This window comes from Streptomyces atratus (assembly GCF_040655115.1).
GTDB lineage: Bacteria > Actinomycetota > Actinomycetes > Streptomycetales > Streptomycetaceae > Streptomyces > Streptomyces atratus_D.
In genome coordinates this window covers 1-57383 of record NZ_JBFAJH010000011.1, presented here as the reverse complement: position 1 = coordinate 57383, position 57383 = coordinate 1, and the positions used below count along the sequence as shown (strand labels likewise).

The following is a 57383-nucleotide window of genomic DNA, read 5'->3' as shown; positions in this document are numbered from 1 at the left end:
GCGACGAAGAACCAGGTGTCGTAGCGCCGGGGTTCGAACTCGGGCGTGATCCAGCGCGCCCACGCCCCGAGCAGATCGGAGCGGAGTACGAGTCCGCGCCGGTCCAGGAACTCGGCGAAGGACAGCTCGCGGGCGACGAGTGCCTCGCGGTCCGCCTCCCAGTCCGCGCCCGTGGTGTCGCTGACCACGGTGCCGGCGGTCGGCCCGGCAAGAAGCACGCCCGCCTCCTCGAACGTCTCACGGACCGCCGCACAGACGATGGCCTGCGCCTCGGCGACCGTGCCGACCCCCAGCCGCTCGGCCCAGAGCTCCAGGGCGGGTCCGGCCCAGCCGACGAGGTGGTCGTCGTCGCGCGGGTCGACGCCGCCACCCGGATAGGCGTACGCACCTCCGGCAAAAGCCATGGAGGTGCGGCGGCGCAGCATGTGGACGGTGGGACCGCCCTCGGTGTCAGCGGGGTCCCGGAGCAGCATCACGGTGGCGGCGCGCCGGGGCGTCGCCGCCGTGAGCTCGCCTGCGGCGAGTGCCCGGATCCGGTCGGGCCATTCCGGTGGGTACCACTGACCATTGGACATGGGCGGAGGCTATCCGGAACCGCGACGATGTTCGAGAGGCATCAAGGAGCGCACGGGACACGACACGTCCCACGCGTGATCCCGGGACGCGAAACGCGTGGTCCCGCCCGGTCGTACGGACCGGACGGGACCACGGATCGTAAAAGCGCTCGCGCCCCAGCAGCGGCTCAGGCTCCGTCGAGCTCGACCTGTACCTCGACCTCGACCGGCGCGTCCAGCGGCAGCACCGCGACGCCCACGGCGCTGCGCGCGTGCACGCCCTTGTCGCCGAGGACCGCGCCCAGCAGCTCGCTCGCACCGTTGATCACGGCGGGCTGCCCGGTGAAGTCGGAGGCCGAGGCGACGAAGCCCACGACCTTCACGACCCGCTTGATCCGGTCCAGGTCGCCCGCGACCGACTTCACGGCGGCCAGCGCGTTGAGCGCGCAGGTCCTGGCCAGTTCCTTGGCCTCGTCCGGCGTGACCTCCGCACCGACCTTGCCGGTGACCGGAAGCTTGCCCTCCACCATGGGCAGCTGGCCCGATGTGTACACGTACACCCCGGACCGGACGGCCGGCTGGTACGAGGCGAGCGGCGGTACGACGTCCGGCAGCGTCAGCCCGAGTTCGGCGAGCTTCGCCTCGACGGCGCCCGCCACTATGCCTTCTCCCGCTTCAGGTAGGCCACGAGCTGCTCGGGGTTGTTCGGGCCGGGAACGACCTGGACCAGCTCCCAGCCGTCCTCGCCCCAGGTGTCCAGAATCTGCTTCGTCGCGTGCACGAGAAGCGGCACGGTCGCGTATTCCCACTTGGTCATAGGCCGACTGTAATGCCTGGCACGTACGGGCTCGTGCGTAGCCCGGGGCCGTACTGGTTAGGCTCGAATACGTGAGCAGGTTCCAGGTCGTCAGCGGCAAGGGTGGTACCGGTAAGACCACGGTCGCCGCCGCCCTCGCGCTCGCCCTCGCGACCGAGGGCAGGCGCATCCTCCTCGTCGAGGTCGAGGGCAGGCAGGGCATCGCCCAGCTCTTCGAGGCGGATTCCCTTCCGTACGAGGAGCGCAAGATCGCCGTCGCGCCGGGCGGCGGCGAGGTGTACGCCCTCGCGATCGACGCGGAGCGCGCGCTCCTCGACTACCTCCAGATGTTCTACAAGCTCGGCAGCGCGGGCCGGGCGCTCAAGAAGCTCGGTGCGATCGACTTCGCCACGACGATCGCACCCGGTGTACGGGACGTGCTGCTGACGGGCAAGGCCTGCGAAGCCGTACGCCGCAAGGACAAGCAGGGCCGGTACAGCTACGACTACGTGATCATGGATGCGCCGCCCACAGGCCGCATCACGCGCTTCCTCAATGTGAACGACGAGGTGGCGGGGCTGGCCCGGATCGGCCCGATACACAATCAGGCGCAGGCCGTGATGCGGGTGCTGAAGTCCCCGGAGACGGCTGTCCATCTGGTGACGCTGTTGGAGGAGATGCCGGTCCAGGAGACGGCGGACGGCATCACGGAACTGCGGGCGGCCGAACTGCCGGTGGGCCGGGTCATCGTGAACATGGTGCGGCCGCATCTGCTGGACGAGGACGCGCTGCGTACCGCCTCGGGGGGACGCCGCAAGGAGATCGCCAAGGCGCTGACCCGGGCGGGCGTGACCGGGTCAGCGGCGCTGGTACGTCCGCTGATCGAGCAGGCCTCCGAGCACGCCCAGCGGGTCGAGCTGGAGCGCGAGCAGCGCGCGGTCCTCGCGGATCTGGAGCTGCCGACCAACGAACTTCCGCTGATCGGCGAAGGCATGGACCTGCCCGGTCTGTACGACCTGGCGGTCGAACTCCGCAAGCAGGGCGTGGGCGAAGAGCCGGGCCAAGGGGTGGATGCATGAGAGCGGGTACGGAACCGGGCGCCGATGCGCGTACGGACGCCGGGACGGGCACAACCACGGGCACCGCGCCCGCGCTGGACACCGACGCGCTGCTCGACGATCCGGACATCCGGATCATCGTGTGCTGCGGTTCGGGCGGTGTCGGCAAGACCACGACCGCGGCGGCGCTGGGCGTACGGGCCGCCGAGCGCGGCCGCAAGGTCGTCGTCCTCACCATCGACCCGGCCCGCAGGCTCGCCCAGTCCATGGGCATCCTCTCGCTCGACAACGTCCCCCGCCGGGTGCCGGGCATCGAGAGCGCCGGTGAGGGCGGCGGTGAACTGCACGCCATGATGCTCGACATGAAGCGGACCTTCGACGAGATCGTCGAGGCACACGCGGACGGCGAGCGGGCGCGCGCGATCCTGGAGAACCCCTTCTACCAGTCCCTGTCGGCCGGTTTCGCGGGCACGCAGGAGTACATGGCGATGGAGAAGCTGGGGCAGCTGCGGGCGCGCAACGAGTGGGACCTGATCGTCGTCGACACCCCGCCGTCGCGTTCCGCGCTGGACTTCCTGGACGCGCCCAAGCGGCTCGGCTCGTTCCTGGACGGGAAGTTCATCAAGCTGCTGATGGCTCCGGCGAAGATGGGCGGCCGGGCCGGGATGAAGTTCCTCAACGTCGGCATGTCGATGATGACCGGGACGCTCGGCAAGCTGCTGGGCGGCCAGTTCCTGCGTGACGTACAGACGTTCGTCGCGGCGATGGACACCATGTTCGGTGGTTTCCGCACCCGGGCGGATGCCACGTACAGACTGCTGCAGGCGCCCGGCACGGCATTCCTCGTCGTCGCGACACCGGAGCGGGACGCGCTGCGCGAGGCCGCGTACTTCGTGGAACGGCTGGCCGCGGAGGACATGCCACTGGCCGGTCTGGTCCTCAACCGGGTCCACGGCAGCGACGCCGCCCGGCTCTCCGCCGAGGGCGCCCTGGCAGCCGCAGAAAATCTTGACGACATCGGCATTGTGGATCAGACCACCGGGAAGGCTGGACTTCGTGACCCGGCCGACTCGGCAGTCATCTCCCCCGAAGACCCCGAGTCGCCGCCCTCCCCCACCCGTTCCGAGCACACCCAGGATGCTGACACCGAACCAGACGCTGATGCCGTCTCCGTCGAGCAGCTGACCGCAGGCCTGCTGCGACTGCACGCTGAACGCATGCAGGTCGTCGCGCGCGAACAGCGCACCCGCGACCGCTTCACCGCACTGCACCCCGAGGTCGCCGTGACGGAAGTCGCGGCGCTGCCCGGAGACGTGCACGACCTCGCAGGACTGAGGGCCGTCGGGGACCGACTCGCGACCGATTCCGCTCCGGCCGGAGCTGCGTAACCCACCCGAACGGCGGGGTGGACCCCCGGCGGTCTACCCCACGGCGGCGTACGTCTCGTGCAGTTCGTCGTCCAGACCGATTGCCACCGGCAGGATGCCCGTGGAGCGCTCGTACTCACTGCGAGCGGTCTCCAGCAGCCGACGCCAGGACGTGACGGTGGGTCGCCTGCGCAGCAGCGCGCGACGCTCCCGTTCCGTCATTCCGCCCCACACGCCGAATTCGACGCGATTGTCCAGCGCATCGGCCAGGCACTCGGTCCGCACCGGGCAACCGGTGCACACCGCCTTGGCCCTGTTCTGCGCTGCCCCTTGTACGAACAGTTCATCCGGATCGGTAGTGCGGCAGGCTGCCTGCGCACTCCAGTCGGTTACCCAGCCCATCCCGGCGCCGTCCTCTCCCGAATCGAGGCTCCCCCACGGCGGTAGCGGCATATTCACCGCTGCCAGTTGAGGACGTTACGGAAGGTGGCGACAGCACAACACCCCCTTCGGGCCCAATCTTGGATGGCCCGAACGGACTATGCGTAAGCGGCAGATCACCCAGGGGAGTGAGGTGAGGACATACAAAAACATCCCCGAAAAATAGGGACAATTCACCTGAGCCACAAAGGACATTCAATGACACATGGGGCGAATTCGGGGGCGTCCGAGGCGGTGGCCGAAAGGTGATCGGGTCACGGCCGAATGCTGCATGGGGGTTGATACGGAACCGGACTGCTGTGACAGTTGGGAGCAGCTTAGGCCAAGGCATATACGCGTGTCCGGCGAATGAGAACGTAGGCTGCCCCCATGCCAAAGAACCGCTCGGGCGGGGGTCTCACCGCGACCCAGCAGGCCGCCAAGTTCCTCGGTGTCGCCGCACTCTCCGGAGTCGTGCTCGCGGGCATCGCGCTGCCGGCCGCAGGAGCTCTGGGGCTCGCCGCGAAGGGAACGGTCGAGGGATTCGACGAGATCCCGGCCAACCTCAAGACTCCACCGCTGAGCCAGCGCACCAAGATCCTGGACAGCAAGGGCGGCATGCTCGCGACGGTCTACTCGCGTGACCGCACCGTCGTTCCGCTGAAGGACATCTCGCCGTACATGCAGAAGGCGATCGTCGCGATCGAGGACGCCCGCTTCTACCAGCACGGGGCGATCGACCTCAAGGGCGTCCTGCGCGCGATGAACCGCAACGTACAGGCGGGCGGGACCGCGCAGGGCGCGTCGACCCTCACCCAGCAGTACGTGAAGAACGTCTTCGTCGAGGAGGCGGGCGACGACCCGGACAAGGTCGCGCAGGCCACCCAGCAGACGATTGGCCGCAAGGTCCAGGAGCTGAAGTACGCGATCCAGGTCGAGGAAGAGCTCGGCAAGAAGAAGATCCTGGAGAACTACCTCAACATCACGTTCTTCGGGCAGCAGGCCTACGGCGTCGAGGCAGCCTCCCAGCGCTACTTCTCCAAGTCGGCGAAGGACCTGAAGCTGGAGGAGGCCGCCCTGCTGGCCGGCATCGTCCAGTCACCGAGCCGCTACGACCCCGTCAACGACGCGGAGGAGGCGACCAAGCGTCGCAACACCGTGCTCCAGCGGATGGCGGATGTCGGGGACATCACTCGCACGGCGGCGAAGAAGGCGCAGGCGACGCCGATCAAGCTGAGGGTCAGCAAGCCGAAGAACGGCTGCATCACGGCCGTCAACGGGGCCTCCTTCTTCTGTGACTACGTCCGCAAGGTCTTCCTCGCCGACCCGGTCTTCGGCAAGACGAAGGAGGAGCGGGCCAAGGTCTGGAACCAGGGCGGCCTCACGGTCCGCACGACGCTCGACCCGCAGGCGCAGGAGGGCGTGCAGACCTCGATCAAGAGTCACGTCTACAAGACGGACAAGGTCGCCACCGCCGTGACGCTGGTTCAGCCCGGCACCGGAAAGATCATGGGCATGGGTCAGTCCAAGCCGTACGGTTTCGGGGCGAACGAGACCCAGTACAACTACTCCGTCAACAAGGACATGGGCGGCTCGAACTACGGCTTCCCGACCGGGTCGACGTTCAAGCCGTTCGTGGCCGCCGCGGCCATAGCGCAGGGGAAGCCCGCCACCCAGGTCTACTCGTCGCCGTACGAGATGCCCTATCCGACAGTGAGCACCTGCGACAAGCCGTATGTGAACCTGAACGGTGAGCGGGTTCCGAACGAGGACGAGTCGGAGCGCGGTCCGTACGCGCTGAAGGAGGCGATGGCGAAGTCCGTCAACACCTACTTCATCCAGATGGTGCAGGACATCGGCCTCTGCCCCGTGATGCAGATGACGGACAAGCTCGGCGTGGTCCAGGGCAACGGTGAAAAGCTCCCCCAGTCCCCCGCCATCGCACTCGGCTCGAAGGGGCTCTCCCCGCTGACGATGGCCAGTGCGTACGCCGCTTTCGCCAACCGCGGCACGTACTGCACGCCGGTCGCCATCGAGTCGGTCAGGACCGCGGACGGCACCTCGCTCCCCGTACCGAAGACCAGCTGCTCACAGGCGATGTCGCAGACGACGGCCGACACCATCAACACCCTGCTGCGCGGTGTGATCGACTCCGGTACCGGTCAGCAGGCCGGACTGCAGAACCGCGACAACGCGGGCAAGACGGGTACGACCGACTTCCGTAAGAACGCGTGGTTCGTCGGCTACACGCCGAACATGTCCGGCGCGGTCTGGGTCGGCAGCCCGTCCCAGAGCGTCGAGATGGAACGCATCACCATCGGTGGCGTGTACCAGGACAAGGTGTACGGCGGTCAGGTCCCCGGACCGATCTGGCGCGACGCCATGACGAACGCCCTCAACGGACTGCCCACCCCGTCCTTCAACACCGTCGACATCCCGGATCCGCCGGACGACACGCACGAGGGCGGGGACAGGGGCCGGGACAGGGGGCGGGACAACGGTGACGGCAACGACCCGTTCCCCGGCATCAGCATCCCGCCGGACCTCCTCGGCGGCAACAACGGAGCCCAGCGCCCGGGTCACGGCGGCACGAAGGGTCCCTGACCGGCCGCTCGGCCCATGAACGAGGAGGTGGGGTGACCCGGAATGTTCCGGGTCACCCCACCTCCTCGTATGTACGGTCCGGTCCGCTCAGCCCGCGAGGAGCTTCTTCACCGCGGCGGCCACCCGGCCGCCGTCCGCGCGCCCCGCGACCTTCGGGTTCACGATCTTCATGACGGCGCCCATCGCCCGCGGCCCCTCGGCGCCTGCGGCCTTCGCCTCATCGACCGCCGACGAGACGATCTCACCCAGCTCGTCGTCACTGAGCTGCTTCGGCAGGTACGCGTCGAGCAGCTCGCCCTCCGCCTTCTCCCGCTCGGCCTGCTCCGTCCGGCCGCCCTGGGCGAAGGCCTCGGCCGCCTCACGGCGCTTCTTCGCCTCCTTGGCAATGACCTTCTGCACCTCGTCGTCGGAGAGCTCACGCGACGTCTTGCCGCTGACCTCCTCCTTGGTGATCGCGGTGAGGGTCAGCCGGAGCGTCGACGAGGTCAGCTCGTCGCGCGCCTTCATGGCCGTGGTGAGGTCTTCCTTGAGCTTGGACTTGAGCGTGGTCATGTGCTGATTGTGGCAGGTGCGGGGTGGCCACCGCCCGCCGGTTTTCCTGTCGCCGCATTGTGTCTGCGACGATGGGCGCATGCGCGCACGCTACGGAGTACCCCTGAAAGTCACGGCAGTCGGCGCAGCGGTCGGTGCCGCCGGGCTCGTTTACGCGGCTGGTTTCGAAGCCCGCTCGTTCCGGCTCCGACGGGTCACCGTCCCCGTACTCCCGCACGGGGCACGCCCGTTGCGCGTGCTGCAGGTCTCCGACATCCACATGGTGAGCGGCCAGCGCAAGAAGCGCGGCTGGCTGCAGTCGCTGGCCGGCCTGCGCCCTGACTTCGTCGTCAACACCGGCGACAATCTCTCCGACCCGGCGGCCGTACCGGAGCTGCTGGACGCACTCGGTCCGCTGATGGAGTTCCCGGGCGTGTACGTCTTCGGCTCCAACGACTACTACGGCCCCAAGCTCCGTAACCCGGCCCGCTACCTCTTCGAAAAGACCCAGGGCAAGCACGGCCTCAACGGCAACGCCCCCGCGGTCGGCGTCGTCCACAACCCGTGGGAGCCGATGCGCGACGCTTTCGACGAGGCGGGCTGGCTGGACCTGAGCAACACCCGGGGCCGCCTCAAGCTCGACGGCCTGGAGCTCGCCTTCACCGGCCTCGACGACCCTCACATCAAGCGCGACAGGTACGCCGAGGTCTCGGGCGGCCCCGAAACGGGCGCCGACCTCTCCATCGGCGTGGTCCACGCCCCGTACCTGCGCACCCTCGACGCCTTCACCGCGGACGGCTACCCGCTGATCCTGGCAGGTCACACCCATGGCGGCCAGCTCTGCATCCCCTTCTACGGGGCCCTGGTCACCAACTGCGACCTGGACACGGACCGGGTCAAGGGGCTCTCCAGCCACACGGTCGGCGACCGGCGCGCCTACCTCCACGTCTCCGCAGGCTGCGGTACCAACCGCTACACCCCGGTCCGCTTCGCCTGCCCGCCCGAGGCGACCCTGCTGACGCTGACGCCCCGCGACTGACACCCCGGGCCGCCTCGCCCACCGGGGCAGAAACCGGATTTCGTCTCCGGGCGCCGGTGGGCTAAAGTAATCGATGTCGCGGGGAGACCGGCGGCGATCGGGGTGTAGCGCAGCTTGGCAGCGCGCTTCGTTCGGGACGAAGAGGTCGTGGGTTCAAATCCCGCCACCCCGACAGCTGAAACACCAGGTGAGGCACCTACTAACACTAGTAGGTGCCTCACCTGTTTTCGTGTGCGTGACTATCTGCGTGACTACGGTTACGGATCGGCCTTGAAGATGCCGTCCATGGCCACTGCTCCCGTCTGGATCAGCGGGCGGATCTGCTTCCCGTAGACCTCCTCGGTGACGGCCGTCCCGGAGTGCCCAACCAAACGCGAGATCTCTTCAAGCGGCACGCCACTGACCGACAGCAGGGAAACGAAACTGTGCCGGAGTTCCCGTGGGGTCCCACCCGGCAGGGCCGAGCCCGTCCACCCCGGTGATCGCCTGCCGAAAGGCTCGCCGGACCTTCGAGGAATCGAGCGCCTTGCCAACAGCCGAGGAGAACACAAGTCCGCGCTCCTCCCAGTCATCGCCAGCCGCACGATGGTCCCGGCCCTGGTCTTCACAGTGCTGCCACAGCACGTCCACGCAGCGAGCCGGAAGGGCGATCGTGCGCCTTGACTTCCGGTCTTGGTGTCGCCCCCAGTTCGTACCGAACGCCAGACCGCAATAGGCGGCGGGACAGGCGGAGCCGCGTTCGGATCTCCCCTGAGGAAGACGTGGTCCCAGGTCAAAGCCCTCAGCGCTTCCGTGCGCGCCGGCAGCCCGGCCGCCGCCTTGGCCATGGTCTTCAAGCTGGTGGCCGTGTCGGAGCCTGTGTCGAACGCGGCCTGCTGGTCGAGCGCCGGGACCGGGTGGCGTAAGGCAGGCATTCGGCGTGCCGGGCGGACTCCGAACGCCCGCCGCGCTGCCTGAGCCGACGGGTAGGGTCCGTGCCGACAGTCAAGGGCCGGGGAAGGGCAGGAGCTGGGGTGGGCGCGTCATCGTGGCAGTACATCGAGCCTTATGCCGAAGATGTCGCGGCGGCCTTGGCCACCACGCGACAGCGCGAGTTCGAGAGGCTCTTCATCCACGGAACCCACTGGGTCGGGTTGCAGCCCGCAGGCCAGTCGTTCACTTCTGTTGACGACCTCGATGACCTCTGGGAAGACGAGACCTTCGGCGGCGAAGGAACGCACACGATCATCGACGTGTGGGAGGTGATCGACGCCGAGGCCTACGACGATTCCCACACCGTGCGCCCGCTGTCGGACGAGGAATCCATGGAGCTCTTCGGAAGCGCGGAGCCGACCCGAGGAGATTTCGAACGAGCCCAGGAGCACTACGCCGCACGGCACCCCGGCTCGGACGGACTGTGGGACATGCCGCGCTGGTCAGCGTGGTGCAGGCCATTGAAGGATGCCGATGGGGCGAACACGGTGATCGCCTTTTGGGGCAGGTCCGGCGACTAAAGGCCATGGCTTGAACCACAGATCTCGACTATTGCTCGGGCGTGATCGGCTCCCCCGGCTTACGTACTGGAGGCAACACACTCCACGGGAAGTTGATCCACTCGACGGACAGCAGAGAGTCCCGGCCGTGCCGCTCTCGTGCCAGAACAGGCGGGGACTCACGGCGAACCGCAGAGCCAAGGGGAGCAACCGCAGGAGGCCGGCCAGGGGAAGGAATTCGCAGGTCACGCCCATGGTCACCCAACCTCGCTCCTCAAGCGGTGCTCGCGACGAGTCTCACCAAAGCACGAGCGCCCTCCCGGGCCGTCCTGGGGCCGTGGAAGGGCGCTCAACGATGACCAACGTCGACAACTGCCGACAACTGCCGACAACTCAGCAGCAGGTCAGGGCGTTGATCGATAAGACGGCCGCAGGTCACGGCCGCCGATGGTCAGTCGTGGCTGATCAGACGGGGATCCAGTCAGGCCACTGTGGCGGGACGTTACTCACGGGGCAGAGGCCAGAGTCGCCGGGATAGCCGTCCAGCGTCCCTTGGGTCGCGAAGAACCACCATGCCGGCCACACCGTCGCAACGACCACCAGTAGCGTCGGCAGTGAAACGCGGACCGCCGTTGGCGCGCGAAGCACCAGGCGTCGGCCGATGGCCCGCGCCACGAGTCCAACGAGTGCTTCGGATCCCACGACCAGAGGGAGCAAGAAGTTGAGTGCGAAGCGTCCGCCGGCTTCGTAACCCGCGTCGCAGTACGCGCGCGCCCAGACGGTCAGCGACCAGGCGACGAAGCCCATAGCAGCTCCGAACAATGCGGAGACCGCCCAGGGGAGACAGGAGTTGGATCTTGGCTTGGCTGTGTCCACGCCATGACACGACATCGAACACACCGTTCACGGTTCCGAGATGGGCGGGGGGGTGTCTGACTGCGTGACAACGCCGACAGACTGCGTGACAACGCCGACAGACAGAGGCGGACAACCACGCACACCTCTGGACCGTCACCGTAGGTGACAAGGGGGCCAGCCGAGCGGTGGCAGGCACCGTTGTCGGTCAGCACCCGCTCCCCGGTGATCCCGGCCTGACCGAGGAAAAGGGACCGCTGCCAGAAGCCGGTGGCAGTTTCCCTCTTCTCGCCGGTGAGGATCTCGCCGTGGGCGATGATCCGGCGCTCGGCGCGGGCCGGGCCGTCATCGCGGGGCCTGGACGCGCTCCGCTGCAGGGGCGCGGCGGCCGGCCGTGGTCGACCGAGCAACGGGCAAGCCGCAGCCCCCGGTTCCGGTCGGGTGCTCGTCACGGTCAGGCAGGAGGGCCTTCCGGCCACCCGTGCGGATGTCGCCATCCACACCGGGCGTGCCAGAAGACCCTCATCCCTTTCGGTCGGGGCCCTCTCTGTCAGCCTTGGGTGAGACGTCACCGCGAGGCGAGCGTGTGCGGCGCGGTCTCCTCGTGATCGCTCTCCGTCTCCTCGCGGCTCATGGCACTCGGCCACCACATCCGGCGACCGATGTCGTACGTCAGGGCGGTGACGAGGACAGAGCGCACCACGAAGGTGTCGAGGAGTACGCCGAACGCGACCGCGAAGCCGATTTCCACGCCGAAGACCAGTGGCAGCGTCGTGAGCGCGGCGAAGGTTCCGGCGAGCACGATGCCCGCGGATGTGATCACGCCGCCGGTGGCGTTCAGTCCGCGCAGCGCTCCGCGCCGGGTGCCGTGGACCTTGGATTCCTCGCGCACCCGCGTCATCAGGAAGATGTTGTAGTCGACTCCCAGGGCGATGAGGAAGACGAAGATCCACAGGGGAATCGCCGGGTCGGATCCGGCGAACCCGAAAACGTGCTGGAAGAACAGGAAGCTCACACCGAGCGCCGCCGCGAACGACAGCACGACCGTGCCGAGCAGGATCAGCGGTGCGACGAAGGCACGCAGCAGCAGGCCGATGATGAGCGCCACGACGGCCAGGACGAGCGGGACCAGCAGGTTCCGGTCGTGGTTGGCGGCCCTCCCGTAGTCGAGGTTGATCGCACTGCCTCCACCGACCTTGGCCTCCGCGCCGGGGACGGCGTGCACCCGGTCACGCACCCGGTCGATGCTCGCGAACGCCGCCTTGGTGTTCGCGGCAGCTGTCAGCGTGCCTTCCAGGTAGACGTGGCCACCCTTCACCACCGGCTCGGTGACGTCCGTGATCCCGGGCGTGGCGGCCAGGGCGGACCGTAGCGGTTCAGCCGCACCGGCGGTGCCGATGACCTGGACGGGATCGCCGCCGCCCGCCGGGAAGTGCAGGGCCATCACCCGCTCACCGACGACGGCTTCAGGCGTGCCGGTGAAGGCGTCCTTCTGCTGCATGTCGTTCGTCTTGAACCCGATCACGCCGAACGCCAGCACACCGAGCACGAGCGAGGTACCGATCCAGATGGCGCGCGGCCGGCGTCCCACCACGCGCCCGATCCGCGTCCACGTGCCGCGTTCCGCCGGCTCCGCAGAGCCGAACGCCGGCCGGGCCGGCCAGAACACCCAGCGCCCGAGGATGACGAGGAGAGCCGGAAGCAGTGTCATCATCGCGGCCAGAGAGCTCGCGACGCCGATGGCCATCGAGGGCCCCAGGCTCTGGGTCGAGTTGAGCTCGGCCACGAGGAAACACAGCAGGCTCAGGACCAGCGTCGCGCCACTGGCGATGATGGCCGACCCGGCGTGCCGCAGCGCGGCCGCCATCGCCTCATGCCGATCCTCATGGCGGCGCAGTTCTTCGCGGTAGCGGGCGATGAGCAGGAGGGCATAGTCGGTGCCCGCGCCGAAGACGAGCACGGTGAGGACGAACTCGGTGTCCGAGGCCACCGTCAGGCCCGCGTGCCGGGCGAAGAGGTAGATCGTCGCCTGCGCGACGATCAACGCCACGCCCACGCAGATCAGCGGGACGACCCACAGCACCGGGCTGCGATAGGTGAACAGCAGGATGATGATGACGATCGCGATCGTGAGGAAGAGCAGCGCCTTGTCGGTGCCCGAGAAGGCGTCGGCCTGGTCCGCGGAGTAGCCCGCGGGTCCGGTGACCTGCGCGGTGAGGCCGGGATGGGAGTGGGCGATCGACCGGATCTTCCTGACGGCGTCCGCTGTCTCGTTCGAGCCCGTCTGCCCGCCGGTCCCGGTCTGGATGGGGACGGCGATCTGGATCGCCCGGCCGTCCTTCGCGAGCGTCGGGCCGACGATGGGCGTGGTCACGTGCGCTACTTGTGCGAAGCGCCGGGAGTCCGCCGTGGCCGCCGCCTCGTCCTCCGCGGTGACGGCGCCATCGGCGCGCTCATAGATGACGACCGCCATGCTGATGTCCGGCGTGAACTTCTTCGCCAGCAGAACGGCCTGGGTCGACTCGGCGTTCTTCGGCAGGAACGTGTACACATCGTTCTGCTGGACGCTGGTGAACTTGCCGCTGAACATGCTGCCGACGATCACCAGGCCGATCCAGAACACGAGGACGGCCCATTTGGCCTTCCGGCCGGACGAAAGTGCTAATACTCGCATGGGAACTCCGTTGAATTGATTCAACCAAGGCGGATGCCGACTGCCTGAAGAAGGTCGATGTTCATGTGCCGCGCAGTGTGCCGATTCGTCCTGTCAGGCCCGGCACAGATCCCTGTTGGATCGCCCCTCAGCCCTGCTTGCTGTAGAGGCGGAGCGTGATCGGGGCGCACACGAGAGTGATGACGGCGGTCACGGTGAGGGACCAGGCGACCGCGCCGCCGGCGCCGCCGGTGTCGTTCATCAGGTCCCGGGCCGCGGTCGCGACGTGGCTGAGCGGGTTGACGTCGACGAAGGCCTGGAGCCAGCCGGGCATGGTGCTGGGCTGGACGAAGATGTTGCTGGCGAACGAGAGCGGCATCAGCACGGCGTTGGCGATGCTGAGGACGACGGCCGGGTCGTGGATGACCAGGGCGACCGTGGCCCACACCAGGGACAGCGAGAGCCCGAAGGCCATGACCAGGGCGACCGCGGCGAGCACGCCCAGCACGCCGCCGTCGGGGCGGTAGCCCATGATCAGGCCGAGGCCCACCACGATGGCGGAGGCGAACAGGTAGCGGGCGGCATCGCTGAGCAGGCCGCCGAGCACGAAGGCGCCGCGCCAGACCGGCAGGCCGCGGAAGCGGTCGAGGGCTCCGCTCTGCACGTCCTGGGCGAGGCGGGCACCGCCGTACATGGTGACGATGGCGATGCTCATGGCGAGCACGCCGGGCAGGAGGATCTTGAGGTAGTCGCCGGTCGAACCGCTGACGGCGCCGCCGAACAGGTAGGTGAACAGCACCGTGAACAGGATCGGGATGGCGGCCGAGTCCACGAGCTGCTTGGGGTCGTGCTTGATCTTGAGCATGGCGCGCCTGCCGAAGGCGGCCGAGGCGGCGATTGCCCCGGCACGGCGGCGTAAGCGTCCCGCGGCGAGCAGGACGTCGATCGGGTCGGCCTCCGCCGCGGCGGGGCGCGTGGAGGCGGCCTGGGTACTCATGCGCTCAGGTCCTCGTGGTCGATGGTGGCCGGACCGGCCCGATGGCCGGTCAGGGCGAGGAAGGCCTCGTCCAGGCTGGGCCGGCCGAGCGAGAGCTCGGCGATGCCCACCCCGGCGTCGGCGAGCCGGGTCGTGGCGCGCCCGAGCAGCCGGCCCACGTCCGTCGCGGCGAGCGGGGTGGCGAGCAGCAGGGACAGGGAGAGCGGGTCGTCGGCGAGCTGGACCGTCCCCTCCAGGGCGCCGGCCAGGATCTGCAGCGCTTGCGGACGCTGCTCGCCGTCGAGGAGCCGGAGGTGCAGTGTGCCTGAGCCGACGCGGGACTTGAGCTGGGCGCTGGTGCCTTCGGCCACGATCCGGCCGTTGTCGATGACCGCGATCTGCTCGGCGAGCTGGTCGGCCTCCTCGAGGTACTGGGTGGTGAGCAGCACCGTGGTACCGGCCGCGGCGATCCGGCGGACCAGCTCCCACACCTGGTTGCGACTGCGCGGGTCCAGCCCGGTGGTCGGCTCGTCGAGGAACAGCAGGTCGGGGGTGACGATCAGGCTGGCGCCGATGTCGAGCCGGCGGCGCATGCCGCCCGAGTAGCCGCCCACCGGGCGGCCGGCCGAGCGGGTCAGGTCGAACGCGTCGAGCAGGGCGTCGGCGCGCTGGCTGCCGGCAGCCCGGGACAAGCCGTGGAGCCGGCCGAGGATCAGCAGGTTCTCGTATCCGGTCAAGTCTTCGTCGAGGGAGGCGAACTGGCCGGTCACCGCCACCCGGGCCCGGATCGCGTTCGTCTCGGTCAGTACGTCGTGACCGAGGACGCGGGCGGTGCCGCCGGAAGGCCGGGTCAACGTGGCCAGGATGCGGATCGTGGTGGTCTTGCCCGCCCCGTTGGGGCCGAGGAACCCGAACACCTGACCGCGCCGGACCGTGAGGTCGATCCCGTCCAGCGCCCGGTGCTCTCCGTAGACCTTGACCAGACCGCGCGCCTCGATCGCCGGATGATCTCCACCCAGGCTTTTCTTTGACATGTCGTAAGAGTTAGCTATCTCTTACAGCATGTCAAGATTATGGCCGAACGCATATTATTCTTGGCATGGTTGACCCGCACGACACCGCTACGCCGCCACGCCGCCGCCGGTCCGACGCCCGGCGCAGCATCGACGCCATCCTCAACGCGGCCCGGGTCGTGCTCGGCGAGCGGCCCGACGCGAGCATGGAGGACATCGCCGCCACGGCCGGCGTCACGCGCCAGACCGTCTACGCGCACTTCCCTTCACGCGACGCCCTGGTCGCCGCCCTCGTCGAGGCCGCGGCCGCCGAATTCGCCGCCATGCTCGACGACGCAGGCCTCGACACCGCCCCGCCCGCCGACGCGCTGGCCGAATTCCTCGGCGCCGGCTGGCGGTTCCTCGACCGCTATCCCATGCTGCTGAACGCCACCGCGGCCCGGATCCCGCGGCCCGACAACGACCCCCATGACTTCGCGCCCCCGCGGCTCGAACGGCTCATCCAGCGAGGCCAGCACACGGGCGACTTCGACCCGTCACTCCCCGCGGCCTGGCTCGCCGCCGTCATTTTCGGACTCCAGCACACGGCCGTGGCACAAGTCGCGATCGGGCACCTCACCACCCACGAGGCAGAGGCGCTGTGCTTGGAAAGCACACTGCGCCTCTGCGGCGCGAAGGCACATCGCTAGGCACGTGGCGTCGGAGGGGTCTCCGTCGATGAGCGTGAAGAGCTCGTCGTCAGTGGCGGAATCGAGGGCGCCCGCCGCCACATCGCGGGACGGCGCCCCGCTCTCCGGGTGAGCGTCGTCCCATCGGCTCAGCAGCGTCTGGAGGCGCCTGGAGATCCTGCCCCGCAGTTCCTCCTCCGGCTCACCCCGCAGAAGGGCCTTCTCGCGGCTGTCGATCTCGTCGAGCACCGGCGCGGACCGTGGCGCCGCCCCGGGGGTGAGCCCGCTTCGCAGGTAGTCGGCGAGTTCGGCCGGAGTGGGATGGCCGAAGACCAGCGTCGCCGGGAACCGGCAGCCGGTCGCGCCGGCCAGCCTGTTGCGGAGGTCGACGGCGGTGAGGGAGTCGAACCCGATGTCCCGGAACGGACCGTCCGGGTCCATGCTCTCCGCGTCACTGCCGCCCGACGCGATGACGGCGTGCGACCGGACGAGGTGAAGCAGGAACTGCTGCTGTTCGGCTTCACTCAGCGATGCCAGTTGCCTAGCCACACCGGTGGCGGGGTCGGGGCAGTCACTATCCGGGGCTGGACCGGCGCGTTGATCAGACCACGCCACAGCGGCGGAAGGAGACCGTCGCGGGCAAGGGTCCGTAGCCGGCCGGTGCGGACGCCGGTCGCCGGACGCCGGTCGCCGGTCGCCGGTCGCCGGTCGCCGGTCGCCGGTCGCCGTCGAACTCTCCTTCGCGTTCAGGACACACGGGGAACTTCAGCACCCGCGTGTAACGGCGAAGGCCGGTGGCTACCGCAGCGCGCCCCCACCTCTCCGACCGGAGTCGCCTGGGAGCCAAATGGGAGCCGGTTCGCTCCCCAAGCCCCCGCGAGACCGCGCAGGACCAACCCACCTCAACGCCCCAGCGAGTAGACGGGAGGGATCTCACCTCCCGGCTCTCTCAGAACCGTGCGTGAACCTCTCGATTCACACGGCTCCCATCATCCGGTCGTTCGAGGCCGGAGGAGTTTCCAGTGGGCGAAGAGCCCCGGGTAGAGCTTGGCGGTCTTCGCCAGGCCCTGCCACGCCCGGCTCCGACGGCGTCGGAGCCGCTTGTACTTCTGCGTGGCCCATCGCATCAGATACTGATCGATGCCCATCAGGCTCGGGACCAACGCGGACGGATAGAACCGGCCGTAGTAGTTGATCCATCCCCGCACGACGGGATTGATCTCCCGTGCGAGGTCTGCCAGGGACGATCCACTGCGCAGGTGCAGCCGCCAACGGCGGATCTGCGCCCGAATGCGCTTGGCCGCCTCGTCGCTGATGGCCGGGTTGAAGCCGAAGAAGTAACTCCCCGTCCTCGACCGGACTTTCCGCGAGCGGAACGTGTATCCGAGGAAAGTGAACGAGACGTGCTCGTACGAACCACGCCTCTTGCCGTCCCTGCAGTACACGATGCGGGTCTTGTCGGGATGCAGCCGCAAGCCCCCGCACTCGGCCAGCCGCTCGGCCGGGAAGACCCGTTCCATCCAGGCGTCGAACGCGTAGTGCATGAACAGGTTCGCCAACAAGGGAGAAATCGCCGAGCCCTGGGGACTCCCGCAATCCCGCGCGACCAGCTCACCACTTCGATGCAGCAGCGGAGCCTTCAGCCAGCGCTCCACATACAGCAGAATCCACCGCTGGTCGGTGTAGTGGGCCACCGCCCTGAGGACCAGGTCGTGGTCGAGGTTGTCGAAGAACCCCTGGATGTCGATATCGACCGTCCAGTCGGTCCTCCAGCACCGCTCCCGACAGACCGCGACCGCGTCCAGCGCGCTTCTGCGAGGCCGGTATCCATAGGAATCGGGGTGGAACATCGGTTCCACCTCCGGTTCCAGGACCATGGCCGCCGCCGTCTGCGCGATTCCGTCCGCGACCGTCGGCACCCCGAGAACCCTGACCTCGCCCGATCCCCCGGGCTTGGGGATCTCCACCATCCGCACCGGCGGCGGGAAGTAGCTGCCCGACGACAGACGATTCCACAGTTTGTAGAGGTTGCCCCGCAGGTCAGCCTCGAACTGCTCGATCGACTCGCCGTCGACCCCGGCCGCTCCCCCGTTCGCCTTGACCCTGAGATACGCCTCCCAGACAACATGCTTCGAGATCTCGAACGGCTTTGGCCCACTCATCCGGCTCCTCCCAGGAACCCCGGTTGACCGCCAAGCAGACCTGGATGATCCGTCCCCTTCGCTCCACCCGCATTACCGGGCTTCGTCACTACTACGAGACGGTCTGCCCCCGTGCCCCGCATCGGTACTCCGCCCCTTGCGGTGTTGGCCGCTTGGGGATCTCCCTCCGCCGCCGGCCCCACAGGCCAGCAGCAGTATCGGGGCGACAGGTTCTCACGTTCCATGCAGGAGCCCAGGTCAGGCTCGCGCCGCCTACATGCCGGACGCCATCCGGGCAGTCAGCAGGCTCCCCCCGGACTTGTCCCAGAGCCCTGGTCTCGCCCTGGTTTCGACGCCACTGGAGTTTGTTACGACACGTCATCAACGGTTCGCTCTCGCTCGCCTTCCTGACCCACACCTGACGCGATCATCGCCGCGCCTTTTCCCGCAGCGCTCACCACGAACGGCACTTAACCGACGCAGCCTGCGGTGGTTTGGAGCCTCCCCCTGCAGGGCGACCCCGGAGGACCTACCTCCATCTCCTGCACAGCACCGCTTCCAGAAGCTCCTACATCAACGCCTCCTTCAGCGATTCGTGACACACGACCAGCACAAACACCAACCACCCCGGTAGCGATCTTGCCCCGACCTCATTCGGGACGAAGAGGTCGTGGGTTCAAATCCCGCCACCCCGACAGCTGAATCACCAAGTCAGGGCCGGTTTCCCTTCAAGGGAGACCGGCCCTGACTGGCGTTCCGGGGTCTCTCGGGGGTGGCCGGGGAGTGGATCATGGAAGTTCACTCCCCAACCGTCACCCCAGACGCGCTCTCAGCAAGGCGACCATCTTGTGAAGGTGCCTGAGCCCATCAGGAGTGAGGCCCCGCGCGATCGGCAGCCAACACGCGTCCGCACGGCCAGAGGCATTCCGGCCCCGCGCCGGCACACCCGGCCAGGGGTCCGCCATCACCGGCACAGGGCGCGCCTCCTGTGGAGCCTTCTTCGGGCACCACCCCGTCGTGGCCGGCTGGAACAGCCAGGTCGCGAATCCGGTCCGCCGCCAGTGCGCCGCCGTCTCCCCCGACCGGCCAGCGCGGACGTAACCGAGTTCCGCGATGGCCGTCTCCAACCTGATCCGCGCAGCGGCGAGATGCAGGCATCCTCGGCCGCGACCGACCCTGCTCCGGGGGCTGACGGCAGCACGGCCTGTCGGAGCCCACGGCGACGCCCGTCCCCCGTCGCCAGGGCTGCCCCGAGCACATCGACATTGCCGGCAGGCAGAGCCCCGGGCAGCTCAGGCAGCCGGGACACCATCTGGGGGGCGGCTCGGCGCGGCCCAGAGCGGCTCTAACATCGTGGCAGGCCAGGACGACAAGGGCCTGAAGGTCAAGGAGGGCACTCATGCCAAAGATTGGCACCGTCACCCTGAACGGCGCCACGGCGGTGATCGAGGCGACCACCACCGTCACCGCTGCCGGCCGCAGCTTTCTCACCGTGCAGGCGCCCGGCGCCACCCTGGTCGGCGTCGGCTGTGTCTCTGCCCGCACCCCCGGCACGTCCTACAGCGTCGAGGGCTTCGCCTGTGACACCTCGCCCGTGGCCCGGCTGATCGTGGAACCGGCGTAGCGCGATGCGGATGCGATCGCGGGTCGGGCTGCCCGGAGCCGCAGCAGGCGCGGCGCTGCTGGCAGCGCTGGGGATCCGGGCCTGGCCGGAAGAACGGGACGAGGAGCGTCGGCGCGGGCCCGGGCAGGTGCCGACGGATCTGCGGGAGCGAGATCCAGAGGCGACCCTCGCCGCACGCCAGGTGTACGCGATGCTCGCGGGCCTAGAGAACAGCGCGCGCCACGGACGACCGAGCCGTACGGTGATCGGCCAGCACGTGGAACTGCACAACGAGCGGCACAACCCGAAGTACGGCGACTACCGAGGCACCAAGCCGCCGGGCTACTACTACCGCAAGGCCCGCGACATCACCGGCCGCCTGCCCGGCTTCGTGGAGCTGGACCTCGGCCCCGGCTACGGCCAGCCCGGCTGGGCGGTGGGCCAGGCCCGCCCCTACTCCGACGCATGGCCGAGCTGCCGCCGGTACTGGGGGTACGTCGAGGACGCCGTGGACCTCGCCGTCGGCGTGTGGGCGGGCCTGCCCCGGGCGGCCGACGGCTCATACCGTCCCTCCGGCACGCACTGGGATTGCGCGTCCGGAGCCGAGGTGGCCCTTCCGCACAACGGGGGCGCTCCGGCGGGCCTGGTCGGCTTCTCCTTCCACCAGCCGTACCCGGGCAGCCCCGTCAAGGGCTTCGTCCAGACCCTGCACCGCAACTCGCCCGCCGCCAAGGACCCTCGCTGGTTCGCCCGTGTGGTCACCCCGGGCAGCCCCGAGCACCGTGCCCTGCTGCTCGATCTCCGCTACCTCGCGGACCACCTGGGCTACCTCGCCGACCGCGGGGTACCGGTGCTGCTGCGGCCGTATCACGAGATGAACACCGCGCCCGGCCGGGGCTTCTGGTGGGCGGGCCAGGACCCGGCCGCGTTCCGGAGGCTGTGGCGGCTGACGTACGACTATCTCGTGCACCGCCGCGGCCTGCACAACCTGATCTTCGTGTGGGCGCCGAACTCCTGGGACGGGTCCTACGGGCAGGAGCCCGGGGCGTACTACCCGGGCGGGCGCTATGTGGACGTCGTCGGCATCGATGACTACAGCGACACCCCGGCCGAGCCTTTCGGCGGCGGAGCCTGGACCGAGGTGTGGTACCGCGGCCTGGAGAAGTACCGCAGGCCCCGGATCGTCGCCGAGTCCTTCCACGTACCGCTCAACGCGGCCCAGCCCCGGACCCTGACCCGGACGCCCTGGGTGCTGTGGACGGTGTGGGGCCAGGCTCTGTCGTACGACAACGTCTCCACTCCCCGGAAGAAGAACACCACGAACGACGTGAAACAGACGTATTACTCTTCCCGCGCTATAACGGCGCAAGATTTCAGTTGATGAACTTTTAAACACATCTTCTTCACGCCGGTTCCATGCATCTGGCAAACATGCGAGGATTGTGCTCCTGTTCGGCCAGTAGTTCGAGAGCCCCGGGGGGGTCTGAAGGGCGAGTGGCCGAGAACGCCAGGGAAGGCGTTGGGGGCATCCAACCCAGAGTGAAAGTGCCGTGGCGCGCTCCGTCGCGCCGCGGTCGATCTCTGTCGCTGCCTCAACGCATCCCCGATTCACGGGAGTTTCGCAGTCGTCATGGCATCGACACTGGTAGACGGGGGCATGCCGCATTCGCGGCACAATCAGAAGCTGGCCAAGCGCACCGCGACCTGGAAGCCGGGCATCCTGCCGTTCCTGCTGCCCTTCTTCCTCCTGGTCGCCTTCGGCCTGTGGACCTACCGGCCCAGTTCGTCGACGCTGAGCTGGGCCCTGACCGTCGTGTGGTCCCTGCCGGTGGTCGGCGTGATGGTCGGTATCCAGGGTGCCCTGCTGATCCGCCGCCGGGTCCGCAAGAGCGACCGGATGACCCCGCCCGTGCCGGCCGAGCAGGACTTCCTGATCATCCTCTGCCCCACGATCGGACGGCACGACACCTACCCGGCCCTGGAGCGCTCGGTCCTCTCCTACGTCGAGCACCTGCCGGAGTGGTTCCCGTACATGCGGGTCGACATCCTCACCGAGGAGGGCTGCGAGGCGGCGGAGGACATCGACAGGCTCGCCGACTCCCACCCGCTGATCCGGGTGATCACCGTCCCCAAGGACTACGTCCCGGCCAACGGCACCCGTTTCAAGGCCCGCGCCAACCACTACGCTCACGAGCTGCGCATCGAGGAGGGCGAGGCCCTCGACTATGTGTGGGTGCTGCACATGGACGACGACACCGGCGTCGGCCCCGACACCGCTTCCTCGCTCGTCCAGTTCATCAACCGGCAGCGCCGCGCCCACCCCGACGAGGCCAAGCACATGGCCCAGGGCATCCTGACCTACCCCCGCGAGAACGCGGCCAACCTCTTCACCTGGCTCGCCGACGCGGTACGCCCCGCCGACGACATCGCCCGCTTCCGGGCCCTGACCGGCATGGGCACCCCGGCCGCCGGTGTGCACGGCGAGCTCCTGGTGCTGCGCGCGTCCATCGAGGCCACCATCGGCTGGGACTTCGGTCCCAAGGAGATAGTCGAGGACGCCCGCCTCGCCCTGACCTTCTGCCGCCGCTACCCGGGCCGCAGCGACTGGTTCAACGGCCGCTGCTACGGTGCCTCCCCCGCCAGCTCGCAGGACTTCGTCAAGCAGCGCGAGCGGTGGGCCTGGGGACTGGTGGCGCTCTGCTTCAACCGGGCCGTGCCCTTGCGCTACCGCTGGTTCCTCTCCATCTGCGTGGCCACCTGGATCCTCGGCCCGCTCCAGCACATCGCCGCCGTGCTGCTCCTGGGCTGGCTCATCAACGACATGAACACCTCGCCCGTGACCCAGTCCGTGGTCATCCTGTGGGCCCTCAACTTCGCCTACGTCGTCTGGACCTACTGGGAGGGGCTGCGGCTGAACGCGCTCGCGTCGGTCAGCGGCCGGCGCAAGTGGTGGGAGCCGATCGTGGTGGTCGCACTCATCCCCGTCTTCTCCGTCCTCGAAGGACTCGGCGGCTTCAAGGGCTTCCTGAGGTTCGTCCGGCGCGAGGAGAACAAGTTCGTCGTGATCGCCAAGCCCGTCTGACCGCCCGGAAGAAAACTGACATGCGCTCGAGACTGCCCCTGCTTGCCATTTTCCCGGTGACCGTCCTCACCATCGTGCTGGGCACCCCCTTCGCGCTCGGCAACCACCCGGTGCGCTGGGAGTCGGGCTCGGCCCTGCCCAGAATCGTCAGGGGCGACTCCGAGGACTCCCGCACCCCTGCCGACGACGCCACCGGAGCGACGTCCGCGCCATCCTCCGCTCCCCCCTCCTCCGCCGGCGCCCTCAAGGTCGCCAAGCCCTGGAAGCCCGGCATGGCGCAGTGGGGCGTACAGCTCTACTGGGAGGAGGAGACGAAGAAACGTTCCGACACATTCATCGAGAACCAGGCCCGCAAGCACGCCGAGTACCTCGTCGGCCTGGGCGCGAACTCGGTGTCCATCTCCTTCCCCTTCTTCACCGAGGGCACCACCTCCAACGAGGTCTCGGACGGTGCCAAGACGCCGTCCCCGAAACGCCTCCAGCGGGTGCTTAAGGTGTTCAGTGACGCCGGTTTCCGCACCACGCTGCGCCCGATCATGGACGAGGCGTCCCTGAACCCACCGGACGGCTGGCGCGGCAACATCGAACCAGCCTCGCGCTCGGCCTGGTTCGCGTCGTACAAGCAGTTCCTCACGCCGTACCTCGAAGTGGCCAAAAAAGAGAAGGCCACCACCTTCGTGATCGGCACCGAGCTCAACTCCATGGAGGGCGACGCAGGCTGGGACAGCCTGGTCGACTCCGCCGAGAAGACCTTCTCCGGCGAGGTCGCCTACGACGCAAACTGGGACAGCTACGTCTCCGGTCGCATCAACATGCCGGTCAACCACCTCGGTGTCGACGCCTACTTCCCTGTCAAGGTGCCGGACACCGCGCCCGTCGAGCGGCTGGTGCAGGGCTGGAACGAGTGGCTGGACAAGAAGTCACCCGGAAAGCTGCCCAACATCACCGTCGCCGAGGCCGGCATCGGCGCCATGGACCGCGCCTACCACGCACCGGGCGACTTCTACACCAAGCGCGCCGTCAACCCCCAGGTGCAGGCCAACTGGTACACCGCCGTCTGCCAGGTCGTCCGGGAACGCCAGATGCAGGGCGTCTACTGGTGGTCCATGTGGTTCGACGACGATCCGAACACGCCACCGGACGACAAGACCGCGTCCCGCCTGGACTTCGCCGGTCGCCCTCTCACCGAGAAGGCCATCAAATCCTGCTTCACCTCTGACTACGCAGGCCCTGGCACCGACACCGCTAGCTGACCGAGCGAGGCAATCATGCAAGAAGCCATCATCCTGGTGGGCGGCAAGGGAACTCGCTTGCGCCCGCTGACCAACCACACCCCGAAACCGCTGCTCAACGTCGCGGGATCCTCCTTCATCCGGCACCAGATTGCCAAGCTGATGGACGCGGGGGTCGAGCACGTGGTGTTCGCCACCTCGTATCTCGCCAACCTCTTCGAGGAGGAGTTCAAGGACTTCTCCCAGGACCTGGAGATCTCCTACGCGGTCGAGAGCGTCCCGCTCGGCACGGGCGGTGCGATCCGCAACGCCGGCCGCATGCTGCGCGGTTCGGCGGACGCACCTGTCCTGATCCTCAACGGCGACATCCTGTCCGGCCTCGACCTGCGTGACGTCCTGGAGCAGCACGCGGCGCGGGAAGCGGACGTGACACTGCATCTCACCCGCGTTGCCGACCCTCGTGCCTTCGGCCTCGTACCCACCGACGATGCCGGAAGGGTGCTGTCCTTCCTGGAGAAGCCGAAGACCCCGGAGGAGTGCGTCACCGACCAGATCAACGCCGGCTGCTACGTCTTCCGCCGGTCCGTCCTTGACGCCATCCCGGCCGACCGCGAAGTCTCCGTCGAGCAGGAGACCTTCCCGGAGCTCGTCGCCCAGGGGCGGCGCGTGTTCGGCCACACCACGCAGGACTACTGGCGTGACCTCGGCACACCGCTGGCATTCATCCATGGGTCCGCCGACCTGGTCACCGGCAAGGTGACCTCGCCCCTCGTGGAGCGGTCGACCGAGGCCCTGATCCATCCCACAGCCACCGTCGACCCGACCGCCCGCATCACGGGAGGCTCGACGATCGGTCCACACGCCGTCATCGGCCCGCACGTGGTCGTCGATCGCTCCATCCTCGGCGGGAGCGTCACCGTGGCCGAGGGCGCCCGGATCCACGAGTCCGTGGTGGACCACGACTCCTCGATCGGCGGCGAATCCTTCCTCCGTGAGGCCGTGGTGGGCTGCCATGCGCAGATCGGCGCGGAGAACGAACTGCCCGCCCAGCTAAGGCTGTCGTGCGGCATCCGCATTCCTGCCCAAGGGGTACGCGTCAGCGGTACGGCTGCCGCATGCCTGACGGCCCACTGAAGTCACCTACCTGCCGCACGGTTTGACGGACAGTCAGTTACTGGAGAAACATGCCCCGCCATCGCACATCGGCCGTGGAGACAGAGCGTCTTCGCAAGTACCGGCCCGACATTCAGGGCCTGCGTGCCGTAGCCATCATGATGGTGGTCAGCATGCACTGCGGCATACTCGACATCCACGGTGGCGTGGACGTGAGCTTCGTTCTGAGCGGCTTCCTCATCGGCGGCCAGCTCTTTGCCGAGATCGACAAGACCGGCAAGGTGTCCCTGACCAAGTTCTGGGCGCGCCGCTTCCGACGGCTCGCGCCGCCCATGGCTCTCGTCATCGTCGGCACCGCGGTCCTGGCATGGATGTACGGCAGCCCGCTCAGGTTCCGTGCCTATATCGAGGACGGTCTCAGCGCCTCTCTCAGCTTCCTGAACTGGCGCCTGGTCGAGAACGGCACCGACTACTTCGCCAACGACGGGTCGCAGTCCCCGTATCAGCACTTCTGGTCGCTGGGCATCGAGGAACAGTTCTACGTCGCCGCCCCGATCGTCCTCGTCGTGATCGTCTGGATCAGCCGAAAGATCTTCCGCAACCGTGCCCTGGTCGCGCTGTTCCTGATGGCCGTGATCGCCGGATCGTTCTATCTGGGCTGGTCGAAGACCCCCGTGAACCAGGCGCTCGCGTACTTCAGCACCCACACCCGGATCTGGGAGATCACCTGCGGTGTTCTGCTCGCCCTCGCCGCTCCACTCGTCTCCCGCATGAACACCGGCCTGGCCGCGGTCGTCTCGTGGCTGGGGCTCGGCACCGTGCTCGTCACCGCGATGCTCATCTCCGCCGAGACGCCGCTGCCCGGCTACGCGGTGGCCGGCCCGGTCGTCGGCGCCGTCATGGTCATCGCCGGTGGCTGCGCCAATCCCCGGTTCGGCGCGGAGCGGCTGCTCGACAATCCCGTCCTCGACTTCGTCGGCAACGTCAGCTACGGCTGGTATCTGACCCACTGGCCGCTCCTGGTGCTCTGGCCGTCCATCACCGACCGGGATTTCACGTTCGAGGAGCGGATGCGCGTCGTCGTCCTCTCGTTCGTGGTGGCCGTCGTCCTGCACTACGCCGTCGAGCGCAAGTTCAAGAAGAACGTGTCGCTGGTGGCCCGCCCCTGGAAGGGCGTCTTCACCGGCGGATTCACCACCGCGGGCACGGCAGGGGCGATGGTCCTGGCCAGTATCGTCCCGCTGCACCTGGCGACGTCGTCGTCGAGCACGGTCGCGGTCGGATTCACCAGCGAGGCGTCGGTCGAGGACGCCGTGCACCGCACGCAGCTCTCCGCGGCCGTGCAGGGCGCTCTGCAGAGCACGCCCAAGAACTCCGCCAAGCACGGCTGCATCGACAACTTCGACGTCACGAAGTTCGTGATGCGCGACGGCTGTGTCGCCGGCGACCCGAAGGGCTCGAAGACCCTTGTCCTCATGGGGGACTCCCACGCCTGGCAGTGGAACGACGTCTACCACGAGATCGGCAAGGAACTCGGCGTACGGGTGGTGACCCTGTCGAAGGGCGGATGCTCGCCGCAGATCTATCGCATCATCAACCCCCAGGTGAACCGCGAGTACACCGAGTGCGACAGCTGGCGCCAGTCGGCCTTCGCGGAGCTCAAGAAGATCCACCCGGACGTCCTTGTCATCGCCGACCGAGCGCGCCGTGAGGCGAACCGGGCCGGCGCCGAGGCCTCGTTCAAGGTGTTCAAGGAGACCGGCGCCAAGCTCGTCTACATGACGGACACCCCGCAGCCCGGTCAGAACATCCCCGACTGTCTCGCCACGCACATCGACAACATCACCCCCTGCAACCGCAAGCAGTGGCAGGCGCTGGAGTACACGGAGTTCCGCGCCATGGAGCGGGAAGTGGCCGAGAAGTACGGCGCGGACATCATCGACACGACGCCCGCGTTCTGCGCCGCGGACGTGTGCCCGGCGGTCATCGGCGACCAGGTCGTCTACTTCGACAACAGCCACATCACATCGTCGTACTCGAAGACCCTGAAGCCCTTCCTCAAGCCGGCCCTGGAGAAGGTCCTGGCTGACTGACCCGAGGAAGGGGGGCTCCGCGGTGATCACCGCGGAGCCCCCCTTTCGTCTTCAGCTCGCCGCACCCCGGACCCGCCGAGCCTGCGGCTGTTTCTCCGCGAACTGGTCGTCGGCCGGGTAGGCGAACTCCTCCAGCGTCAGCCCGTGCGGTCGCTGTTCGCGCACCGCGTGGGGCCGCCCTGCCGTCGCGACACTGACGTACGTCTATGCCGATTCGACCGCGGTCCTCGGCGCGCTCGCCACCTACGCCGAACCCCACTGCTACGGACCTGTGCGCCGAGCACAGCGAGCGCCTCACCGCCCCGAGCGCGGCTAGGAGGTCGTACGGCTCTCGGACAGCTCCGCCCCGACCCGGCCCAGCGGCGACGACCTCGAAGCGCTGGCCAACGCGGTCCGCGAGGCGGCACGCCCCCACGAACGCGCGGCCGAGGCTGGTGGCGGTGCGGGCCTGCGCAGGGCGTACCCGATGGCACCTTGCGTGGTCTCGGCGGGTAGTTTGAGGCGACCGCAGGGACTTCAGGAGGGTTGGGCCGTGGCTGCATCTGCTGATCTGTCGCAGATCATCAAGGCGTACGACATCCGCGGGGTGGTGCCCGATCAGTGGGACGAGCCACTGGCGGAGCTGCTCGGCGCCGCCTTCGTGAAGGTGACAGCAGCGGACTCGATCGTCGTCGGCCACGACATGCGCCCGTCGTCGCCCGGCCTCTCGGCCGCCTTCGCGCGCGGCGCCGCGGGCCAGGGCGCGGACGTGACCCTGATCGGGCTCTGCTCCACGGACCAGCTGTACTTCGCCTCGGGGGAGCTGGGGCTGCCGGGCGCGATGTTCACGGCCTCGCACAATCCCGCGCAGTACAACGGCATCAAGATGTGCCGGGCCGGGGCTGCGCCCGTGGGCCAGGACTCGGGACTCGGGGAGATCCGCGGGCTCGTCGAGGCATGGCTCGCGGAAGGGGCGCCGGCCCCGGTCGCGGCCCCCGGCCGGGTCACCGAGCGCGACACGCTCACGGACTACGCGGCCCACCTGCGCTCCCTCGTCGACGTCGCGTCGATCCGTCCGCTCAAGGTCGTCGTGGACGCGGGCAACGGCATGGGCGGCCACACGGTCCCGACGGTCTTCGCGTCGTTGCCGATCGAGCTCGTACCGATGTACTTCGAGCTCGACGGCACCTTCCCGAACCACGAGGCCAACCCTCTGGACCCGAAGAACATCGTCGACCTCCGGGCCCGCGTGCGCGCCGAGGGCGCGGACATCGGCCTCGCCTTCGACGGCGACGCCGACCGCTGCTTCGTCGTCGACGAGCGCGGCGAGGGGATCTCGCCGTCGGCGATCACGGCACTGGTCGCCGCGCGGGAACTGGAGAAGCACCCCGGCGGCACGGTCATCCACAACCTGATCACGTCGTGGTCGGTCCCGGAGGTCGTACGCGAGCACGGCGGCACCCCGGTCCGTACCCGCGTCGGCCACTCCTTCATCAAGGAGGAGATGGCCCGCACGGGCGCGATCTTCGGCGGGGAGCACTCCGCCCACTACTACTTCCGCGACTTCTGGAACGCCGACACGGGCATGCTCGCCGCACTCCACGTCCTCGCCGCCCTCGGCACCCAGGACGGCACCCTGTCGGCCCTCGTCGCCCGCTACGACCGCTACCGGGGGTCCGGCGAGATCAACTCCACGGTCGCCGACCAGACGGCCCGCACGGCGGCGGTCCGCCGGGTCTTCGCCGACCGCGAGGACGCCACCATCGACGAACTCGACGGCCTGACGATCGCCACCCCCGACTGGTGGTTCAACCTCCGCCCCTCCAACACCGAACCCCTCCTCCGCCTCAACGTCGAGGCCCGCGGCGAAGTCACCATGATCGCGATCCGCGACGAGATCCTGGACCTGGTCCGCGGCAGCTGACGCGCAGTCCCCGGTGGCACGGCGCCGCACCGGGCCGCCAGGGACGCCCGACGCCCACCGCACCGCCCCGGTCCAGGCGCCCCGGGCCAAGGCGCCCACCGGGCCGCCGGGTTCGTGGCGACGGTCCAGCGGCAGTCCGGGCCACGCCCATGCTGGTCCGGTCACAACGGCGCTCCCAGCTACGGGCGGCACGGGCGGTCCCCGCGGCGGCTCGGTCCGGGCTCGCGGCCGGTGACCGTTCCGCTCGGTCCGGCTCACGGCCAGCTGGGGAGTAGATCATGGAAATTCAATCCCCGATCGTCACCCCAGACGCACTCTCAACAAGGCATCGAGCGCACGCACTGGCGACCGAGGATTCATGGCCAACCGCGCCTCCAGCGACTCCTCCCACTGCTCGGTTAGTTCATCCATGAGCCGATTCCTCATCCGCGCGGTGATGTGCGAGTAGCGCGCCTGCACCGAACTGTCCTCGTGCCCGAGACGCTCATCCATGAGCTTGGGCGGAATTCCGAGCTCTTCCATGACCGTCTTGTGAGAGTGCCTGAGCCCATGCGGAGTGAGGCCTCGCGCGATCGGAAGCCAGCACGCTTCCGCCCTGCCAGAGGCGTTCCGGCCCCGCGCCGGCACTCCAGGCCAGGGGTTCGCCATCACCGGCACAGGTCGCGCCTCCTGCGGGGCCTTCTTCGGGTATCAGCCCGTCGTCGCCGGCTGGAACAGCCAGGTCGCAAATCCGGTCCGTCGCCAGTGCGCCGCCGTCTCCGCTGACTGGCCAGCGCGGACGTAGCCGAGTTCCGCGATGGCTGTCTCCACCCTGGTTCGCGTCCGCTCTGCAATCGTGTCCGGCCGGTTCAGCACGTTCGAGACCGTTGCCGCGGAGACGCCGGCGCGGCGGGCGACGTCGACCAGCTTTGCGCCGACGTGCCGGGCAGCGCCGTTGGCGGGACCGTGGCCACGGAACACATGGGCATGCTCGTGACACGGACAGGGTGCCGATTCGGTCCGGGCGATATGGCTTGCGACCAAGCCAGACAGCCACTTCTGCGTGTCGACGGTCCGGTAGGAGTCGTCCTTGGGTGGGCAGCGTTCGAACTCGCCCGAGTCGAGTTCGTAGAGCTGCCACTCCACCCGCACGGAGGCAGGGCGGACGAACTTGCGCTCCAGGCCGACGATTTCGCCCCACCGCATGCCGGTGCAGCCCTTCAGGACCACAGCCACGAATTCGTCGTCGCGGCCGGACAGCAGAGAGGCCCGCTCGGCTGTCAGGAGGATGCCGAGGGCGTCGGTCACCACCTTCTCGGGGCCCCGGTTCCGGGAGCGGCCGGCGCGCTTGCCCCTGCCACGCCTCTTGGTGGCCGGATTGGAGTCGCGCAGCCCTTCGTCTACAGCATCGGCAAGGATGAGGTGCAGCGTGCCGTGCCAGGTCTTCACACTGGACGCAGCGAGCTTCCGCTCCTTCTTCTCCCAGGCGCCGACGTCGGTGGACTGGATGTCGGCGATGGCCTTGTCCTCGAAGGCAGGGAGGAGGTGCTCCTCGATGTGCCGCTTGTAGTTCTGCATAGTCGATGCGGCCAACTCCTGTGCTGCATACCAGCGGTTCACGTACTCGCCGAAGGTCTCCTTCCCGGCATTCGGGTCGCGATAGCCGACCTTTCGAACCTTGGCCTCCGCATCGTTCGCTGCCTTGGCGGCCTCGCGCTTGGTGACGAATCGGATCGTGGCACCGTTGGCGTCCACCACAGTGCGGAGCACACCAGGTGCAATCCAGTACCGGCCTCGGTAGTAATCGGCGCGCTTCTCGCCGTAGCCCATGCTTACCTCTCGCGACAAGCGAGGGGTGGAAGCCATGGCTGGCCTCCACCCCTCGTGATCGGCTCTTCTGATCAAGCGGCGTTCCGCGCGCGACGCGGACGGCGCGCACGGAGACTCACTACTGGCCCCACCGGCTGCGCCATAGTGCGGCGCCGGGGTATGGCTTCGCCCTCGATGGCATTTGCCGGGCTGGGTCGCTCCTCAAGAATGTGGAAGATCTCTCGAACGTGATCGCTGGTAAAGCGGTAACCACTACCGCTCCTCAGGAAGGGGATGCGCCGTCGGCGGACTTGTTCCTTCACCCACCACTCCGAGCACCCCAGTGACGTCGCTACCTCCGCCGCCGAATAGCTCGGGGGAAGTCCACTCTCCTTCGACACCTTCGTGACTCCTCTCTACCCTCTGGGGGATCCGCAACATCCGCCACGCCGCAACATTGCAGGTCAGCGGGGGTGAATCTGTGGCGGATGTTGCGGACCTGGGAGGGGGCGGGGGACAGTACCGGGTCCAGGCGTCCGCGAGGTCTTCCGCGTAGTAGCCCTTCGGGGTTCCGGAGGAGATGCGGATGCCGCGCGGCTTGATGGGCTTGTTGCCCGGGGTGACGTACTGACCGAGGAACTTGGCCAGGCCCCGGGAGTTCAGGGGCTTGTCGTCCAGATCGGCCCACGGGGCGTCATCCATCGCGAGGAGACGTTCGAGGATGACGGCGGTGGGCAGTCGCTCCGCTCCGCAGAACACGGAGTCGCGTAGATCCGTGAGCAGCCGGACGCCAAGGGATGCTTCGTCGTTGTCCTGGGCGGCGTTGACGAGTTCGACGCACGCCGCCCTGGCCCGCTCAGGCCAGTGGCCGCCGGCTGCATCCGCGACGGCCAGGAGGGGTTCCCACACGTCGGCCGGCCGGTCGTTGATCCCGTCCAGCATCTCGGGCCAGGCGTCCTTCACGCTGTCGCGCACGCTGTCGGCCCACTCGGCGAGACGATCCCGCAGCGCGAACCCTTCCTTCTCGTTGAGACGCTGCCGGTAGGACTCCACGCTCTCGTTGGGGGCCCGCTTGCGCATCCGGATGATGACGGAGCGGGTCAAGATCGTGTCCGGCAGGGAGCCGATCCCGCCATGGCGACCGCGCAGAACGACGAGAACGGCTGGACCGTCTGGTTGGCCCCGTCACCGACGCAGCGGTGCATCTTCCCGGACCGCCGGTACCCGGAGTTCAGGAAGCCTCGGACCGGCTCGTTGTCCCCAGCCTTGGGACCAAACACGGTGTCGATCTCGTCGAAAAGGATCGTAGGACGGCCCTCAGGCGCGTCCACGAGACGGAAGAGGGCGTTGGCAGAGGAGTTGACCGTGGTCAGGGCGCGGGGCACCACGGTTTCCACGATCTCCAAGGCCCGGCTCTTGCCACTGCCCGGCTCCGGGGAGAGGAACGCCAGACGCGCAGTGGAGTCGAAGCAATCCATGAGGTGGGCGTGCGCGTCCCACAGGACAACAGCCACGTAGGCGGCTTTCCTGGGGAAGATGTTGAACCGTCGGTGGAAAGCTTCCACCTCGTCGAGCAGGGCGGCGCCGTCGATCGGCGGGGTGGTCGGTGTCGCGTTCACGTGGCGATCCCTTCCTGGGTCGTGCGTAGCGGGCAGCGGGCGCGGTGGGCGGTGTGGTCTGCGATCAGAGCCAGGGCCTTGCGGCGGCCGTCGGCGAAGAGGTTGCGGCCGCACTCACACACACTGGTGGCGGTGGGTACCGCACCTCTCGGGGCGGTGATCAAGCCTGACGGTGCCCGTCTCGCGACGCGCCGCACGTGCTGCCCTCAGCCCCCGGACGCCCGGAATGCGCGCCTCGTACTCACATGCGAATCTGAAAGTGGCCCCTCGTCCGAGATCGGCTACAGGAGGCGTGATCGTGAGCAAGAAGCAGAGCCGACAGAATCGCGGTGCCCGCACAGGTGGCCACGAACGCAGCGCGTCCGCGGAGACGAAGGATCAGACGCAGACGCGTATTCAGGATGCTCCTGGGCCGGTGCGCGCGATATCGGAGCAGGTCTCCCACCGGAAGCAGCGTAGGTTCGGGCACAACTGATCTTCGGCGGCCGACCGTTACCAAAGCGCTGTGGTGGCACCCCGCGTCGGGGCCACCACAGCGTGCGTCTGTACGTCGGCCGAAATCCGCGCGACCCCGGGGCGCCCTCTGTGGCGGCGCGGCGCCGATGTGCCACTGGTGGTGCGGTCGGACCGCGGACCCGCACGGCTTCCCGGAGCGACCGGCCGCCGGTTCCATGACCCACCCGGCGACGGGGGCCGTGCCCCCTGCGCCCGGGTGCACGGTCAGCGCGACGGCTCCGCGACCCTCGGCACCGGCGCCGGGGTCAGGTCGCCGGGCGTGAGCGGGACCGGTCCGCCACCTTGCCCGACCACGGGGCCGGTGCTGCGCGCCCTTTCGATGGTGGCCATCCGCAGCACCTCCTGCGCGCCGAGTGCGGACTCCTGGCCCGGCGCGTCCGTCCGGTCGGTTGCGAGTGCGAAGCGCATCGCGGTGAACAGAGCTGCCCGCTGCGGCGAGTTCGATGTCGATACCGAGGCCGGTAGTGATCCCGGCCGTCAGGATCCGTCGTACTGCCGCCTGCGCGAGTACCGGCATCGGCATCTTCGATCTGCGGGCAGACCGCGAATGTGCGCGCTGTCGATACCGGGGACGTCGGTGCCCGTCGTGGCCATGGTCGGGGTGACCGGTCCGTCGTCGTCCGACGGGAGGCATTGCTCGCGCACGCGGCGCGGCTCCTGGGGTGCGGGCCGCCGAAGCCCAGCGTGCCGCCGCTCGGCCGACCGTGCGCCGCTCGCGGTCCGACGTCGGTGAGTGCGCCGAGGAGCGGCGTCGCCGTGATCGGGCGCGTTCTGACGTGCGCCCGCGTCGAGCAGGCGTGATGATGCCCACGTCCAGCGCCGGTACGGCGCCCAACTGCGTCGCGGCATGCGGGCTCTCGGGGCGCACCAGGCGGCCGGCGCCCCGCAGGATCTCCGCAATGCCCGTCGAGCGACAGCTCGGAGTGGGACTGCCTGAGTGTCGCCTGCCGGGTGTACCGGTGTATGTCGGCCCGTCGGCGCAGGACGAACAGCCCTTCTGTGTCGATGACGTCGGCCACCTCCGCGTCAGGCGCGGGCATGTACCCCTGACAGTTCCCCGACGTGGCCGGGAACGGCGTCCACCGGTCGATGACGCGCTAAAATCACGGGCCGACCGGACTCCTGGTCGCGCCGCGTCGAGGACGGCGACGCTGCCGGTCTACAACTCGTACCACCCCAAGGCTGCGGGGCAGTCGGGCGGCTGTCTGCCCGCCTTCCGCTCGGTCGCGTAACACACAACGGGTAACAGGTAACGGGTTACGCGTTCGTGCGGTACGGAAATGTGGCGGTCCGCCGGACGTCTCCGGTGGGCCGCCACGTCCGTCGTCCCGCTCAGGCGCGGCCCGCAGTGCCCGGCCGGGGCAGGGCGAGGGCCGTCGCTGCGGCGAGTACGGCGGTGGCGGCCGACGCCCACCAGCCGTGCCGGAACGCGTCGAGTGCCGCGACCGGGGTCTCCGGGGTGGCGAGCAGGGTGACCATCAGGGCGACGCCGAGGACCGAACCCGTCTGGCGCGCCATCGTGGTGACGGCCGATCCGGTCGCGAACCGGGTCGGTGGCAGGGCCGCCGCAGCCGCACCGACCAGAGTGGGCAGGGCGAAACCGACGCCGATGCCAGTGATCAGCATGCCGGGCACGAACCCCGTCGCGTAGTGCGGAGCCGTATCGAGCGCGACCGCCCACCAGCCGAGGCCGACCGCGAACAGCAGGCAGCCGAGCGCCGCCGTGCGGCCCGCGCCGAGGCGGCGGACCACCGGGCCGGAGCTGACGGCGAGCGCCGGGACGACCAACGGTCCGGGCGCGATGGCCAGTCCGGTACGGATCGCCGAGTACCCCCACACCTGCTGGCACCAGAGCACCGAGGTCAGCAGCATCGCCGCGAACGCAACGGTGAAGAGGAGCGCGGCGAGGGTGGCGACGGCGAAGGCCGGGGTGCGCAGCATCGGCAGTTCGACGATCGGTGCGCCGTGCCGGGCCGAGCGCAGCCAGAACACCCCGCCGAGCGCGATCGCGGCGACGAGCGATCCGATCACCTGCGGCGAACCCCAGCCCCATGCACCGGCCTTGACCAGTCCGAGCGCGAGGGCACCGATGGCGAGCGTGAGAACGGCGGCGCCGAGCAGGTCCGGGAAGCGGCCGCCGCGGTCCGGGCGGGCGTCGGGCAGCAACCGGGCCCCGGCCACCAGTCCGACCGCACCGACCGGCACGTTGACGAGGAACACCCAGCGCCAGTCGGCCTCCACGAGCAGCCCGCCGATGACGGGACCGAGACCGGCGGCGATCCCCCCGATCGCCGCCCAGCTGCGGATGGCCTGCGGTCGGCGCTCCCACGGGGTGTTGACGAGCAGGAGCCCAAGCGAGGTCGGCATCAGTGTGGCGGCTCCGGCGGCCTGCAGGGCGCGGGCGGCGACCAGCCAGCCGACGCCCGGGGCGACGGCGCAGAGTGCGGAGGCGGCGGTGAAGACCGCCAGCCCGAGGAGGAAGCCGCGCCGGTGCCCGTACCGGTCGGCCAGCCGGCCCGCGACGACGAGCAGCGCGGCGAAGACGATTGCGTACGCGTTGAGCACCCAGGACAGCGAGGCGAGGGAGCTGCCGTGGAAGGAGTCGCCGAGGGCGGGGACGGCGACGTTGACGATGAACAGGTCGAGGTTCACGACGAAGACACCGGTCGAGATGATCCAGACGGTGGCGTGCGAGCCGACGGCCGGGACCTTCGCCGCGGGTGGCGCGGACGGCGCGGGGTCAGCCGCATCGGCGAGTGGGTTTGATTCTCCAACTGTCATGGCGGCAAGGTAGCGACAGTGAGTTTGAGATGGCAACCTTGTAGGGGTGAGTGCAATGAACGGATCCGTGAGCCGGATCGACACAGGCGCACTGCCCGGGCGGCCCTGTTCCGCCGCCGCCACGCTGCATGTGGTGGGCGAGAAGTGGGCACTGCTCGCGGTGCGTGAGATCTTCTTCGACAACCACCGGTTCGAGGCGATCGCCCGCAATACCGGGGCGCCGCGGGACCGGCTCGCGGCCAGGCTGCGCTCGCTGGAGCAGGCCGGGGTGGTCGAGCGACGCCCGTACAACGAACGGCCGCCACGGTACGAGTACCACCTGACCGAGGCGGGCCGGGACCTCGCTCCGGTGATCCGGGCGCTGCTGGACTGGGGCGACCGCTGGGTGCTCGACGAGCCGCCGGTCGTCATGGTCCATGAACCGGGCGGCGCCCCTCAGCCGGGCAGCGCGGATACCCGGGCCGAGGACGGGCACGGGCACGACCTCGACGCCGCGTGGGTCTGCCGCACCTGCGGCGAGGAGGTCGTGATGAACACCCTCACCGTGGACGTCCGCTCCCCCGGCTGGGACCGGGCCGGCCCCACCCCCGTACCGGCGGCCCCTGAAGCCGCGCCTCAGTAACGTTCGGCGAGATGCTCCCGCCCTGCCGGAGGCTCGTACGGCTCCGGCCAGAAGTCCGTGATCTCCACAATCCGGCCCTGGTCGTCCCCCGAGAAGAAGTGGATGGCGTGCATCTCTTCCGGGCCCACGGTGAACAACGTCCGTACGGCCACCTGTTCGCCGGCCCGGTCGGCCACGATCCGCTCCACACGGACATGCCAGTCCCCCGGGTACTCCCGGTTGAACCGGAGATACCGCTCCTTGCCGCGGATGCGCTCGCGGGTCTGCGGCAGGTCGTAGAGCACCTCTTCGGCAAGCGTCGTCGCGAAGGTGTCCCAGTCACGTGCCTCGGCCGCGGTCCAGTACGTCTCCACCGTGGCGCGCAGATCGGCAGTCATGGTTCGAGTCTGTACCCCACCACTGACAACCGGCCTTCGCTCAACCCGCGACCGGCTTCGACGCCTTGATCGAGTACATCAGCGGAATGCGGGGCCGGTCGGACGGGAAGCGGTGGAACCCGTCGGCGTGCCGCTCAAGGGCCGCGAACCGCTGGAAGAGCGAGGCGTCGTGCTCGTGCAGGAACTCGATCCGCAGTCCGGCGGCGGCCAGCGCCGACACCACGTCACCGACGGGGTGCTGCCACTCGACGCTCCGGTTGTGGACGGTCGGTGCGTCGAGGTCCGCGTACGTACCCGGCGTCTCGTCGACCCATGCGTCGCGGCTGAAGTAGTCGTACATGATCGTCGAGCCGGTCGCGTCGTCGAGACAGTCGGTCAGCGGATGGAACTCCGCGAGATAGAGGAATCCGCCGGGCGCGACGAGCGTGGCGGCGATCTCGGCCCAGCGGTGGGTGTCCGGCAGCCAGTTCAGCGCACCGACACCGGTGTAGACGATGTCGTACGAGGAGTCGGGGACGGCCTCCGACGCGTCGTGCACATCGGCGGCGACGAACGCCGCCCGGTCCGGGGTGAACCCGAGCTCGCGGGCCAGACCGCGGGCGGTCTCGACGGCCGGCTCGGAGAAGTCGAGCCCGACGACGTGTGTGGCGCCGTGCCGGGCCCAGGAGAGCGTGTCGACCCCTATGTGGCACTGAAGATGCAGCAGCGACTTTCCCGCGACGTCCCCGACCTCCGCGAGCTCGAACGCACGCAGCGCGTCCTTGCCCGCACGGAAGGCGTCGAGGTCGTAGAAGTCGCTCGCCGTATGGATCGCCACGCGCTCGTCCCAGCGCGCACGGTTGGCCTCGCGCCAGTCGTCCGGAGTCGGGGAGTACATGCCGGAAAGGTTATCCACAGGCTGAGGGCGATGTGAACGGAATTTCCGGGCCCGACGCAGAATGGGGGGCATGACTGAGATCACTGGCTCGACGACCGACTCCGTTCCGGCACCGACGACCGATTCCGTTCCGGTGTGGGAGCAGCGCTTCCGGGCGCCCCGGGTGTCGTTGCCCGACTGGGCGGAGGACGCGCCGGACCGTGCGCTGTTCGTCTCCAACGCGACGGGGACGTACGAGCTGTACGCATGGGACCGGTCGAGCGGGGAACAGCGACAGGTCACCGACCGGCCGAACGGGACGACGGACGGGTTGCTGACCCCGGACGGCGAGGCGATCTGGTGGTTCGACGACACCGACGGGGACGAGTTCGGGGTGTGGATGCGTCAGCCGTTCCACGGTGGTGGCGGTGAAGGGACGGCGGACGTGCCCGCGGCTCCCGGTCTCGCCCCCTCCTACCCGGCGGGGCTCGCGATCGGGCGGGACGGGACGGCGGTGGTCGGCCGCTCAACCGACGAGGACGGGACGACGATCCATGTCGTACGGCCGGGGTCCGTGCCCGTCGAGATCTACCGGCACCGCGAGTCGGCGGGCGTCGGGGACCTGTCGCACGACGGGACGCTGATCGCTCTGGAGCACACCGAGCACGGCGACGCGATGCACTCGGCGCTCCGCGTGGTGCGGCCGGACGGAACGACGGTCGCGGAGCTCGACGACACCAAGGGCGGTACGGAGGAGCTGGGGCTGACCGTGCTGGGCTTCGCGCCGGTGGCCGGGGACACCCGGCTGCTGATCGGGCATCAGCGGCGGGGGCGCTGGGAGCCGATGATCTGGGACCCGGTGGCGGGGACGGAGACGGACCTCGCGATCGATCTGCCCGGCGATGTGGGCGCCGAGTGGTATCCGGACGGCTCCGCGCTGCTGATCGTGCACGGCTTCGAGGCCCGCAGCGACCTGTGGCGGTTCGAGCCGGGCACCGACGCCGCTCCGGTACGCGTGGAGACGCCGGCCGGATCGGTGTCAGGTGCCACGGCCCGGCCGGACGGCACGGTGGAGTACCTGTGGTCGTCGGCCGCGCAGCCGCCCGTCGTGCGGTCCACGACAGGAGCGGTGGTGCTCGATCCGCCGGGTGCGAAGGCTCCGGAGTCGGTTCCGGTGGAGGACGTGTGGGTGGACGGCCCGGGCGGCCGGATCCACGCGCTCGTGCAACGGCCCGCCACCCCCACGGAGGGACCGCTCCCGACCGTGTTCGAGATCCACGGCGGCCCCACCTGGCACGACAGCGACGAGTTCGCGTCCGGGCCCGCCGCCTGGGTGGACCACGGCTACGCGGTGGTCCGGGTCAACTACCGCGGCTCCACGGGCTACGGGCGGGCGTGGACGGACGCGCTCAAGCACCGGGTCGGCCTGATCGAGCTGGAGGACGTCGCGGCGGTACGGGAGTGGGCGGTGAAGTCCGGGCTCGCGGACCCGGAGAGGCTGGTGCTGGCCGGCGGCTCGTGGGGCGGTTATCTGACCCTGCTCGGCCTGGGTACGCAGCCGGACTACTGGACGCTGGGCCTGGCGGCGGTCCCGGTCGGCGACTACGTCACGGCGTACCACGACGAGATGGAGGCCCTGAAGGCGATGGACCGCACGCTGCTGGGCGGCACTCCCGAGGAGGTGCCCGAGCGGTTCGAGGCTTCGTCGCCGCTGACGTACGTCGACGCCGTGAAGGCGCCGGTCTACATCTCGGCGGGAGTCAACGACCCGCGCTGCCCGATCCGCCAGGTCGAGAACTACGTGGACCGTCTGAAGGGCCGAGGCGCGGTGCACGAGGTGTACCGGTACGACGCGGGGCACGGCTCGCTCGTCGTCGAGGAGCGGATCAAGCAGGTGCGGCTGGAACTCGACTTCGCCCGACGGCACCTCGGGTAGTCGGCCCCACGGCACGGGCGTCCCGGGGAGCCGGCGCCACGACGCGGCGGCGTCCCGAGGCAGTCTGCGCCGCGGCAGCGCGTCCCGGGGGGCGGCGTCCGGGCCCGCGCCACGCCCTGGTGGCGCCCGGGCCAGGCGGGGCCCAACGCCACGTGTGGCCCCCGCCGCGCCCCGCCCGGCGGCGTCCCGGGCCCACCGCCGCCCCGCCCGGCGGCGCCCCTGGTAACCGGCGTCCTGGCCCGGGCGGGGGGCGGTGCTTGCGGCACCCCGGTCCGGGATGCCGGAGCGGGGACCGTACCGTGGAGGGGTGTATCGGTTCCTGCTGACCCCGCGATGGTGGGGGATCAACCTCTTCGCCGTCCTGGCCATCCCGTTCTGCGTCTTCATGGGCACCTGGCAGCTCGGGCGCTTCGAGGACCGCGTGCAGACACACGAGCAGGCCCAGGAGCAGCCCGCCCCGGGCAGCAGGGCCGCCGAACCGCTCGACGACCTCCTGCCGGTCGACAAGGTGACGTCCGGGCGCCCCGCCACCGCGACGGGCCGGTACGCCGACCAGTTCCTGGTGCCCGGCAGGGAACTGGACGACAAGAGCGGCTTCTACGTCCTGAACATGCTGCGCACCGACGGCGGCAAGGCGCTGCCGGTGGTACGCGGCTGGCTGCCCGGCAAGGCCGGGCAGACCGCGGTGCCCGCCGCTCCGACCGGTGAAGTCACCGTGACCGGCGACCTGCAGGCATCCGAGAACGCGGGCACCGCGGGCGTCGACCCGGCGGGCGGACTCCCGGACGGCCAGCTCGGCATGATCAGCGCCGCGTCGCTGGTCAACCTCGTCCCGTACGACGTGTACGACGCATGGGTGACGCTCCAGGACACCGACAGCAAGAGCACCGGCGCCAAGAACAACGGGGCCACTTCTCTGCGCCCCGTACCCGCCGTCGCGCCGCAGGGCAGTGGGCTCGACCTGAAGGCGTTCCAGAACCTCGGCTACACCGGCGAGTGGTTCGTCTTCGCCGCCTTCGTGCTCTTCATGTGGTTCCGGCTGGTCCGGCGCGAGGCGGAGGCCGCGCGGGACGTGCGGCTCGGCCTCGCGGACAATGCGGACACGGACAGTGCCTGAGAGCCTGCCGGGTGACCTCTGATCGGGCGGCCACGCGTGCTGACGCACATACGTGAGGGGCCCACCGGTTTCCACCGGCGGGCCCCTCACGTATGTGCGTCGTCGCTACGCCGACGGGGCGATCACGCCCGTCCGGTAGATCGTGCCCGCGCAGGCGTTGGGGATCCTAGCCTCCGCAACCGGCGAACCGGGCTCCGGAGTGTGCGTCACGGCGACGCTGCCGTCCAGCGTTCCACCACCGTCCTCGCCACCGAGCTGCGGGTCCGTCTGCGACGTCCCTTCACTGGTGCCGCCGCTGGTACCCACGGCGCCGTCGGTCGGCGTCGGGTCCGGCGAGCTGCCGGCGGTCGGGCAGGTGTCCTTCGGTACCCAGGCGAACTGGACCTCGTACATCATGGACGGCTTCAACAGAACCGCGCCCGCCTCCTGCGACGGGTCGGGCAGTCCGGCCGCCGGGTCGCCCGCGGTGTGCTGGACGACATCGATCCTGGCCGGGTCGGCCGCCCCCATCGTCTCGAAGCCCACGGTGCCGCTGCCGGTCACGGAGCAGTCCGTGCCGGAGATGTTGGAGATACGGAACGTGCCGTACACCGTGCCGTCGGCACCGGCGGCGCCCGCCTGCGCGGAGGCGATACCGAGCTGCCCCGGGTCACAGACCGGCATGGAAGCCGCCGCGGTCTCGGCGGGGTCGGCGCCTCCGCCCGACGCGCTGCCGCCGGTGCCCGTGCCGCCACTGCCCGAGGGGCTGCTGGTGCTGTCGGGGTGGCCGTCGGAGCCGTTGTTGTGTCCCGCGGTGCTGCCGCCGTGGCTCTTCTCGTCGGTCTCCGAACCGGAATCGGCGCCGTTGCCGCCCTGGGCCTGCTCACCGTGTCCGGCGATGGCCGGGTTGGCGGTGTCCGAGCCGGTGGAGCCGGCGACATGGACGAACGCGGGGATCGCGGTGCCGATGAGCAGCGCCGCCGCCGCCATGCCGACGACCGCCTGCCGCCGCCGGGCGCGCCGGGCGGGAACGGCACGCCGCAGGTGGTCGAGGGCGCCGTCGGTGGGCGCGAGGTCCTGGACGGCGCCGTGGAACATGCGGCGCAGGGCGAGCTCGTCCAGGTCCGGGCCGGCACTTCCGGGGGCGCCGGAACCGTCGTCGGAGTCCGTGCCGAAGAGCTCCGACTGACCTCCGTGCCGAGCCGTTTCGGTGGGGTCGTCGCCCCCGCCCCGCGCCTCCTGCGCGCCTGCCTCGGATGCGGCAGCCTCCGTGGAGGCGGCGTCCGCATCCGACTGCGGGTTCCGATCCCCGTTCGGCTGCGCGTTCGGCTGCGCGTTCGGAGTTTTCTCCGGCCCGTGGTTCACAATTCCGTTTCCAGTCCGGTCAATCCCACGCTCATGCGTGTGTCCCTGCTTGCGCTTGCGCCAGTTCATGCCTGGGCCTCCATCACGACGCGTAGCGCCGCGATACCGCGCGAACCGTACGCCTTGACCGAACCCAGGGATATGCCCAACGTATCGGCCACCTGAGCCTCGGTCATGTCCGCGAAGTAGCGCAGCACCAGTACCTCTCGCTGGCGCCGTTGCAGCCCCCGCATCGCTTTGATCAGCGCGTCCCGCTCCAGCTGGTCGTACGCGCCCTCCTCGGCGCTCGCCATGTCGGGCATCGGCTTGGAAAGCAGCTTCAGCCCGAGGATGCGGCGGCGCAGTGCGGAGCGCGACAGGTTGACGACCGTCTGGCGCAGGTACGCGAGTGTCTTCTCGGGCTCACGTACCCGGTTGCGCGCCGAGTGCACGCGGATGAACGCCTCCTGCACCACGTCCTCACATGACGCGGTGTCGTCCAGCAGCAGGGCCGCGAGGCCGAGCAGCGAACGGTAGTGGGCACGGTAGGTCTCGGTGAGGTGGTCAACGGTGGTTCCGGCTGCCACGCTCTGCTCAGCGCCCTCGCGCTGCGACGGCAACTGGGTGGTGCGCGCAGCGGGCATGGGCGCAATCACCGGCATACCGCCGGGTGCGCGGGGCCTTCGGAGCGGACGCACTGAAGCGCCCCGCAACGGGCCCACCACTGTGATATCGAGAACCTCTGCCACGCCAGTTGGACACGTTTCCCCCCGTCAGGGTTGTACGCGTACGGCACCGCGTTTGGCGCTGTGCGACATGCCCTCATACGTACCTGCTCTTCCCCAAATGCCACGATTGCGCCCCGCCGCGCAAGAAGTGACCGCATAGACGCGCGCTCCCCGGCCGCCGGTTCCAGCAGGGCAAAGGCCATCGTCGGCCACCGCAACGTCCCCGCTCAAGAGGTTCAGACCAGCAACTTGCTCACAGGCGGTCCACAGAGCGTACAGAAGCGGTCGGATCAGGTCCGGAGAAATTCCGCGGCCACTGTTTCGGCGATCTGCGCCACGTTCAGCGCCGCTCCCTTACGGAGGTTGTCGCCGCAGACGAACAGCTCCAGGGCGCGCGGATCGTCCAGCGACCGCCGGACCCGCCCCACCCAGGTCGGGTCGGTCCCCACGACGTCGGACGGTGTCGGGAATTCTCCGGATGCCGGGCTGTCGAAGAGGACCACGCCCGGCGCGGTCGCCAGGATCTCGTGTGCGCGAGCGACCGCGACCTCGTTCTCGAAGCGGGCGTGCACGGACATCGAGTGCGTCGCGATGACGGGTACGTACACACAGGTCGCCGCGACCCGCAGGCTCGGCAGGTCCAGGATCTTGCGGCACTCGTCGCGGATCGCCAGTTCCTCGGACGACCAGCCGTCCCCGGCGTCGGCCCCGGCCCACGGCACGACGTTGAGCGCCACCGGCGCGGCGAACGGCGAGTCCTCGGCGTCCCCGAGGGCGCGGCGTACGTCCCCGGGCCTGGTACCCAGTTCCGTCCCCGCGACCATCGACAGTTGTTCGCGCAGGGCCGCGACGCCGTCACGGCCGACGCCGCTCACCGCCTGGTACGAGGAGACGACGAGCTCCCGCAGCCCGAACTCGGCGTGCAGCGCACCGACCGCGACGATCAGCGACAACGTGGTGCAGTTGGGGCTCGCGACAATGCCGCGCGGCCTGATGCGTACGGCATGGGGGTTGATCTCGGGCACGACCAGTGGCACGTCCGTGTCCAGCCGGTACGCCGCCGAGTCGTCGATGACGACCGCGCCCTTGGACGCGGCGATCGGCGCCCATCGCGCGGACACCTCGTCGGGCACCAGGAAGAGAGCCACGTCCACGCCGTCGAACACGTCCTCGGTGAGTTCGAGGACCTCGGTCTCCTCACCGCGCACGACCAGCTTGCGGCCGGCCGAGCGCGGCGAGGCGATCAACGACACTTCGCCCCAGACGTCCGCGTGCTGCGAAAGGATCTGGAGCATGACGCCGCCGATCGCCCCGGTCGCGCCGACGACCGCGAGCGAAGGGCGGCGGGGTGTCATCGGCCGGTGCCTCCGTAGACGACGGCCTCGTCGGAGTCGCTGTCGAGACCGAAGGCGGTGTGCACGGCGCGCACGGCCTCGACGACGTCGTCGGCGCGGGTGACGACCGAGATGCGGATCTCGGAGGTCGAGATCAGCTCAATGTTCACACCGGCGTCGGACAGCGCCTCGAAGAAGGCCGCGGTGACCCCGGGGTTCGTCTTCATACCGGCGCCGACCAGGGAGATCTTCGCGATCTGGTCGTCGTAGCGCAGCGACTCGAAGCCGATCATGCCGCGGTTGCGCTCCAGGGCGTCGATGGCCTTGCGGCCCTCGGCCTTCGGCAGCGTGAACGAGATGTCGGTCAGACCGGTCGACGCGGCGGAGACGTTCTGCACCACCATGTCGATGTTGATTTCCGCGTTCGCGATGGTGCGGAAGATCGCTGCGGCCTCGCCCGGCTTGTCGGGCACGCCGACGACCGTGATCTTGGCCTCGGAGACGTCATGGGCGACTCCGGAGATGATCGCGTGCTCCACCTGCTGGTCCCCTTGCGGCTCGTTGCTGACCCAGGTCCCGCGCAGTCCGGAGAAGGACGAGCGGACGTGGATCGGGATGTTGTAGCGGCGTGCGTACTCCACGCACCGGTGCAGCAGCACCTTGGAGCCGGACGCGGCCAGCTCCAGCATGTCCTCGAAGGAGATCCAGTCGATCTTCCGGGCCTTCTTCACGACCCGCGGGTCGGCGGTGAAGACACCGTCCACATCGGTGTAGATCTCACAGACCTCGGCGTCCAGCGCGGCCGCGAGCGCGACGGCGGTGGTGTCGGACCCGCCGCGGCCGAGGGTGGTGATGTTCTTGCCCTCCTGGCTCACCCCCTGGAACCCGGCGACGATGGCGATGTTGCCCTCGTCGATCGAGGTCCGGATACGGCCCGGCGTGACATCGATGATGCGCGCTTTGTTGTGGACCGAGTCGGTGATGACGCCGGCCTGGCTGCCCGTGAACGACTGGGCCTCATGGCCCAGGTTTTTGATCGCCATCGCCAGCAAAGCCATGGAGATCCGCTCTCCGGCTGTCAGCAGCATGTCGAACTCACGCCCGGCAGGCATCGGTGACACCTGCTCGGCGAGATCGATCAGCTCGTCCGTCGTATCGCCCATCGCTGACACCACGACAACCACCTGGTTGCCGTTCTTCTTGGCATCGACGACTCGCTTGGCGACACGCTTGATGCCTTCGGCATCGGCTACGGAGGAGCCTCCGTACTTCTGCACGACAAGGCCCACGTGCGCTCCTCGCTCAATCCATTACTGCGGTCGACTCAGTTTAACGAGCAGTCCGGAATCGCCCCGCTGATATCGCATCGTGAGATGTCCCGCTCACCACGTGATCATCGGCGTGTCGCCCGGACTGCTCGTACGGGTCTGCTGCCCGGTGATCCGGGTAGCACGCCCGCATGTGGCTCAGCCCACACCGGGCAAGGTCCACGATCTCCGAGTCCGTCCCCTCCAGCGTGAACCGGAACCCCACGGACCGCCCCCGGAGGCCCCTCCTCTGCGAGAGCCCGCGCTGCGAGCCGTGCGCCGATGCCCGGGACAGCGCCGAGCGGTCCTGGGACCTGTTCACCATCGTCATGAGCGTGACGGGATTGGCGTCCCCCTCTCCGCAGCCGTGCATGCGGAGAGGGGGACGATCTCCATGCGGTCCGGATCGGACGGGGTGATCGAGGCGGTGGACGTGATCGTGTCCGTCGGGCAGGGGGCGGGGTGCTACTTCACCGGCCGCAACCCCAGCGGCCCCGCGATCTCCTCGGCCATGACCCGGCCCGCCTCCTCGGCCAGGTCTTCATCGCCCGCGTCCTGGTCCGTGTCCAGGCCGTCCAGCTCCTGGAGGGGCTGGTTCAGCCGGATGTGGGCGACCAGGGACTGAATGGCGCGCAGGGTCGCGGAGGCGGTGGAGCCCCAGTTGGAGAAGTACGAGAACTGCCACCACCACAGCGCCTCGGTCGTGCGGCCCGCGTCGTAGTGGGCCAGGCCGTGGCGCAGGTCCGTGACCAGGTCGGCCAGGCCGTCGGAGATGCGGTACGCGACCGGGGGCGTGCGCGGCTCGTACGGGTCGAAGACCTCGGAGTAGATGTCGATCGGTTCGAGGAGGGTCGCGTAACGCTCGCGCAGGCCGTCGGCGTCCGGTTCGGTGCCCAGGTCCGGCTCGTAGCGCTCGTCCGGGAGGACGTCCTCGTACGCGCCGAGCCGGCCGCCGGCCAGCAGCAGCTGGGAGACCTGGAGGAGCAGGATCGGGACGGCCTGTTCCGGCTCGTCGACCTTGGACACCTCGGTCACGGCGACGATGAACGTCTTGATCTGGTCCGCGATCTGGACGGCGAAGTCGTCCGGGTCCTGCGTGACGGAGTTCAGCGTGGCGTCAGACATCGAGGGGACCTCCCGTGGGCACGGTCGCGAACGGTGAGTAGAACATAGCGTCGCTGAACATAAAGCCGTCGTGAGACGTAGAGGTTTCGTCCGCACGGATCCCGGCCGTGGTGCAGGTGTCGTACGGGGCGGAGTCAGACATCCAGCAAGCGCCTCCCCTCGAAGGCGCGGCCCAGGGTGACCTCGTCCGCGTACTCCAGGTCGCCGCCGACCGGCAGCCCGCTGGCCAGCCGTGTCACCCGCAGGCCCATCGGCTTGATCATCCGCGCCAGGTACGTCGCGGTGGCCTCGCCCTCCAGGTTGGGGTCGGTGGCCAGGATCAGTTCCGTGATGGAGCCGTCGGCGAGCCTCGCCAGCAGCTCGCGGATGCGCAGATCGTCGGGGCCGACGCCCTCGATCGGGCTGATCGCCCCCCCGAGCACGTGGTAGCGGCCCCGGAACTCACGGGTCCGCTCGATCGCCACGACGTCCTTCGGCTCCTCGACCACACAGATCACCGTCTGGTCGCGGCGCGCGTCGCGGCAGATTCCGCACTGCTCCTCCTGCGCGACATTGCCGCACACCGAGCAGAACCGGACCTTTTCCTTGACCTCCAGGAGGGCATGGGCGAGGCGGCGTACGTCGGTGGGCTCGGCCTGCAGGATGTGGAAGGCGATCCGCTGCGCGCTCTTGGGACCGACGCCGGGCAGCCTGCCCAGTTCGTCGATGAGGTCCTGAACCACGCCTTCGTACAACGGAACGCCTTCCTGAGCTGATCTCTGAGCTGTTCTCCACGACTGCTGCTGTCGTGGTACGTACGGTAGTTGCTGTGCCGACGGATCAGAAGGGAAGGCCGGGCATGCCGCCCAGCCCCTGGGCCAGCGGACCCAGCTTCTGCTGCTGAAGCGCCTGCGCGTTCTCGTTCGCCGCCTGGACTGCGGCGACGACGAGGTCGGCGAGCGTCTCGGTGTCCTCGGGATCGACCGCCTTGGGGTCGATCACCAGGCTGCGGAGCTCGCCGGAGCCGGTGACGGTCGCCTTCACGAGACCGCCACCCGCCTGACCGTCGACCTCGGTCCTGGCCAGCTCCTCCTGGGCCTGGGCGAGGTCCTGTTGCATCTTCTGGGCCTGCTGCAGCAGCTGTTGCATATTGGGCTGGCCACCACCGGGAATCACGGTCACTCCTGGCATTTCGACGACAAATGTTTCGGTATGCCGAGCCTACGTGGTCGCCGGGAACCGCGCCCCACCCACTGGTGAGCACTCTTTCGGGTGAGATCCGGTCAACTGTGGCAAGACTCCTATACCTGATCACAGGCCCTGCACACCCGGGAATACCGCGATTTCGGCCCCACGCCCCACCATTCGGCGGTAGGAAGGGCATGGAGATCCGTACGTACGCGTACACCGTCCGTCACGCAGGGTTACACGGGCGGGACGGCCGGCCGCGTCGAAGTCCGCCCGCTGTCGCATACACGTGTCCCATACGTGCGTCCGGAACGTCGAAACGCAGAGTGCAGAGGAGTGCCCCGGTGAGTCAGCCGGAGATGCAGCCCGAGAGGGCGCCCCGCAACGAGTCCGGCGCGCCCGGTTCGGCCGTTCCGCCGGGCTCGGACCCGGGCTCCGGGTCGGACGCGGGGCCCCGCTCCGGCTTCCGTGCGCGGGGCCGGGATCTGACCGGAGAGCCGTTCCCGCTCGGCGACTGGGGCGAACCCGCGGAACGCCTCGACGAGCTGTACCGCTGGGTCGAGGCCGACGCGCTGCGCACCGCCGACTGGTATCTGAACGACCGGGTGTGGAAGCGGCGCGGTGCCAGGGGGCTGCGGATCGGCACGGCGGCCGGGGTGATCGCGGGCGCGGCCCTGCCGCTGCTCGATCTGACGGGCGCGCTGCACGGGGCGGCCGTCTGGGGCTATCTCTCGCTTCTGCTGGGCGCCGCCTGCATGGCCTGCGACCGGTACTTCGGCCTGACCTCCGGCTGGATAAGGAACCTCGCCACGGCGCAGGCCGTGCAGCGACGGCTTCAGGTGCTGCAGTTCGACTGGGCGTCGGAGTGCGTACGGGAGGTGCTCGGGCCGACCGAGGGGACGGCGAGCGAGGCGGCCGAGCGGTGCCTGGGGGTGCTGCGGCGGTTCTCGGAGGACATCACGGATCTCGTGCGGTCCGAGACCGCGGACTGGATGGTGGAGTTCCGGGCCGGGCCCGCTCCCATGGGGATGCAGGCACTGGTGTCGGGCAGTGGGATCGGCGGGCGCACGGAGCCGGGGGCGGCGCCGGGGCGGTTCCCGATGCAGTCGATGACCCGGCCGAACATGCCGCGGCAGCGCCCACCGGAGTCACCCCGGTGACGGTGGTCCCGGTGGGCGGTGACCCCGGTGGGCAGTGACCTCGGCGGTCCCGGCCGCCGCGTCAGCTGAAGATGATCATGGAACCTTGGGCGAGGCTGCGGGTCGCCGCCGCGTGCAGGCCCAGCCAGACGTGCCGCTCCCGGGCGAACGGGCTGTCGTCGTACGGAATCGGGCTCGCCGGCTCCTCCAGCGAGGTCGGCGCGACGGGCGGCAGCGGGGCGGTCGGCGGGTTCGCCGGGTCGATGCCGATGGCCGGGGCGACGTACTCCAGCTCCCGCAGCAGCCCGTGCGCCGAGCCGAGTGGGCCGCCGCCCTCCAGCAGCTGGTCGTTGGAGAGCGGGGAGGGGAAGTCCACGGGGACGTACGCCCCCGCATGGTCGTAGTGCCAGACCAGGTGGGACTGCCGCGCCGTCGACTCGAACATTTCCAGCAACTGCTCGTAGTCGCCGCCCAGTTCGTCGACCGGTGTGACGGCGAGACCGCTCAACTGCAGCAGATAGGCGCGGCGCAGGAAGTGCAGTGCGTCGTAGTCGAAGCCCGCGACCGGGGCCACATCGCCGGTCAGACCCGGCATGTAGGCGTAGACGGGTACGGCCGGGAGTCCGGCGTCGCTCAGCGCCTTGTCGTAGACGGCTATCTCTTCGGCGAACGGGTTGTCGGGGCTGTGGCACAGCACATCGACGAGGGGGACCAGCCACAGGTCACAGGCCACGAAGTCTCGCTCTCCCACGGGTTCTCGCGCGGTGCGCGCGATGGTCGGGACAGCGTAATGCGAGGGGGGCGTCGCGCACAGTGGTCCTTCATGACCGACTGTGGAACACCGCGCCGACAGGCTCTCAGCCGCCGTGCCTCGGATGCGGCGGGTCGCCGGCCGCCAGCCGCTCCACCCAGCTCAACGCGTGGGCGTTGTGGCTGTCGATCACCGCGCGCACCGCGTCGCGGTCCCCGAGCGTGATCGCCGCGACCAGGTCAGGGTGGCCGCTCCAGAGCCAGTCGCGCACATCCACGTCGCTGCGGAGGTACGGCACGGCGAACACCCAGGCCTGGATGCGCAGCCGGTGCAGGAAGTCGGTGATGTACCCGTTGCCGACGAACGCGCCCAGCTCACGCCAGAAGCGCAGGTCGTACCCGATGAGGATGTCGAGGTCACCGCCCCGTGCCGCCCGTGCGGCCTCCTCGGCGCGGCGGCGCACGGAGACCAGCGCGTCGCGGTACTTCGCCGCCTGCGCGCCCTTGGGGCGGACCGGCCGGCCGAAGACGGTGCGGATGACTCCGTCGATGACCAGGGTGCGGGCCTCGACCATCGCCCGGAAGTCGTCCACGGTGAACTCGTGCACCCGGAACCCGCGGTGCTGGTCGGATTCGAGCAGGCCCTGCGCGGAGAGATCGAAGAGCGCCTCGCGGACGGGTGTCGCGGAGACCCCGTACTGCTCGGCGATCTGCTTGACGGTGAACTCCCGCCCCTGCTGCAAACGCCCGGCGAGCACCTCGTCACGCAGCGCGTCCGCGATCTGCTGTCGCAGCGTACTGCGGGTCACCGTTCCGCTCGCGCACATGGCGACCCTCCCTTTTCGGCTTCCGGTCACCTTAAGCCAGGGCCGGTGTGCCCGGATCCGGGCACGGGGGAGGGACGCCATGCGGATGGCCCGTGAAAGTGCGGGCGGAGTGCGTCAGACGGTGTGCTCGTCCGCGACGGACAGGGCCAAGTCCAGGGCCGCCAGCCCCTCCTTGGCCTCGGCCTCCGTGACGTTGCAGGCCGGAACGGCATGGGTGCGGTTCATGTTGATGAAGGGCCACAGGCCGTTCTTCTTGCACGCCGCGCCGAACGCCGCCATCGGCGCATTGGCCTCGCCGGCGGCGTTGTACGGAACCAGCGGCTCGCGGGTCTCCTTGTTGCGGACCAGGTCCAGCGCCCAGAACGCGCCGAGGCCGCGCACCTCGCCGACCGACGGGTGGCGTTCGGCGAGCTCGCGCAGGCCGGGGCCGAGGACGGTCTCGCCGATGTGGGCGGCGTTCTCGACGACCTTCTCGTCCTCCATGACGCCGATGGTGGCCACCGCTGCGGCGCAGGCCAGCGGGTGACCGGAGTACGTGAGTCCGCCCGGGTAGGGGCGGGTCTCGAAGGTGGCGGCGATCTCGGCGGAGATGGCGACACCGCCGAGAGGTACGTAACCGGAGTTGACGCCCTTGGCGAAGGTCATCAGGTCGGGTGTGACGTCGAAGTGCTCGGCGGCGAACCACGTGCCGGTGCGCCCGAAGCCGGCCATCACCTCGTCGAGGATGAAGACGATGCCGTACCGGTCGCAGATCTCGCGGACGCCCGCGAGGTAGCCGGGCGGCGGCGTCATGATGCCAGCCGTCCCGGGGATCGTCTCCAGGATGATCGCGGCGATGGTGGCGGGCCCCTCGAAGGCGAGGGTGTCCTCCAGGTGCTGGAGGGCGCGGGCGCACTCCTCGGCCTCGGTCTCGACGTAGAACGGCGAGCGGTAGAGGAACGGCGCCCAGAACCGTACGACGCCCGCCGAGCCGTTGTCGGACGGCCAGCGGCGCGGGTCCCCGGTCAGGTTGATCGCGGTGGAGGTGGCGCCGTGGTACGAGCGGTAGGCGGAGAGCACCTTCGTACGGCCGGTGTGCAGCCGGGCCATCCGGACGGCGTTCTCGACGGCCTCGGCGCCGCCGTTGGTGAAGAAGATCTTGTCCAGGTCACCGGGGGTCCGCTCGGCGATGAGGCGTGCGGCCTCGGAGCGGGCCTCGATCGCGAACGCGGGAGCGAAGGTGGCGAGCTTGCCCGCCTGCTCCTGGATCGCGGCGACGACGGTGGGGTGCTGGTAGCCGATGTTGGTGTAGACGAGGCCGCTGGTGAAGTCCAGGTAGCGGTTGCCGTCGTAGTCCCAGAAGTACGCCCCCTCGGCGCCGGCGACGGCGAGCGGGTCGATCAGGCCCTGGGCGGACCAGGAGTGGAACACGTGCGCGCGGTCGGCGGCCTTCACGGCCGCACCGGCCGCGGAGTCGACCTGCGGAGCGTGGGAGGCATGGGAGGCATGAGGGGTCATGCGGCGAGCGTAGGTCGTGCGGTGAGCGGCTCGACATGGCCATCTTGTATGGCGTGGGGCGGTTTGGTGGGCAGGGTGTCGGGTCGGCGCGGGGGCGCCTCAATGACAGCATCCTGTCGACATGACAGCATGTTGTCATCACAGTCCCCTCATGGCGCTTCATCCACAAGGTTTCATCCACGAGAATTCGTCCACGAGGTTCTCGCCCGGGAGGTCGTCTTGACCCGCAAGATCGTGCACCTGGCCGTCTACGACTCCTACGCCGACTGGGAGACCGGCCACACCACCGCGTATCTCGCCCGCAACGGCTTCACCGTGCGGACGGTCGGTCCCACCACCGACCCCGTGACCACCCTCGGCGGCCTCCGCGTCCAGCCGGACCTCGCCCTCGCCGATGTACGCCCCGAGGACAGCGCGCTGCTGATCCTCACCGGCGCCGACCTCTGGGACGGCGGCGACGAGCTCGCCCCCTTCGCCCGTACCGCCCGCACCTTCCTGGACGCGGGCGTGCCGGTCGCCGCGATCTGCGGGGCGACGGCCGGACTGGCCCGCGAGGGGCTGCTCGACGACCGCGCGCACACGAGTGCCGTCTCCTTCTGTCTCGCGGCCACGGGGTACGCGGGCGGTGCCCGGTACGTCGAGGCGGACGCGGTGACCGACGGAGACCTCATCACGGCGGGGCCGACGGAGCCGGTCGCGTTCGCCCGCGAGGTCTTCGCGCGCCTCGGGGTGTACGAGGGCAAGAAGCTCGACGCCTGGTACCGGCTCTTCCACGACTCGGACGCGAGCGCGTACGAGGTGCTGGAGGGATGAGCCGCGAGCAGCAGGACGCGCTCAGCCGTACGGCGCTCGGCGTGTTCCGGCTGAACGGCCAGTTCCTCGCCGTCTCGGAGGAGCTGGCCAGACCTGCCGGACTGACCGCGGCATGGTGGCAGGTGCTCGGGGCCGTGCTGGCCGAGCCGTTGCCCGTGTCCGGGATCGCCCGGGCCATGGGAATCACCCGGCAGAGCGTGCAGCGGATCGCGGATCTGCTGGTGGGCAAGGGGCTTGCGGAGTACGTGCCGAATCCGGCCCACCGGCGCGCGAAGCTGCTGCGTCCCACCGAGGAGGGGCGGGCGGTGGTGTCCCGGATCGGCCCCGGCCACGCGGATTTCGCCGCGCGACTGGCGCAGGAGCTGGGAGCGGAGGGGTTCGCGGAGACGGTGCGGGTGCTGGAGCGGCTGTCGGTGGCCGTCGACGCCGTGACCGACGCACAACCCACCACACCCGGCGCGTGAGCCCGAGCCCGTCCAGCGGTTGAACCCGGCCCGCCCGGCGCTCGGGGACGGAACCGGCAGCGGCCGGGACCGGCGCCCGGGCGGACTGCTGGGGCGTGACGTGCGCCGCTATTCTCGACCCGTCCGGCGTGTCGCCGTACGGGGGAGGTCGCACACCGTGACTCCTCCCCTCGTAAACGAGGCGGCTTCTCACTCGACCACAAGGGATCTCATGACGGCCAAGCCCTGACCGCTGCCGAAGCAGAACCGCGGCGTACCACGCCGCTTCGCGGCTACGATCATCAGGATGCGTTTCCCGCCCGGCCTGAAGGCCGGGATTCCCACGCGAGGTCAGAGATGGAAAAGCTCGGATCCACCGACCCGCAACGCATCGGCGCGTACCGCCTGCTGGGGCGGCTCGGCGCGGGTGGCATGGGGCAGGTCTATCTGGCCCGGTCCGACCGGGGCCGTACCGTCGCGATCAAGCTGGTCCGTCAGGAACTCGCCGAGCAGCAGGAGTTCCGCGACCGGTTCCGCCAGGAGGTGGAGGCCGCCCGCCGGGTCGGCTCGGCGTGGACGGCCCCCGTGCTGGACGCCGACACCGAGACCGCCGTGCCGTGGGTCGCGACCGGGTACGTCGCCGGGCCGTCCCTCCAGGTCACCGTCTCCGGGCGGGCGGGCGCGACGGTGGGGCCGGCTCCGGGGGCCTTCGGTCCGCTTCCCGAGCGTTCGGTCCACATCCTGGGTGCCGGGCTGACCCGCGCGCTCCAGGCCATCCACTCCGCCGGGCTCATCCACCGTGACCTCAAGCCGTCCAACATCCTGCTGACGATCGACGGTCCGCGGGTCATCGACTTCGGCATAGCCCGGGCACTGGACACGGTCACCGACGGGGGTCTCACCCGCACCGGGGCACTGGTCGGTTCGCCCGGTTTCATGGCGCCGGAGCAGGTGCGGGGCGAGCGGGTGACCGCGGCGTGCGATGTGTTCTGCCTCGGCTCGGTGCTGGTGTACGCGGCGACGGGCAGGCTTCCCTTCGGCGGGGCGGACAACGAGGTCCATGCGCTGATGTTCCGGATCGCGCAGGAGGACCCGGACCTGACCGGTGTCCCGGTGGACCTGGTCGACCTCGTCCGGGACTGCCTCCTCAAGGACCCCGCCGCCCGGCCGACGACGGACGCGATCCTGGAACGGCTGGCGGAGGACGAGCCCGCCGAACCGTGGCTGCCGGGCGCGCTCCTCGCCCAGCTGGGCCGTCACGCGGTGGAGTTGCTGGATTCGGAGGACCCGGAGGAGCCGGAACGGCCCGCGGAACCGGCTGACCCGTCCGGTCCGCGCGACGCGGTTCCCGCGGCTGCGGAACCACCCGCCCCGCAGCCGCCCACGCCGCAACCTCCGGCCCCGCAAATACCCGGCGGAGTCCACGCGATGCCCACGACGATCGGCACCTCGACCCCCGTACCGGGCCCTGCCCCCGCGTACGGCCACCCGCCGTTGCCCACCCAGCCGCACCCCGGCCAGGGGCAGCCGTACGGCTACGGATATCCGCAGCACCAGCCACCACAGCCCACCGGCTTCGGCTCCACGCCTCCGTACGGCCCCTTCCATCCCGCCTCCGCCCCGCAGCCCGAACCGGTGCGCCGCAGGGCGGGTTCGACCGTCGCTCTCATCGTGGTCGCCGTGATCGTCGCGATCGGTGCGGGCGGTTCGGTCTACGCGCTCATGAGCGACGACGCCACGAAATCCAGCGTGTCCCAGGGCAGTTCGCCCAGCCCGTTCACGTCCGACGACCCGTCCGGGGAACCGTCGGACTCCCCCTCCACCGATGTTTCCCCGTCCCCCTCCGACGAGGAGAAGAACGGTGACGGCTCCATACCCGAGGGCTACCTCGGTACCTGGTCCGGAAGCATCGACAACGCCGCCGGTCACTCGACCCGCGAACTCGTCATCCAGCAGGGCAAGGTCGGCCGGACCGTCCTCACTCTCACCGCGGAGGGTCCGATCGACACCGGCGGCACCTACCGCTGCGTCTTCCAGGCGGACCTGACCGAGGAGCCGTCGCCCGCCGGACCGATCCGCATCGGCCCCTCCACGATCATGCTCGGCGAACCCATGACCTCCTGCACCCCCGGCAAGGCCACCACGCTGACCCTGCTCCCGGACGGCACCCTGCGCCGCGAGAACCCGGACACCGGCGAGAAACTCACATACACGAAGACCGGCTGACGGGTTCAGCCGAGCAGCGCTCCGGCCGCGTTGAGCAGCAGCGTATGGACGAACCGGCCACCTGCCCCCACGCCGTCCACGTCCGTGACTCCAGGATCTCCGACAGCCCCGCCTTCGCGGTCGCCCCCGACGCCTGGTCGACGTTCCACACCTGCGGTCTGAAGACTCTTCGCGCGGTCGTGCACTGCCGGCCCCCGCCTCATTGCGCGGCTTGTCCGACTGTGGGTGAATGCGGCAACAGTCGGTTGCCCCACCCCGTCGGGCGTGGGGCATGGGGTGGGGACAGAAGCATGAGTGGACGACGCACAGCCGGATACGGACGGGTGGCTCTGATGGCCGCCATCGCCGCCGTTGCCGCGACGCTGTCCGGGGTGACAGCCTCCGCCGCACCGATGCCGGTTCCGCAGGACATCAACGGCGACGGCTACCAGGACCTGGTGGTCCCCGCGCCGGGAGCCACGGTCGCGGGCCGCGAACGGGCCGGGAGCCTCGTCGTGCTGTACGGGTCCGCCAAGGGCGTGTCCGCCTCCAGACGTGCGGTGATCACGCAGAATTCGGCCGGGGTGCCGGGCACGGCCGAGGCCGGCGACCTGTTCGGCGCCTCCAGCGCGCTCGCGGACCTCGACCACGACGGCTATGCGGACCTGGTGGTCGGGGCGCCCGGCGAGGATGTCGGCACCACGCTGGACTCGGGCGCGGTGTACGTCCTGTGGGGCAGCAGGAAGGGCCTGGTCTCCGGCGCCGCGTTGCCGACGCAGGTGCTGAGGCGCTGGGGCGCGGGCAAGGACGTGGCCGCGGTGTCCGGCCCGGGCGAGGCGCGGGTCCTGATCGCCAACTGGAACTTCACCGCCGAGCTGACGGGGCCGTTCACCCGGGGTGGCGGAGTCGGTTCGTCCGTGCCGAACGAGGACATCGGCTGGATGCGCGCCGTCGCCTACGGTGATGTGAACGGCGACAAGGTGGCCGAACAGCTCCATGTCACCAACCGGGCGAACGGGAGCAGTGGGGGCCGGGTGCTGGTGAATCCGGTGCCGGGGACGTACCCGCCTCCGCTCCTGGAGGGCGAGGGGCTCAACGTCGCGGTGGGGGACGTGAACGGGGACGGTTACGGGGACGTCGTCGCCGGTGACCCGGATGAGCCGAGCGATGTGGGGCCGATCGGTCACATGGGCGGGTCCGTCTCCGTGTGGTTCGGGTCGGCGAACGGAGTCCCCCTGGACAAGACCCCCATGACGTTTCATCAGAACACGGTCGGCGTGCCCGGTTCGAGCGAGCGCCACGACGAATTCGGCGCCGCGGTGGCCGTGGCCGACCTGGACAAGGACGGGCTCGCCGACATCGTCGTGGGCGCACCGGGCGAGGGGATCGGCACCAAGGGCGGTGCGGGCACGGTCACGGTCGTACCCGGTCGCCGTACGGGGCAGCTGGGCGCCGGCTCGTACACCTTCAAGCAGGACACCCCCGGCGTGCCGGGCACCCCGGAGCCCGGCGACTCCTTCGGCTGCACGGTGACGGCAGGGGACCTCACCCGTGACGGCAGGCCCGAGATCGCCGTGGGCGCGTGCGAGGAGGACGGGCGCGGCGCGGTCTGGGTGCTGCCGGGCGGGAAGACCCGGCCGGTGTACACGTCGGCGGTGTCCTTCGGTACGGGCTCACTGGGGCTGCCGGCTGTCGGCGGAACGCTGCTGGGCGGCGACTGGCAGCGGTGACGGGTGCTGATGGGGAAGGGCCCCGCACATGGTGCGGGACCCTTCCGCGTTGCGGTGCGCTGTGCTGGGGTCAGCTCTGCGCGGTCTTCTTGCGGCGCCACCGGACGACGGCACCGGTCGGCCTGCGGGTCCGCGAGCGGATCAAGCGGACCGGGCTGCTGCTGAAGGGCGTGTTCCTCGCGCTGTGGGTAGGGCAGTGGCTGCTCTCCG

46 protein-coding genes, 1 tRNA gene and 7 pseudogenes (1 of these 54 running past the window's edge) are annotated in these 57383 nt (G+C 69.5%); 23 read left to right on the top strand and 31 right to left on the bottom strand.

Annotated elements, in window-relative coordinates:
* The 3 genes from AB0I23_RS15515 to AB0I23_RS15505 all read right to left on the bottom strand — a co-directional run.
* A protein-coding gene (locus AB0I23_RS15515; RefSeq protein WP_359109698.1) for an NUDIX hydrolase crosses the window boundary here: on the bottom strand, positions 1–575 show its 5' portion. The gene continues 340 nt to the left of window position 1, outside the view; only the first 575 of its 915 coding nucleotides appear in the window; it begins with the start codon at positions 573–575; its stop codon lies off the left edge, out of view.
* Positions 576–742: 167 nt separating this feature from the next.
* On the bottom strand, positions 743–1213 hold the full coding sequence (locus tag AB0I23_RS15510; RefSeq protein ID WP_037690816.1) for a RidA family protein: 471 nt from the start codon (positions 1211–1213) through the stop codon (positions 743–745).
* A complete protein-coding gene (locus tag AB0I23_RS15505; protein ID WP_003967454.1) occupies positions 1213–1371 on the bottom strand; it encodes a DUF4177 domain-containing protein in 159 nt (52 codons plus the stop codon). The genes AB0I23_RS15510 and AB0I23_RS15505 overlap by 1 nt, the downstream gene beginning before the upstream one ends.
* 71 nt (positions 1372–1442) lie before the next feature.
* Here AB0I23_RS15505 and AB0I23_RS15500 point away from each other — a divergent pair, with 71 nt between their 5' ends.
* Positions 1443–2429, top strand: coding sequence for an ArsA family ATPase (locus tag AB0I23_RS15500; protein WP_359109697.1), 987 nt, complete (start codon positions 1443–1445; stop codon positions 2427–2429).
* Positions 2426–3796, top strand: coding sequence for an ArsA family ATPase (locus tag AB0I23_RS15495; RefSeq protein WP_359109696.1), 1371 nt, complete (start codon positions 2426–2428; stop codon positions 3794–3796). The genes AB0I23_RS15500 and AB0I23_RS15495 overlap by 4 nt, the downstream gene beginning before the upstream one ends.
* Before the next feature lie 33 nt (positions 3797–3829).
* Here AB0I23_RS15495 and AB0I23_RS15490 read toward each other — a convergent pair whose 3' ends face one another.
* Entirely contained in the window at positions 3830–4177 is a 348-nt protein-coding gene (locus tag AB0I23_RS15490) for a WhiB family transcriptional regulator (protein ID WP_037690812.1), read from the bottom strand.
* A gap of 408 nt (positions 4178–4585) precedes the next feature.
* Between AB0I23_RS15490 and AB0I23_RS15485 the strand changes: the two genes are divergently transcribed.
* Positions 4586–6799 (top strand): transglycosylase domain-containing protein, encoded by a 2214-nt coding sequence (locus tag AB0I23_RS15485; protein ID WP_359109695.1) that lies wholly within the window; start codon positions 4586–4588, stop codon positions 6797–6799.
* 87 nt (positions 6800–6886) lie between these two features.
* Here the strand turns inward: AB0I23_RS15485 and AB0I23_RS15480 are convergent, their stop codons facing one another.
* A complete protein-coding gene (locus AB0I23_RS15480) occupies positions 6887–7351 on the bottom strand; it encodes a GatB/YqeY domain-containing protein (RefSeq protein ID WP_359109694.1) in 465 nt (154 codons plus the stop codon).
* Positions 7352–7430: 79 nt separating this feature from the next.
* Between AB0I23_RS15480 and AB0I23_RS15475 the strand changes: the two genes are divergently transcribed.
* A complete protein-coding gene (locus AB0I23_RS15475; protein WP_359109693.1) occupies positions 7431–8369 on the top strand; it encodes a metallophosphoesterase in 939 nt (312 codons plus the stop codon).
* Between the two features lie 98 nt (positions 8370–8467).
* Positions 8468–8541 (top strand) — tRNA-Pro (locus AB0I23_RS15470).
* 85 nt (positions 8542–8626) lie between these two features.
* Here AB0I23_RS15470 and AB0I23_RS15465 read toward each other — a convergent pair.
* A pseudogene (locus AB0I23_RS15465) lies at positions 8627–9175 on the bottom strand (tyrosine-type recombinase/integrase); the annotation flags it as partial.
* A gap of 207 nt (positions 9176–9382) precedes the next feature.
* On the opposite strand from AB0I23_RS15465, the gene AB0I23_RS15460 reads away from it, so the two are divergent.
* Complete coding sequence (locus tag AB0I23_RS15460; RefSeq protein ID WP_359109692.1) at positions 9383–9862, top strand: hypothetical protein; 480 nt, start codon at positions 9383–9385, stop codon at positions 9860–9862.
* A gap of 444 nt (positions 9863–10306) precedes the next feature.
* On the opposite strand, the gene AB0I23_RS15455 is transcribed toward AB0I23_RS15460, so the two are convergent.
* The 5 genes and pseudogenes from AB0I23_RS15455 to AB0I23_RS15435 form a co-directional block, all read right to left on the bottom strand.
* Complete coding sequence (locus tag AB0I23_RS15455) at positions 10307–10648, bottom strand: hypothetical protein (RefSeq protein WP_359109827.1); 342 nt, start codon at positions 10646–10648, stop codon at positions 10307–10309.
* A gap of 230 nt (positions 10649–10878) precedes the next feature.
* A pseudogene (locus AB0I23_RS15450) lies at positions 10879–11013 on the bottom strand (IS481 family transposase); the annotation flags it as partial.
* A gap of 251 nt (positions 11014–11264) precedes the next feature.
* Positions 11265–13370: an MMPL family transporter gene (locus AB0I23_RS15445; protein ID WP_436846944.1), complete on the bottom strand. Its 2106-nt coding sequence runs from the start codon at positions 13368–13370 to the stop codon at positions 11265–11267.
* Between the two features lie 127 nt (positions 13371–13497).
* On the bottom strand, positions 13498–14346 hold the full coding sequence (locus AB0I23_RS15440; RefSeq protein WP_359109690.1) for an ABC transporter permease: 849 nt from the start codon (positions 14344–14346) through the stop codon (positions 13498–13500).
* On the bottom strand, positions 14343–15359 hold the full coding sequence (locus tag AB0I23_RS15435; protein WP_359109689.1) for an ATP-binding cassette domain-containing protein: 1017 nt from the start codon (positions 15357–15359) through the stop codon (positions 14343–14345). The genes AB0I23_RS15440 and AB0I23_RS15435 overlap by 4 nt, the downstream gene beginning before the upstream one ends.
* A 65-nt stretch (positions 15360–15424) precedes the next feature.
* Here AB0I23_RS15435 and AB0I23_RS15430 point away from each other — a divergent pair, with 65 nt between their 5' ends.
* Entirely contained in the window at positions 15425–16027 is a 603-nt protein-coding gene (locus AB0I23_RS15430) for a TetR/AcrR family transcriptional regulator (protein ID WP_359109688.1), read from the top strand.
* 282 nt (positions 16028–16309) lie between these two features.
* Here AB0I23_RS15430 and AB0I23_RS15425 read toward each other — a convergent pair.
* The 3 genes and pseudogenes from AB0I23_RS15425 to AB0I23_RS15415 form a co-directional block, all read right to left on the bottom strand.
* Positions 16310–16447 (bottom strand): annotated as a pseudogene (locus AB0I23_RS15425) (acyl carrier protein); the annotation flags it as partial.
* Between the two features lie 548 nt (positions 16448–16995).
* Positions 16996–18168, bottom strand: a complete 1173-nt coding sequence (locus AB0I23_RS15420; RefSeq protein ID WP_359109687.1) for a group II intron reverse transcriptase/maturase — start codon at positions 18166–18168, stop codon at positions 16996–16998.
* 824 nt (positions 18169–18992) lie between these two features.
* A pseudogene (locus tag AB0I23_RS15415) lies at positions 18993–19283 on the bottom strand (LacI family transcriptional regulator); the annotation flags it as partial.
* 263 nt (positions 19284–19546) lie between these two features.
* Between AB0I23_RS15415 and AB0I23_RS15410 the strand changes: the two are divergent.
* From AB0I23_RS15410 to AB0I23_RS15375, 8 genes and pseudogenes are all read left to right on the top strand, one after another.
* Positions 19547–19771: a hypothetical protein gene (locus AB0I23_RS15410; protein ID WP_359109686.1), complete on the top strand. Its 225-nt coding sequence runs from the start codon at positions 19547–19549 to the stop codon at positions 19769–19771.
* 10 nt (positions 19772–19781) lie between these two features.
* Positions 19782–21131: a glycoside hydrolase family 26 protein gene (locus AB0I23_RS15405; RefSeq protein WP_359109685.1), complete on the top strand. Its 1350-nt coding sequence runs from the start codon at positions 19782–19784 to the stop codon at positions 21129–21131.
* 276 nt (positions 21132–21407) lie between these two features.
* Positions 21408–22832: a glycosyltransferase family 2 protein gene (locus tag AB0I23_RS15400; protein WP_359109684.1), complete on the top strand. Its 1425-nt coding sequence runs from the start codon at positions 21408–21410 to the stop codon at positions 22830–22832.
* Between the two features lie 20 nt (positions 22833–22852).
* Positions 22853–24085 carry a glycoside hydrolase family 113 gene (locus AB0I23_RS15395; RefSeq protein ID WP_359109683.1) on the top strand — a complete coding sequence of 411 codons (1233 nt, stop codon included), beginning with the start codon at positions 22853–22855 and terminating at the stop codon, positions 24083–24085.
* 15 nt (positions 24086–24100) lie between these two features.
* Positions 24101–25198, top strand: a complete 1098-nt coding sequence (locus AB0I23_RS15390) for a nucleotidyltransferase family protein (protein ID WP_359109682.1) — start codon at positions 24101–24103, stop codon at positions 25196–25198.
* A gap of 50 nt (positions 25199–25248) precedes the next feature.
* A complete protein-coding gene (locus AB0I23_RS15385) occupies positions 25249–27270 on the top strand; it encodes an acyltransferase family protein (RefSeq protein WP_359109681.1) in 2022 nt (673 codons plus the stop codon).
* 193 nt (positions 27271–27463) lie between these two features.
* Positions 27464–27772, top strand: a pseudogene (locus AB0I23_RS15380) (DUF3499 family protein); the annotation flags it as partial.
* 30 nt (positions 27773–27802) lie between these two features.
* On the top strand, positions 27803–29173 hold the full coding sequence (locus tag AB0I23_RS15375) for a phosphomannomutase/phosphoglucomutase (RefSeq protein WP_359109680.1): 1371 nt from the start codon (positions 27803–27805) through the stop codon (positions 29171–29173).
* Between the two features lie 300 nt (positions 29174–29473).
* Here the strand turns inward: AB0I23_RS15375 and AB0I23_RS15370 are convergent.
* The 4 genes and pseudogenes from AB0I23_RS15370 to AB0I23_RS15350 form a co-directional block, all read right to left on the bottom strand.
* A pseudogene (locus tag AB0I23_RS15370) lies at positions 29474–30982 on the bottom strand (LacI family DNA-binding transcriptional regulator).
* 447 nt (positions 30983–31429) lie between these two features.
* Positions 31430–32580, bottom strand: a pseudogene (locus AB0I23_RS15365) (DUF3631 domain-containing protein); the annotation flags it as partial.
* Between the two features lie 720 nt (positions 32581–33300).
* On the bottom strand, positions 33301–33504 hold the full coding sequence (locus AB0I23_RS15360; protein WP_359109679.1) for a hypothetical protein: 204 nt from the start codon (positions 33502–33504) through the stop codon (positions 33301–33303).
* Positions 33505–34428: 924 nt separating this feature from the next.
* The gene (locus AB0I23_RS15350) at positions 34429–35877 is read right to left on the bottom strand and encodes an MFS transporter (RefSeq protein ID WP_359109678.1); all 1449 of its coding nucleotides are present in this window, start codon (positions 35875–35877) and stop codon (positions 34429–34431) included.
* Positions 35878–35932: 55 nt separating this feature from the next.
* Here AB0I23_RS15350 and AB0I23_RS15345 point away from each other — a divergent pair, with 55 nt between their 5' ends.
* The gene (locus tag AB0I23_RS15345; RefSeq protein ID WP_359109677.1) at positions 35933–36499 is read left to right on the top strand and encodes a winged helix-turn-helix transcriptional regulator; all 567 of its coding nucleotides are present in this window, start codon (positions 35933–35935) and stop codon (positions 36497–36499) included.
* On the opposite strand, the gene AB0I23_RS15340 is transcribed toward AB0I23_RS15345, so the two are convergent.
* The gene (locus tag AB0I23_RS15340) at positions 36493–36876 is read right to left on the bottom strand and encodes a nuclear transport factor 2 family protein (RefSeq protein WP_359109676.1); all 384 of its coding nucleotides are present in this window, start codon (positions 36874–36876) and stop codon (positions 36493–36495) included. The two genes, AB0I23_RS15345 and AB0I23_RS15340, sit on opposite strands and share 7 nt — an antisense overlap.
* Positions 36877–36916: 40 nt before the next feature.
* Positions 36917–37753 carry a class I SAM-dependent methyltransferase gene (locus tag AB0I23_RS15335; protein WP_359109675.1) on the bottom strand — a complete coding sequence of 279 codons (837 nt, stop codon included), beginning with the start codon at positions 37751–37753 and terminating at the stop codon, positions 36917–36919.
* Between the two features lie 70 nt (positions 37754–37823).
* Between AB0I23_RS15335 and AB0I23_RS15330 the strand changes: the two genes are divergently transcribed.
* Positions 37824–39668, top strand: coding sequence for a S9 family peptidase (locus AB0I23_RS15330; RefSeq protein ID WP_359109674.1), 1845 nt, complete (start codon positions 37824–37826; stop codon positions 39666–39668).
* Positions 39669–39975: 307 nt separating this feature from the next.
* A complete protein-coding gene (locus AB0I23_RS15325) occupies positions 39976–40785 on the top strand; it encodes an SURF1 family protein (protein WP_359109673.1) in 810 nt (269 codons plus the stop codon).
* 105 nt (positions 40786–40890) lie between these two features.
* Here AB0I23_RS15325 and AB0I23_RS15320 read toward each other — a convergent pair whose 3' ends face one another.
* The 7 genes from AB0I23_RS15320 to AB0I23_RS15290 all read right to left on the bottom strand — a co-directional run bounded on the left by AB0I23_RS15320 (position 40891) and on the right by AB0I23_RS15290 (position 47757).
* Positions 40891–42129 carry a hypothetical protein gene (locus tag AB0I23_RS15320; RefSeq protein WP_436846943.1) on the bottom strand — a complete coding sequence of 413 codons (1239 nt, stop codon included), beginning with the start codon at positions 42127–42129 and terminating at the stop codon, positions 40891–40893.
* Positions 42130–42194: 65 nt separating this feature from the next.
* Positions 42195–42770, bottom strand: coding sequence for a SigE family RNA polymerase sigma factor (locus tag AB0I23_RS15315; protein ID WP_359109671.1), 576 nt, complete (start codon positions 42768–42770; stop codon positions 42195–42197).
* Between the two features lie 356 nt (positions 42771–43126).
* On the bottom strand, positions 43127–44191 hold the full coding sequence (locus tag AB0I23_RS15310) for an aspartate-semialdehyde dehydrogenase (RefSeq protein ID WP_359109670.1): 1065 nt from the start codon (positions 44189–44191) through the stop codon (positions 43127–43129).
* Positions 44188–45459, bottom strand: a complete 1272-nt coding sequence (locus AB0I23_RS15305) for an aspartate kinase (RefSeq protein ID WP_359109669.1) — start codon at positions 45457–45459, stop codon at positions 44188–44190. The genes AB0I23_RS15310 and AB0I23_RS15305 overlap by 4 nt, the downstream gene beginning before the upstream one ends.
* A gap of 483 nt (positions 45460–45942) precedes the next feature.
* The gene (locus AB0I23_RS15300) at positions 45943–46602 is read right to left on the bottom strand and encodes a DUF5063 domain-containing protein (protein WP_359109668.1); all 660 of its coding nucleotides are present in this window, start codon (positions 46600–46602) and stop codon (positions 45943–45945) included.
* 134 nt (positions 46603–46736) lie between these two features.
* Positions 46737–47336 carry a recombination mediator RecR gene (recR, locus tag AB0I23_RS15295; RefSeq protein WP_359109667.1) on the bottom strand — a complete coding sequence of 200 codons (600 nt, stop codon included), beginning with the start codon at positions 47334–47336 and terminating at the stop codon, positions 46737–46739.
* A gap of 85 nt (positions 47337–47421) precedes the next feature.
* Positions 47422–47757 (bottom strand): YbaB/EbfC family nucleoid-associated protein, encoded by a 336-nt coding sequence (locus AB0I23_RS15290; protein ID WP_078839945.1) that lies wholly within the window; start codon positions 47755–47757, stop codon positions 47422–47424.
* A 371-nt stretch (positions 47758–48128) separates the two neighbouring features.
* On the opposite strand from AB0I23_RS15290, the gene AB0I23_RS15285 reads away from it, so the two are divergent.
* Positions 48129–48929 (top strand): SLATT domain-containing protein, encoded by an 801-nt coding sequence (locus tag AB0I23_RS15285; protein ID WP_436846942.1) that lies wholly within the window; start codon positions 48129–48131, stop codon positions 48927–48929.
* A 61-nt stretch (positions 48930–48990) separates the two neighbouring features.
* On the opposite strand, the gene AB0I23_RS15280 is transcribed toward AB0I23_RS15285, so the two are convergent.
* From AB0I23_RS15280 to AB0I23_RS15270, 3 genes are all read right to left on the bottom strand, one after another.
* Positions 48991–49641, bottom strand: coding sequence for a hypothetical protein (locus tag AB0I23_RS15280; RefSeq protein ID WP_359109817.1), 651 nt, complete (start codon positions 49639–49641; stop codon positions 48991–48993).
* A gap of 124 nt (positions 49642–49765) precedes the next feature.
* Positions 49766–50485 carry a GntR family transcriptional regulator gene (locus tag AB0I23_RS15275; protein WP_359109665.1) on the bottom strand — a complete coding sequence of 240 codons (720 nt, stop codon included), beginning with the start codon at positions 50483–50485 and terminating at the stop codon, positions 49766–49768.
* 114 nt (positions 50486–50599) lie between these two features.
* A complete protein-coding gene (locus AB0I23_RS15270; RefSeq protein ID WP_359109664.1) occupies positions 50600–51982 on the bottom strand; it encodes an aspartate aminotransferase family protein in 1383 nt (460 codons plus the stop codon).
* 219 nt (positions 51983–52201) lie between these two features.
* Between AB0I23_RS15270 and AB0I23_RS15265 the strand changes: the two genes are divergently transcribed.
* The 3 genes from AB0I23_RS15265 to AB0I23_RS15255 all read left to right on the top strand — a co-directional run bounded on the left by AB0I23_RS15265 (position 52202) and on the right by AB0I23_RS15255 (position 55464).
* Positions 52202–52795, top strand: coding sequence for a DJ-1/PfpI family protein (locus tag AB0I23_RS15265; protein WP_359109663.1), 594 nt, complete (start codon positions 52202–52204; stop codon positions 52793–52795).
* Complete coding sequence (locus AB0I23_RS15260) at positions 52792–53259, top strand: MarR family winged helix-turn-helix transcriptional regulator (RefSeq protein ID WP_359109662.1); 468 nt, start codon at positions 52792–52794, stop codon at positions 53257–53259. Before AB0I23_RS15265 ends, AB0I23_RS15260 begins: the two co-directional genes overlap by 4 nt.
* A gap of 336 nt (positions 53260–53595) precedes the next feature.
* Entirely contained in the window at positions 53596–55464 is a 1869-nt protein-coding gene (locus AB0I23_RS15255; protein ID WP_359109661.1) for a serine/threonine-protein kinase, read from the top strand.
* A 5-nt stretch (positions 55465–55469) separates the two neighbouring features.
* Here AB0I23_RS15255 and AB0I23_RS15250 read toward each other — a convergent pair whose 3' ends face one another.
* Positions 55470–55613 (bottom strand): hypothetical protein, encoded by a 144-nt coding sequence (locus tag AB0I23_RS15250; protein ID WP_359109660.1) that lies wholly within the window; start codon positions 55611–55613, stop codon positions 55470–55472.
* A gap of 141 nt (positions 55614–55754) precedes the next feature.
* Between AB0I23_RS15250 and AB0I23_RS15245 the strand changes: the two genes are divergently transcribed.
* Positions 55755–57173 carry an FG-GAP repeat protein gene (locus AB0I23_RS15245; RefSeq protein WP_359109659.1) on the top strand — a complete coding sequence of 473 codons (1419 nt, stop codon included), beginning with the start codon at positions 55755–55757 and terminating at the stop codon, positions 57171–57173.
* Positions 57174–57383 lie beyond the last annotated feature (210 nt).

Excerpts from the sequence above, each read along its gene's own strand:
- AB0I23_RS15395 (WP_359109683.1), top strand. The coding sequence starts at position 22,853 with ATGCGCTCGAGACTGCCCCTGCTTGCCATTTTCCCGGTGACCGTCCTC.
- AB0I23_RS15445 (WP_436846944.1), bottom strand. The coding sequence starts at position 13,370 with ATGCGAGTATTAGCACTTTCGTCCGGCCGGAAGGCCAAATGGGCCGTC.
- AB0I23_RS15410 (WP_359109686.1), top strand. The coding sequence starts at position 19,547 with ATGCCAAAGATTGGCACCGTCACCCTGAACGGCGCCACGGCGGTGATC.
- AB0I23_RS15285 (WP_436846942.1), top strand. The coding sequence starts at position 48,129 with ATGCAGCCCGAGAGGGCGCCCCGCAACGAGTCCGGCGCGCCCGGTTCG.
- AB0I23_RS15495 (WP_359109696.1), top strand. The coding sequence starts at position 2,426 with ATGAGAGCGGGTACGGAACCGGGCGCCGATGCGCGTACGGACGCCGGG.
- AB0I23_RS15245 (WP_359109659.1), top strand. The coding sequence starts at position 55,755 with ATGAGTGGACGACGCACAGCCGGATACGGACGGGTGGCTCTGATGGCC.
- AB0I23_RS15275 (WP_359109665.1), bottom strand. The coding sequence starts at position 50,485 with ATGTGCGCGAGCGGAACGGTGACCCGCAGTACGCTGCGACAGCAGATC.
- AB0I23_RS15270 (WP_359109664.1), bottom strand. The coding sequence starts at position 51,982 with ATGACCCCTCATGCCTCCCATGCCTCCCACGCTCCGCAGGTCGACTCC.
- AB0I23_RS15315 (WP_359109671.1), bottom strand. The coding sequence starts at position 42,770 with ATGCCGGTGATTGCGCCCATGCCCGCTGCGCGCACCACCCAGTTGCCG.
- AB0I23_RS15300 (WP_359109668.1), bottom strand. The coding sequence starts at position 46,602 with ATGTCTGACGCCACGCTGAACTCCGTCACGCAGGACCCGGACGACTTC.
- AB0I23_RS15435 (WP_359109689.1), bottom strand. The coding sequence starts at position 15,359 with ATGTCAAAGAAAAGCCTGGGTGGAGATCATCCGGCGATCGAGGCGCGC.
- AB0I23_RS15405 (WP_359109685.1), top strand. The coding sequence starts at position 19,782 with ATGCGATCGCGGGTCGGGCTGCCCGGAGCCGCAGCAGGCGCGGCGCTG.
- AB0I23_RS15345 (WP_359109677.1), top strand. The coding sequence starts at position 35,933 with ATGAACGGATCCGTGAGCCGGATCGACACAGGCGCACTGCCCGGGCGG.
- AB0I23_RS15260 (WP_359109662.1), top strand. The coding sequence starts at position 52,792 with ATGAGCCGCGAGCAGCAGGACGCGCTCAGCCGTACGGCGCTCGGCGTG.
- AB0I23_RS15400 (WP_359109684.1), top strand. The coding sequence starts at position 21,408 with ATGCCGCATTCGCGGCACAATCAGAAGCTGGCCAAGCGCACCGCGACC.
- AB0I23_RS15455 (WP_359109827.1), bottom strand. The coding sequence starts at position 10,648 with ATGGGCTTCGTCGCCTGGTCGCTGACCGTCTGGGCGCGCGCGTACTGC.
- AB0I23_RS15475 (WP_359109693.1), top strand. The coding sequence starts at position 7,431 with ATGCGCGCACGCTACGGAGTACCCCTGAAAGTCACGGCAGTCGGCGCA.
- AB0I23_RS15430 (WP_359109688.1), top strand. The coding sequence starts at position 15,425 with ATGGTTGACCCGCACGACACCGCTACGCCGCCACGCCGCCGCCGGTCC.
- AB0I23_RS15310 (WP_359109670.1), bottom strand. The coding sequence starts at position 44,191 with ATGACACCCCGCCGCCCTTCGCTCGCGGTCGTCGGCGCGACCGGGGCG.
- AB0I23_RS15420 (WP_359109687.1), bottom strand. The coding sequence starts at position 18,168 with ATGAGTGGGCCAAAGCCGTTCGAGATCTCGAAGCATGTTGTCTGGGAG.
- AB0I23_RS15490 (WP_037690812.1), bottom strand. The coding sequence starts at position 4,177 with ATGGGCTGGGTAACCGACTGGAGTGCGCAGGCAGCCTGCCGCACTACC.
- AB0I23_RS15385 (WP_359109681.1), top strand. The coding sequence starts at position 25,249 with ATGCCCCGCCATCGCACATCGGCCGTGGAGACAGAGCGTCTTCGCAAG.
- AB0I23_RS15360 (WP_359109679.1), bottom strand. The coding sequence starts at position 33,504 with ATGCGCTTCGCACTCGCAACCGACCGGACGGACGCGCCGGGCCAGGAG.
- AB0I23_RS15440 (WP_359109690.1), bottom strand. The coding sequence starts at position 14,346 with ATGAGTACCCAGGCCGCCTCCACGCGCCCCGCCGCGGCGGAGGCCGAC.
- AB0I23_RS15330 (WP_359109674.1), top strand. The coding sequence starts at position 37,824 with ATGACTGAGATCACTGGCTCGACGACCGACTCCGTTCCGGCACCGACG.
- AB0I23_RS15485 (WP_359109695.1), top strand. The coding sequence starts at position 4,586 with ATGCCAAAGAACCGCTCGGGCGGGGGTCTCACCGCGACCCAGCAGGCC.
- AB0I23_RS15480 (WP_359109694.1), bottom strand. The coding sequence starts at position 7,351 with ATGACCACGCTCAAGTCCAAGCTCAAGGAAGACCTCACCACGGCCATG.
- AB0I23_RS15505 (WP_003967454.1), bottom strand. The coding sequence starts at position 1,371 with ATGACCAAGTGGGAATACGCGACCGTGCCGCTTCTCGTGCACGCGACG.
- AB0I23_RS15340 (WP_359109676.1), bottom strand. The coding sequence starts at position 36,876 with ATGACTGCCGATCTGCGCGCCACGGTGGAGACGTACTGGACCGCGGCC.
- AB0I23_RS15350 (WP_359109678.1), bottom strand. The coding sequence starts at position 35,877 with ATGACAGTTGGAGAATCAAACCCACTCGCCGATGCGGCTGACCCCGCG.
- AB0I23_RS15335 (WP_359109675.1), bottom strand. The coding sequence starts at position 37,753 with ATGTACTCCCCGACTCCGGACGACTGGCGCGAGGCCAACCGTGCGCGC.
- AB0I23_RS15390 (WP_359109682.1), top strand. The coding sequence starts at position 24,101 with ATGCAAGAAGCCATCATCCTGGTGGGCGGCAAGGGAACTCGCTTGCGC.
- AB0I23_RS15255 (WP_359109661.1), top strand. The coding sequence starts at position 53,596 with ATGGAAAAGCTCGGATCCACCGACCCGCAACGCATCGGCGCGTACCGC.